The sequence below is a fragment of the Thermomonospora echinospora genome (assembly GCF_900108175.1).
Lineage (GTDB): Bacteria > Actinomycetota > Actinomycetes > Streptosporangiales > Streptosporangiaceae > Thermomonospora > Thermomonospora echinospora.
In genome coordinates, this window is record NZ_FNVO01000013.1 from 115,344 (window position 1) to 171,853 (window position 56,510).

Here is a 56,510-nt window from a genome sequence, read left to right on the forward strand (position 1 = left end):
TTGCTCCGTCGGCTCTTCTGCCAGACCAGCCCCTGCTCACCGGAAACCGACACTCTGACGTTGTACATACTCGCCCCCTTGGACAGAGCCCCACCCGAGGCCTACTGTACTGAATGCACGTGCATCCGTTCTTGCAGACGCGCTTGCACCTGCACAACATCGGGAGCAAGATAGCGAACACAGGCCACCGACAGCCCCTGGGGTTTTTCGCGATGATCCTTGACCAGGCAGACGACGCCACCGACATGCCGGCCCGGGAAGGACGGCGGCACTGGTGGCTGTCGGCGCTGGACCAGTCCCCCCGGCCGCCCGGCCACTGGCCGATACCGCCCGCGGGCAGCCCGCGCACGGCGCGGCTCGTGCTCCGCACCGAGGCCGGCTCGCCCAGGGCCGCACGCGAGTTCACCGCGCGCACCCTCGGCGACTGGGAGCTCTACGACCCGTCCGACGACGTCACCATGGTGGTCTCCGAGCTGGTCACCAACGCGGTCCGCTACGGGCTGGACGGGCTACCGCCGGCCGCCCAGCTGTGCCCGGTGCAGCTGGCGCTGTTCGGCCACCCGCGCCGGCTGGTGGTGGTCGTCACCGACCCCAGCGACCACATCCCCCAGGCCGCCGAGCCCGGCGCCGACCGGATCAGCGAGTTCAGCGAGCGGGGCCGGGGCCTGCTGGTCGTGCAGGCCCTCAGCAGCGCCTGGGGCTGGGCCCCGCTGACCAGCGGCGGCAAGGCCGTCTGGGCGGCCTTCGACCTGCGGCGCCGTCCGGGCCGCTGACCCCGTTCCTCCGGGATCGGGTCCAGCGCCCCCGAGCACGTCCCATGACGGGCCCGGCCCGTTCCACGGGAACGCCGCACCTTCCAGGCAACGCCGGATCTCCGGGACACGGCGGGGCGACCCGACGGTCGCCCCGCCCCGGACGCCGACCGCCCGGTCCCGGCACGGACCGCCTCCGGGGCACGGACGCCCCACCGGGCGCGTCGGCCCGGCAGGCGCGGGTCAGCGGGCGGAGGGCGGGTCGGGGTGCTGGGGCTCCTCCAGAGCACTGAGGAACTCGCGGGCCCAGCGGTCCACGTCGTGCTCGATCACCCGCCTGCGCATCGGGCGCATCCGGCGGGCCTGCTCGGCGGGCTCGGCGCGCAGCGCCTCCAGCAGGGTGCTCTTGAGCCCGTTGATGTCGTAGGGGTTGACCAGGTAGGCCCGCTTGAGCTCGTCGGCCGCGCCGGCGAACTCGCTGAGCACCAGGGAGCCGCGGTGGTCGGCCCGGCACGCCACATACTCCTTGGCGACCAGGTTCATGCCGTCCCGCAGCGGCGTCACCACCATCACGTCCGCCGCCAGGAACAGCGCCGCCAGCTCGTCGCGGGTGTAGGAGGTGTGCATGTAGTTGATCACCGGCACGCCGAGCTCGGAGTACTCCCCGTTGGTCCGGCCGACCTGCTGCTCGATCGTGTCGCGCAGCAGCCGGTACTGCTCGACCCGTTCCCGGCTGGGGGTGGCGATCTGCACGAACGCCGCCTCGCCCGGCTTGAGCTCGCCGTCGCGGAACAGCTCCCCGAACGCCTGCAAGCGCTGGGTGATGCCCTTGGTGTAGTCGAGCCGGTCCACCCCGAGCAGGACCTTGGCCCCGCCGAGGTCGGCGCGGATCTCCTCCGAGCGCCGCCGCACCGCCGGGTCGTTGACCAGCGCCTCCAGCTCCTGCACGTCCACCGAGATGGGGAAGGCGGCGGCCCGCACCACGCGGTCGCCCACGAAGGCCAGCTGCCCGCTGGTGCGCCCGTCCAGCAGCCGGCGCACCAGCCGCAGGAAGTTGGCCGCGGCGCCGGGCCGCTGGAAGCCCACCAGGTCGGCGCCCAGCAGCCCCTCGATGATCTGCCGCCGCCAGGGAAGCTGCCAGAACAGTTCCAGCGGCGGGAACGGGATGTGCAGGAAGAATCCGATCCGCAGGTCCGGCCGCAGCTTGCGGAGCATGGCCGGCACCAACTGGAGCTGGTAGTCCTGCACCCACACCACGGCGCCCTCGGCCGCGACCTGGGCGGCGGCCTCGGCGAACCGCTCGTTGACCCGCACATAGGCCTCCCAGAGCTTGCGCTCGTAGACCGGCGGGGCGATCACGTCGTGGTAGAGCGGCCACAGCGTGGCGTTGGAGAACCCCTCGTAGTAGCGCTCGACGTCGAGGGCCGACAGCGGCACCGGCACCAAGTTCATGCCGTCCTCGACGAACGGCTCCAACTCCTCGTCAGGGGCGCCCGACCAGCCGATCCACGCGCCCTCACGGGACCGCATCACCGGCGCGATCGCGGTCACCAGACCACCGGGGCTGCGCCGCCAGGACGCCGCCCCGTCCTCGGCGACCACCCGGTCCACCGGCAGCCGGTTGGCCACCACCACGAACTCACTGCGGTCCGACACCTGTCCTCCTTGACGATTTCCATGATCAGATGCCCGGAAACAGAGGATTGAACCTCGATGACGGAATGTGCTCGGTCACTCCGGCCACGCCCGTCGAGGCACGGGTTCCGGCGCACCGTCCGGGGCCGGTGCCGCCGGGCATACTCGGCCGGGGCCTTCCGGCGTTGCGCACCGCCCATGCCCCCATCATCCGGGAGCGAGGAGATATATTCCATGATTGGCGATTTCGGGGGAATCGTCCGCCTCATTCCTCGGCAGACCGTCCGCCCGGCCACGGCCGGAGAGGTGGCGGCGGTGCTGCGGGCGGCGCGGGTTCCCGTGGTGCCGCGCGGGTACGGCCACTCCACCTACGGGCAGGCGCAGGTCGCCGACGGTGTGCTGCTCGACATGCGGGGGCTGCGCACCGTCCACGAGGTGCGGCCCGACCGGGTGGTGGTGGACGCCGGGGCGACCTGGCGGGAGGTCCTGGACGCGACGCTGCCGCGGGGCCGCACTCCCCCGGTGCTCACCGACTACCTGGACGTGACCGTGGGCGGGACGCTGGCGGCGGGCGGTGTCGGCGGCACCTCGCACCGGTACGGAGTGCAGGCCGACCAGGTGCTGGCCCTGGAGGTCGCCACACCGGCGGGCGAGGTGGTGACCTGCTCCCCGGAGGAGAACCGGGCGCTGTTCGACGCGGTGCGCGCCGGGCTCGGACGGCACGGGGTGATCACCCGGGCGGTGCTGCGGCTGGTCCCGGCGCCCGAGCGCGTCCGCTCGTTCAAGCTGCTGTACGCGACGGCCGGCGCGCTGCTGGACGCGCAGCGGCGGATCCCGGCCGACCACATCTCCGGCCAGGCCAAGCTCGGTCTCGGCCTCCGGTACGAGCTGACGGCGGTGTGCCACGACCCGGGCCGGCGCATCGACGGCGCCTTCGAGGAGGAGGAACTGCCGTACGCCGAGTTCGCCGACCGGATGCGCCCGGACGTCGAGGAGCTGATCCGGCTCGGTGAGTGGGCGCGCCCGCACCCGTGGGGCATCGTGTTCCTGCCCGCCCGCCGCGCCGCCGAGGTCATCGAGACCACCCTCGCCGAGACCGGCCCCACCGGCCTGGGACTCAGCGGAGTGGTCCTGATCAGCCCGCTGACCGTACGGGACGTCCCGGCGCTGCGCGTGCCCGCGGACCCGGTGATGTTCGCGCTGCTGCGCACCGCCTCACCGGGCGCGGCCTCCCCGGACGCCATGGTCGCGGCCAACCGCCGCCTGCACGAACGCGCACGCCGGGTCGGCGGCACCCGCTACCCCATCGACGCCGCCCCGCCGGACCCCCACCGGCCCGTGCGGACGCCGCCTCCTGAGGGAGCGGATCAGGAGTCCAGGTAGCGCAGGACCGCCAGGACGCGGCGGCTGAAGCCGGTGGTGCCGGTCAGATCGAGCTTGTCGAAGATCTGGTTGACGTGCTTTTCCACCGCGCTCTGCGAGACGTGCAGGTGGGCGGCGATGGAGGCGTTGGTGTGGCCCTGGGCCATCAGCCCCAGCACGTCGCGTTCGCGCGGCGTGAGGCGGCTGAGCGGGTCGGTGCGGGTGCTGCGGGCCAGCAGTCGGCGGACCACCTCAGGGTCGAAGGCGGCGCCCCCGGCGGCGACGCGGTCCAGCGCGTCCAGGAACTCGTCGATCTGGCCCACCCGGTCCTTGAGCAGGTAGCCGACGCCGCCGCCCTCCCCGGTGATGAGGTCGGTGGCGTAGCGCTGCTCGACGTACTGCGACAGCACCAGCACCGCCACGCCCGGCCAGCGGCGCCGGATCTCCAGGGCGGCGCGCACCCCCTCGTCGGTGTGGGTCGGCGGCATCCGCACGTCGGCGACCACCACGTCCGGAGGGTCGGCGGCCACCGCCGCCAGCAGCGCGTCGGCGTCGCCGACCGCGGCGACCACCTCGTGGCCCTCCTCGGCCAGCAGCCGGACCAGCCCCTCGCGCAGCAGCGTGGAGTCCTCGGCCAGCATCACCCGCACGGCAGCTCCGCGGTGATCACGGTGGGCCCGCCGAGCGGGCTGTCGACGCCCAGCCGGCCGTCCAGGGCCGCCACCCGGCGGGTCAGGCCGGCCAGCCCGCCACCAGTGGGGTCGGCCCCGCCGATCCCGTCGTCCTCGATACGCACCCGCAGCATGATGCCCTCCTGACTCACCTGGACGGTCACCCGCTCGGCGCGGGCGTGCTTGGCGGCGTTGGTGACGGCCTCGCAGACCACGAAGTAGGCGGCGGTCTCCACCCGTCCGGGCGGCCGGCGCCCGGCGGTGTAGTCGATGGTCACCGGGACCGCGGACCGTTCGGCCACGGTCTCCAGCGCGGCGCGCAGCCCGTCGGCGTCCAGCGCGGCCGGGTAGACCCGCCAGGACACCTCCCGCAGGTCCTCCAGCGCCCGCTGCGCCTCCTCGTGCGCCTGCCGGACCAGGTCGGCGGCCCGGTCGGGGTCGCGGGCCCGGCGGGCACGGCCGATCAGCATCGACAGCCCGACCAGCCGCTGCTGCACCCCGTCGTGCAGGTCCCGTTCGATCCGGCGGCGCTCGTCGTCGATCGCGTCGACGACCTCGGCCCGGCTGGTCGACAACTGGGCGATCCGCTGCTCGTACGCCTGGCGGGAGCTGGGGGCCAGGCAGCTGCGCACCAGCCGCCGCTCCAGGGCGGCGATCCCGACCAGGCCCTGCAGGTCCAGGAACAGCAGCACGCCCCCGACCCCGGCGGCCGCCAGCAGCCGCTCGGCGTTGGGCCCGTAGTCGGGGGGATAGGTGCCGGTCGTCCACCAGTACAGCAGGAGGGCCGCCAGCGCCAGGCCGTAGACCAGCAGGAGCAGGACGGCACCGCCCAGCAGTCCGACCGGGACGCGCAGCACCAGGTACGCCAGCGCCCGCAGCGGCGGGTACCCCCCGGGAACACCGTCGACGCGCAAGAAGATCTCCAGCCGTTTGCGTTCGACCTCGGCGAGCCACCCGGCGACCGTGCCGACCATCCGGGGCACCGCCCGTTCACCCCGAGAAGAGACGAACGAGTACGCGAACCCCAGGGCGGCCAGCACCAGGAACACCGCCTCCACCACGGCGGTGACGGCGCCCAGCACCAGCCCGATCAGCGCCCGCAGCACGATCGCCGTGACCCTCATGCGCGGCGCGTCCCGGCCACCGGCAAGGGGAAGGCGGCCTCCACCGGCCCCCGCGGCTGCGTCCTCGGCCGGCCCGTCACAGACGTCCGCATCGTCACATCCGACCAGAACGCTCGGAGACACCGGAACGCTCGGAGACGCGGCGGCGTCCCCCGGTCAGCCGTACGGCCACGAAGGCGAGCACCGCCAGCGCCGCCACGGCCAGCACCCCCTTGGAGTAGGTGCTCACATAACCCTCCACGATGTGCCAGTTCTCCCCCAATGCATAACCCGCCAGCACGAACAGGAGGTTCCAGATGAGGCTGCCGAGCGTGGTCAGCACCACGAACGTGGGCACCGGCATCCGCTCGACGCCCGCCGGGACCGAGACCAGACTGCGGAAGATCGGGACCATCCGGCCCAGGAACACCGCCTTGGTGCCGTGCCGCGCGAACCACTCCTCGGTGCGGTCCAGGTCCGACAGCTTGACCAGCGGGAGCCGGGCCACCAGGGCGCGGACCCGGTCACGGCCGATGAGCGCCCCGATCCCGTACAGCGCCAGCGCGCCGACCACCGAGCCGAGCGTGGTCCACACGATCGCCGCCAGTAGCCCCATCTGCCCCTGGCTGGCGGTGAACCCGGCCAGCGGCAGGATCACCTCGCTGGGCAGCGGCGGGAACAGGTTCTCCAGCGCGATGGCCAGGCCCGCGCCCGGTGCGCCCAGCCGCTCCATCAGGTCGGTGGCCCATCCTGCCACCCCACCGGTCACGACCTCGTCATTCGCGTATCCGATCATGCTCTCGACGCTAGGAACAGCACGGCGGGCCCACCATGGAGCCGACCGCCGACCTTCCCGGCCGCCCACCACAGCCCCGACCCTGCGGAAAACCACAGTTTTCCGGCGACATTCAGAGCAATCGGCCGATCCCGCCGCTCCGGTTTGCCTAATCTCGGGGAGTCCCCCCTCCACCGCGCTAAGGAGTCCCGCCCCCGTGACCGCAGACGAGCAGGAGCACGCGCCCGCAGGCATCGACGTGAGCCAGCCCAGCTTCGCCCGTGTGTACGACTACTTCCTCGGCGGCAAGGACAACTACGCCGCCGACCGCCAGGTGGCCGACATGGTGATGGAACTGGTGCCCGAGGCCCCGGTCGTCGCGCGCGGCAACCGCATCGCCATCGACCGGGCCGTGCGCTACCTGGCGGGCGAGGTGGGCATCGACCAGTTCATCGACATCGGCTCCGGGCTGCCCACCGCCAGCAACGTGCACGAGTCCGCCAAGGACGTCAACCCGGGCGTGCACGTGGTGTACGTCGACAACGACCCGATCGTGCTGGCGCACGGCCGGGCGCTGCTCACCGAGAACGGGGTGGCCACGGTCATCCAGGGCGACCTGTACGAGCCGGAGAAGATCTTCACCGACCCGGCGCTGACCGGCCTGATCGACCTGAGCCGCCCGGTGGGGATCATCCTGGCGGCGATCATCCACCATGTGCCCGACGAGCGGGACCCGCGGGCGGTGGTCCGCCGACTGCACGACTTCGTGGCGCCCGGCAGCCACTTCGCGCTGACCCATCTGCACGACTCCGGCGACGACCCCCGCGTGGAGGAGGCCAAGAAGATCCTGCAGTCGGGGCTGGGCGGCTCCTACTTCCGCCGCCGCGAGCAGATCGAGGGCTTCCTGGACGGCCTGACCCTGCTGGAGCCGGGCGTGGTGAACGTGACCGAGTGGCGGCCCAACGGCCCGGCGGGGCCGCTGGAGCACCCGCTGCACTCGCAGATGGTCGCCGCGATGGCCCGCAAGGACGCCTAGCAGCGTCCGGACGCGCCTAGACGCGGGCCGGGGACGGGCCGGCGGGGGCCGGCTCGCGGTCGTGCCCGGCCAGGTGGCGGGCGCGCTCGGCCTCGTCCTCGAACGCGATGACGGTGACCGTGCCGCCGATCTCCGGGGCGGCGACGACGAGCAGGTACGGCATCCCCGCCCGCTCGGCGAGGTAGGTGGTCGCCCCCTGGGCACGGCCGCAGGCACGTGCGCCGAGGAAACCGGCGAGGACGTCCTGGCCGTCGGCGAGCGTTTCGGTGCGCATGCCGCCCATTTCCGCACGCGGCGATGTCGGCGGGATGTCACCGCGGTTACGCGGCCCCCAACATCACCGGGGCATCCAGTACAAACGCCACGCTCCGCCCTTCCAGGCCTGGAGGGCGGAGCGTGTGCGGCGGCGCGCCTAGCGCCCGTCGATGGGTACGTAGTGGCGCTCGCCCGGGCCCAGGTACACCTGGCGCGGGCGGCCGATCTTGGTGGTGGGGTCGCTCATCATCTCCCGCCACTGGGCGATCCAGCCGGGCAGCCGGCCCAGCGCGAACAGCACGGTGAACGCGTTGGTGGGGAAGCCGAGGGCCTTGTAGATGACGCCGGTGTAGAAGTCGACGTTCGGGTAGAGCTTGCGCTCGACGAAGTAGTCGTCGGCGAGCGCGACCTCCTCCAGCCGCATGGCGATGTCCAGCAGCGGGTCGGGCTTGCCGAGCCGGTCCAGCACCTTGGTGGTGGCCTTCTTGACCACGGCGGCGCGCGGGTCGTAGTTGCGGTAGACGCGGTGGCCGAAGCCCATGAGTTTCAGGCCCGGCTCCTTGGCCTTGACCCGCCGCACGAAGGAGTCCACGTCGCCGCCCTCGGCGTGGATGGCCTCCAGCATCTCCAGCACGGCCTGGTTGGCGCCGCCGTGCAGCGGCCCCCACAGCGCGTTGACCGCCGCCGAGATGGACGAGAACAGGTTGGCGTGGCTGGAGCCCACCAGCCGGACCGTGGAGGTGGAGCAGTTCTGCTCGTGGTCGGCGTGCAGCACGAACAGCATGTCCAGGACCTTGACGACCTCCGGGTCCACCTCGTAGGGGGTGGTCGGCACGCCGAAGGACATGCGCAGGAAGTTCTCCACGTAGGACAGCGAGTTGTCCGGGTACAGCAGCGGCTGGCCGATGGAGGTCTTGTAGGCGTAGGCGGCGATCGTGGGCAGCTTGGAGATCAGCCGGATGCTGGAGATGTCGACCTGCTCGGGGTCGAACGGGTCCAGGCTGTCCTGGTAGAAGGTGGACAGCGCGCTGACGGCCGAGGACAGCACCGCCATCGGGTGCGCGTCGCGGGGGAACCCGGCGAAGAAGTTCTTGAAGTCCTCGTGCAGCATCGTGTGGTTGCTGATCTTCTCGGTGAAGTCGGCGAGCTGGTCGGCCGACGGCAGCTCACCGTAGATCAGCAGGTAGGCCACCTCCAGGAAGGACGATTTCTCCGCCAGCTCCTCGATCGGGTAGCCGCGGTAGCGCAGGATTCCCGCGTCGCCGTCGATGTAGGTGATCGCCGAGGTGGTGGAGGCCGTGTTGACGAATCCCGGGTCCAGGGTGACGTACCCGGTCTCCTTGAGGAGACTGCCGATCTGCAGGCCGCCCGGCCCCTCGGTCGCGGTCGTCACCTCAAGGGACATCCGCCCGCCGGGGTGGTCGAGCTCGATGTCGGACATACGCCCTCCTCCGTTTCACGCGCATTCACGTTCGGCCGGGGTCACCGGCACGTGAGGATCGGTCGCCGCTTGGTGTGGCGAGATCCTCCCCATTGGGGACCTTAGCGACACCTTGACCGGGGACCGTAAGGCGACCCCTGTCCGAGGACCACTGAAACGGTCACCAGACCCCCGGTCGCCCCACATTATGGAAGCGCATGTGCCTACGCTGGTGCCATGAGCGCCATGAGCCGTCTGGGGCTGGGACTGGCGGCGCTGGGCCGTCCGGCGTACATCAACGTGGGGCGGGCCGACGAGCTGCCGGACGAGCGCGGCGTCGCGGCGATGCGGGCCGCCACCCGCCGGGTGCTGGACGCGGCGTACGCCGCCGGGATCCGCTGGGTCGACACCGCCCGCTCCTACGGCCTCGCCGAGGAGTTCCTGGCGGGCTGGCTGGACGGGCACGACGACGTCACCGTCTCCAGCAAGTGGGGGTACGCCTACGTCGGCGGCTGGCGGATGGACGCCCCGCGGCACGAGGTCAAGGAGCACTCGGCCGAGCGGTTCCGCACTCAGCTCGCCGAGTCCCGGGCCCTGCTGGGCGACCGGCTGTCGCTGTACCAGGTGCACTCGCTGACCGACGACAGCCCGCTGTTTCGGGACGGCCCGCTGCTGGCGGAGCTGGCGCAAGCGGCGGCGGACGGGCTGCGCCTGGGCTTTTCCACCTCCGGCCCGCGCCAGGCCGAGACCATAGGGCGCGCCCTGGGCCTGGAGGTGGAGGGGCGGCCCCTGTTCTCCGCCGTCCAGTCGACCTGGAACGTGCTGGAGACCTCCGCCGAGCAGGCCCTGCGCGAGGCCCACGAGCAGGGCCTGCACGTCCTGGTCAAGGAGACCCTCGCCAACGGCCGCCTGGCGGTGGACCCGCCCGAGGAGCTGGTGGCGCTCGCCGAGATCCGCGGTGTGGGGCCGGACGCCGTGGCCCTGGCCGCCGCGCTGAGCCGTCCCTGGGCGGACACCGTGCTGATCGGCGCGGTGAGCGAGCCCCAGCTGCACGCCAACCTGGCCGCCACCCGGATCACGCTCGGCGAGGCGGAGCTGGCCGCGCTGGCCGGGGCCGCCGTCCCGCCCGCCCGCTACTGGGCCGAGCGCGCCGCGCTCCCCTGGGCCTGACCCCGGCCGGGCGTTCGGCCGGACACGGGGAGTGTCGTGCCGCCACGTCAGGGCCGGTCACCGGTGAGCGTCCCGTATCGGCCCCATGCTGCGGGCACATGTCCGACAAGTAAATCAACACTGATCGACGCCGGACGTAATACGATGATCGTCACGTGGGCGGCCGGATGAGACGGCTGAGATAGGGGACACCGTGGCGAGCGAGCGATCCGGACCGGGCGGGTTCGACCCCACCGTGCCGAACATCGCCCGGATGTACGACTACTACCTGGGCGGCAAGGACAACTACGAGGCCGACCGCGCGCAGGCGACGGCGGCGATCGCCGCCGACCCCACCCTGCTGACGGTGATCAGGGAGAACCGGGCCTTCCTCGGGCGCGCGGTGCGGTACCTGGCCGAGCAGGGCATCGACCAGTTCCTCGACATCGGCACCGGCCTGCCCACCCAGCAGAACGTGCACCAGATCGCGCACTCGGTGAACCCCGGCGCCCGGGTGGTGTACGTCGACAACGACGGGCAGGTGGTGGCGCACGGGCGGGCGCTGTTGGCCGACTCGGACACCACCACGATCGTGCGGGCCGACCTGCGGCGGCCCCGGGAGATCCTGGACCATCCCGAGACCCGGCGGCTGCTGGACTTCGCCAAGCCGGTGGCGGTGCTGCTGGTGGCGACCCTGCACTTCGTCCCGGACTCCGACGACCCGCCCGCGATCATGGCCGAGCTGCGCGAGGAGCTGGCGCCGGGCAGCTTCCTGGCGCTCACCCACGCCTCCGCCGACGGGATGCCCGAGCTGGTCGCCCGGGTGGTCGAGGTCTACAAGCGGACCAACGCGCCCGGCACGCCGCGTACCGCCGAGCAGGTCACCGGGATGTTCGGCGACTTCGAGCTGCTGGAGCCCGGGCTGGTGTGGGCCCCGCTGTGGCGCCCGGACCGGCCGGTGAGCCGGGAGGAGGCGGTGCGCACCTGGTTCTACGCCGGGGTCGCCCGCAAGCATTGATCATTTCGTCATCCTCCGGGTGTTGGCAGCGGCCCCGACTTCGGTGATCTTTGAGGGGCACGGGCAATGGAGGCCGAGGAGGGTGGCATGGGACGGGGACCGACCGTGGGGGCGGCGCTGGCGGAGGCCGCGCGGCATGACCGGGTGTTCCTGTACGAGGACGCGCGGGCCGTCACGTTCGCCGAGTTCGACGCGCTGGCCGACCGGGTCGCGGCGGGGCTGCTGGCCCGGGGGGTGCGGCACGGCGACCGGATCGGGCTGCTGGGGCTGAACACCTCGCAGTGGCTGGCGGCCTTCTTCGGCGCGGCGCGGATCGGCGCGGTGGTCGTCACGCTGAACGTGCGCTACCGCGAGCGGGAGCTGGCGTACATGCTGGGCCAGAGCGGTGCCCGCATGGTGATCTGCTCGGCCGAGGCCGCCGGTTTCGACTTCGCGGCGTTCTTCGAGGGCTTCGGCCCGCAGGTACCGGGCGTGACCGACCTGGTGTTCTTCGGTAAGCCCTCGACGGGCGGCACCACCTTCGATGAGCTGGCCGAGGGGCCGGCCGACCCGGCGGCGCTGGCCGCGGCACGCGAGGCGGTCGCTCCGGACGACCCGCTGCTGATCCTGTACACCTCCGGGACGACCGGCCGCCCCAAGGGCGCGGTGATCACCCACGGGAGCATCCTGGCCTCGGCGTCGGCGCAGGCCGCGCACTGCGCGATGGACGAGACCGACGTGCTGCTGGGGCACCTGCCGTTCAACCACGTCGGCGGGATCACCTGCACCGTCATGGCGGCGCTGGTGACGGGCGCGGCGGTGGCGCTGCTGCCGGCGTTCAGCCCGGACGGGGCGCTGCGCGCCATCGAGCGGCACCGGGTGACGGTCCTGGGCGCGGTGCCGACGATGTACGTGCTGATGCTGGGCCGCGACGACTTCGCCGAGCACGACACCTCGTCGGTGCGGATCTGCACGGCGGGCGGGTCGAACGTGGAGCCCGCGCTGGCCGCGGCGATCCGGCGGGGCTTCCCCGGTGCCCGGTTGTTCGGGCTGTACGGGCTGTCGGAGTCGTCGGGGGCGTGCGTGCTGTCGCGGCCGGACGACGACGCCGAGACGGTCGCCCGCACGCTGGGCGTGATGATCGGCGACTTCGAGGCCCGGGTCGTGGGGCCGGACGGGACGGCGCTGCCGCCGGGCGAGCCGGGCGAGCTGCAGATCCGCGGCGGCTGCGTGGCGGCCGGCTACTGGGACATGCCGCAGGAGACCGCCGCGGTCTTCCTGGACGGTGGCTGGCTGGCCACCGGCGACATGGTGGAGCGGGAGCCGGATGGGCATCTGGTGCTGCGCGGCCGCAAGAAGGAGATGTACATCCAGGGCGGCTTCAACGTCTATCCGGTGGAGATCGAGAACGTGCTGGCCGCCCATCCGAAGGTGGCGATGGCCGCCGGGATCGGGGTGCCCGACCCGGTGCTCGGCGAGGTCGGCCGGTTCTACGTCGTGCCGCGCCCCGGCGGTGAGCCGCCCACCCCCGAGGAGCTGACCGGCTACTGCCGGGAGCGGCTGGCCGACTACAAGGTGCCGCGTCAGTTCGTGATCACCGACGAGGTCCCGCTGACTCCGGTCGGCAAGATCCACAAGGCCGAGCTCAAGGAGCACCATCTGCGGGAGGCCGGCCAGTAGCCGCACCCGGCCCGCCACCGGGCGGGGCGCGGAGGGGATCGAGACTCACGCGCTATGCGAGCTTTGCGGTGATTCATTAGGCTGCTGGGGTGTCCTCGTTCGCTCGAACGGGGACGGGCCCCTCGATTGGCTGGTAGTCCCTTGCACGAGGAAGCGCTGATGTCCGCGACCGCTCCCGCGGACGACCCCGCACCACCGGCGCGGGTCGTCTCCTATCCCCGCCGCGGCGGTCCGACCGTGCTGCGCCTGCTGCTCGGCGGCCACCTGCGCGAGCTGCGCGAGCGGGCGGGCATCTCGGCCGAGGACGCCGGCTACGCCATCCGCGGCTCGCACTCCAAGATCAGCCGGCTGGAGAACGGCCGGGTCGGCTTCAAGCAGCGGGACGTGGCCGACCTGCTCACCCTGTACGGGGTGACCGACGACGGGGACCGCGAGTCGATCCTGTCACTGGCCCGGCAGGCCAACTCGCCCGGCTGGTGGCACCGTTACGGCGACGTGCTGCCGAGCTGGTTCGAGGCCTATCTGGGGCTGGAGGAGGCCGCCTCGCTCATCCGGGTCTACGAGGTGCACTTCGTGCCCGGCCTGCTGCAGACCGAGGAGTACGCCCGCGCCGTCGTGGCGCTCGGCCACCCGGAGGCCGACGAGGAGGAGATCGAGCGCCGGGTGAGCCTGCGGATGACCCGGCAGCAGCGGCTGATGGGCCCGGACGCCCCGGCGGTGTGGGCGGTGCTCGACGAGACCGCGCTGCGCCGTACGGTCGGCACCCCGCAGGTGATGCGCGAGCAGATCCGACACCTGATCGAGTTGTCCGCGCTGCCCAACATCACCCTGCAGGTGGTGCCGCTGACCGCGACCGGCAACGGGGCGGCCGGCGGCCCGTTCACGATCCTGCGCTTCGCCGAGCCGGCGCTGTCGGACGTGGTCTACCTGGAGCACTTGACCAGCGCCCTCTACCTCGACAAGCCCAGCGACGTCGAGGCGTACCTGCGCGCCATCAACAGCCTCTGCGTGACCGCCGGCCAGCCCCAGGACACCGTCCGGCTGCTCCACGAGATCCTCGCCACCTCCTGATCCCCACCGCCCGCCCCCCGGCCACCCGCACCCGCCCCGGCGGTCCTCCCAGCGCATCCCAGCGGCCTGTCGACGCGTCCGGCCGTTCCGCGACGCGCTCGGGAGCCTCTGGCGCACGTCGGTGGCCTCTCGACGATCCCGGCGGTCCTCCCCGTGAAGCTCCACGGGCCGTCCGGTGGATCGTTCCGGTCGTCCCGGAGGGGGCTCGTCTCCCGATTTGGGAAGCCGGTCTTCCACTGAGCGGAAGCCCGGACACCATGAGAGGGCGCCAATGCCCCATCATCCGGAAAAATCCCCTATCACCCCGAGGAATCAGGCAATGACGCTTCTCGATCCCGCCCGCTGGACCGGAAAGATCTTCGACGGGCGCTGGAGCGCCGGCTCTGCGGGCGTGTTCGACGTCACCGAGCCCGCCACCGGCGGCACCCTCGGCAGCCTCGGCCGGGCCAGTGCCGAGGACGTCGCCAAGGCCGCGGCCACCGCCGCGCAAGCCCAGCGGGACTGGGCCGCGCGCCCCCACCCGGAACGGGCCGCGGTGCTGCGCCGGGCCGGGCTGCTGTTCGAGGAGCACGCCGACGAGATCGCCGGCTGGATCGTCCGCGAAGCCGGTTCGATCCGTCCCAAGGCCGAGTTGGAGGCGCAGATCGCCGCCGGCGAGTGCCACGAGGCCGCCGCCCTGCCCTCGCTGCCGCAGGGCCAGGTGCTGGCCTCTGGGCTGCCCCGCTGGAGCCTGGCGCGGCGCCGCCCGGCCGGGGTGGTCGGCGTGATCTCCCCGTTCAACTTCCCGCTGATCCTGTCGATCCGGTCGGTGGCGCCCGCGCTGGCGCTGGGCAACGCGGTGCTGCTCAAGCCCGACCCCCGTACGGCGGTGTGCGGCGGCGTGGCGCTGGCCCGGATCTTCGAGGAGGCGGGCCTGCCCGAGGGGCTGCTGCACGTCCTGCCGGGCGACCTGGAGGCCGGCCAGGCCGTGGTCGCCGCGCCGGAGGTGCGGATCGTGTCGTTCACCGGCTCCACCGCCGCCGGGCGCAATATCGGCGAGGAGTGCGGCCGGCTGCTCAAGCGGGCCCACCTGGAGCTGGGCGGCAACAACGCGCTGATCGTGCTGCCGGGCGCCGACCTGGCCAAGGCCGCCTCGGCCGGCGCCTGGGGCGCGTTCCTGCACCAGGGCCAGATCTGCATGACGTCCGGGCGGCACCTGGTGCACGAGAGCCTGCACGAAGAGTACGTGGCCGCGCTGGCCGACAAGGCCGGGCACCTGCCGGTCGGCGACCCGGCCACCGAGCAGGTCGCGCTCGGCCCGATCATCGACGAGCGCCAGCTGGAACGCGTGCACGGGCTGGTCACCGACACCGTCGCGGCGGGCGCCCGGCTGGCCGCCGGCGGCACTCACGAGGGGCTGTTCTACCGGCCGACCGTGCTGGCCGACGTCACGCCGTCCATGCCCGCCTACGCGCAGGAGGTGTTCGGCCCGGTCGCCCCGGTCGTGCCGTTCTCCACCGTCGAGGAGGCGATCGCGCTGGCCCGCGACAGCGAGTACGGGCTGTCGCTGGGCATCCTCGGCGACGTCGGCGCCGCCATGCGGATCGCCGACGCGGTGCCGACCGGGCTGGTGCACATCAACGACCAGACCGTCAACGACGAGCCCAACATCCCGTTCGGAGGCACCGGCGCCTCGGGCACCGGCTCCCGGATCGGCGGCCCGGAGGCCAACATCGAGGCCTTCACCGAGACCCAGTGGGTCACGATGCGCCCGGAGATCGCCCCGTATCCCTTCTGATACCGGACGTCTCTGGCAGGCTGTCGATGTGGACTGGGTGGAACGGGTACTGGCGATCCGGCAGTGGTCGCACCACGGGGAGCGCGCACCCCACAAACCGTTGCTGCTGCTGTACGCGCTGGGCCGCTACCAGCGTGAGGGCGCCGGGTCCATCCCGTACTCGGCGGCCGAGGAACCGCTGAACCGGCTGCTGCGCGAGTTCGGCCCGCCGCGCCATGCCCGCTCCACCATGGCCTATCCGTTCCACTATCTGACCAGCGACGACCGGCTGTGGCAGGTCGACACCGACGACGGTCCCGGCAGCCCCGGACCTCGTGTCGGCCTGCTGCGGTCGGCGCACGCCCGCGGCCGGCTGCACCCCGAGCTGGCGGCGGCGCTGGACGCCGACCCGGGCCTGCTCGGGCGGCTGGCGCGGGCGCTACTGGACGCCAACTTCGCGCCCACCCTGCACGCCGACATCTGCCTGGAGACCGGCCTGGACCTGGCGGGCGCCGAACTGCCCGCCGCCGTGGAGAGCCGACTGCCGCCGCGCGACCCGGCGTTCCGGGAGCGGGTCCTGGACGCCTATGGGTACCGCTGCGCGTTCTGCGACTACGACGGGCTGCTGGCCGAGGTGCCGGTCGGGCTGGACGCCGCGCACGTGCGGTGGCGCTCCTACGACGGGCCGGACGACCCCGACAACGGCCTGTGCCTGTGCGCGCTGCACCACCGCCTGCTGGACCGCGGCGTGCTGGGCCTGACCCCCGACCGGACGATCACCGTCTCCGGCCGCTTCAGTGCCCGCGCCCCGGTCGCCTCGCTCCTGGTGCTGGACCTGTCCGGCCGTCCCGCCCGCGCACCCCGCTCGGGCCCCCGGGTCCGGCCCGACCACATCACCTGGCACACCGCCCAGGTCTTCCGCGCCCCGGCCGCTTGAGGGCATCCCTCCCCCACTCGCGGCCGAAGATCCGTATTGAATGGGGGGACCGTCCCCGTGGGACGACTTTCTGCAACGCGAACTTCCGGAAGGATCTGATCACATGGCAACGACCCGGACCGCCAACGCCCACTGGGAGGGGCCGCTGATGGGCGGGCAGGGCACGGTGTCCCTGGACTCCTCAGGCCTGGGCACGTTCGACGTCAACTGGCCCTCGCGCGCCGAGAAGCCGGAGGGCCGGACCAGCCCCGAGGAGCTCATCGCCGCCGCCCACTCCACCTGCTTCTCCATGGCCCTCTCGCACGGCCTGGCCGGGGCGGGCACCCCGCCGGAGACCGTCGACACCAAGGCCGACGTCACCTTCCAGCCGGGCGAGGGCATCACCGGCATCCACCTCACCGTCCGCGCCAAGGTCCCGGGCCTGTCCGCCGAGGACTTCCAGCAGGCCGCCGAGACCGCCAAGGCCAACTGCCCCGTCAGCAAGGCCCTGGCCGGCACCACCATCACCCTCGACGCCTCGCTGGTCTGAGCGACTGGGCTGAGCGACTGGGCTGAGCGACTGGGCTGAACGTCCGGCCCGAACACCCGACCCGCCCCGGCCACCCGCCGGGGCGGGTCCACGCACAGGCATCCGGGCCGCCCCGACCGCGTGCGCCTCTACCCCGCCGGCTCCGCGCGTGCCTCCGCCATGATCCGCTCCGCAGCGCTCATGGACCGCGTCCTTGCTCCCGGCTCCGCCACCGTTCTCGGGAACGTCCGGGGATCGCTCGGCTACCGTGGGGAATCACAGCGGCACGAGACGTAACTCCTGGGTTGCATTGCCCTGCACCTGCGACCACAGGACAGTGGCGAGCCCGTACGGCGCGATGCCGCATGACGGCAACGGAGCCCTGTCCCGCAAGCCACAAAAGTCATGCACAACCCCACCAACCCCCGATGATCGACGTAAAGCGTTGCTATGGTCACCTCCCGTAATCGCCTGTCGGGATCCATGACTCGTTGACGGGGGTCGGCCGATGGTTGTCTACGTGCTCGCTGCGGTGTCCGCGGTCGGGGTGGTGCTCCTCGCGAGCCGGCTGGTGCGGGGCACTCCCGACCCGGATCCGGACGGCCCCACCGTGGGGCACACCGGGTCCATGGTGTCCGCACTGTTCCTGCTGGCCTTCGCCATCGCGATCGTCGTGCCCTGGACGACGATCGACGCGGCCCGCCAGAACACCTACGCCGAGAGCCAGGCCGTCGCGGAGGCGTACTGGTCGGCCGCCCTGCTCCCCTCCCCCGTCCGCGAACGGACCCAGATGGGCCTGCGCGACTATGTCGAACTGGTGCGCGGCCAGGAGTGGGATCTGATGGCCGACGGCCGGCTCAGCGGCGAGGGATGGGCCCGGCTCGAGCGGATGCGGCGCGAGGTCACCGCCCTGCGGGCCGAGGAGGACGAGGCCCGGGAGCATCGGACGGCGGTGCTCGACCACATCCGGGAGATCTCCGCCGCCCGCCGCCAGCGCGCGATGGACGCGGCCACCGCACCGCCCCCCGGCCTGCTGGTCATCACGGTGCTGACCGGTCTGGTGGTCGTGTTCCTGCCGTTCCTGTCCGGCGCCCGGCCGCGCGGCATGACGCTCGTGCCGCTGACGTTGATGAGCGCCCTACTGGCGATCGGGATCTACCTGGTCTTCGACATCTCCCAGGTCTTCTCCGGCGCCCTGGCGGTCCAGCCGGACGCGTTCACCGGCGTGCTGCCGGAGTTGCGGCGCATCTCGGCGGGCGGCTGAGCGTGCGCGCCCTGTCCTCGGCCGTCCTGGCCGCCGCTCTGCTCGTCCTGGCCGCCGCCCTGCCCGTCGTCCCGGCCGCCGCCGAGACGTCCCGGCCGGCCGCGGTGGCGGGTCCGGGCATCTGCCTCCGCCTCGACCTCCTCGTGAAGATCCGGATCAGGATCGGCGACGCGTCCTGCGACCACCCGCCGAAGCCGAAGCCACCGAAGCCCCCAAAGCCCTCAAAACCGTGCCCGCCGAAGCCCTCGCCGACTCCACCGGAGCCACCGCCTCCTCCGAAGCCCTCACCGTCCCCGCCAAAGCCGTCCCCGCCGAAACCGTCTCCACCGAAACCGTCCCCACCGCAGTCGCCCGAGCCGACGACTCCCCCGCCCACGCGGTCACCGTCGCCCACCAGGTCGGCGATACCGCCGGACCGACCGCGGGCGGCCAACATACGGCCGGTCCTCCCCCGGCCCGTCGTGCCGGAGCCCTCGGTGGTGCCGAGTCCTTCTCCGACGGTGCGCCTCCAGCAGGTGCAGCGTCCGACGGTCCCGGAGCGGCGGCGCAACCCGATGGGCACGGTCCTGGTGATCGTGGTGCTGGCCGTCGCCATCGCCTGCGGCACCGTCCTGGCCTTCAGCCGGTAAGCCCCGCGTCCGGCCTGCTCCGGCCCGTCCCGTCCGGCAAGCCGGGGCCGAGCCGGAGCAGGCCGGACACATACGCCGAACGGGCCAGGGCGTAGCCGTGCGTTGAGCGGACCGAAGTGAAGGACCTACGCCGAACGAACCGAAGCAGAGGGCCTATGCCGAACGGGCCTGGGCGGGGGCGTGTCAGCGGGGGAATCGGTTCCGGGGCGGCCGTGCGGTCAGCTCGTCATAGCCGAACACCGGGCCGTTCCGGCAGGCGAGCAACGCCAGGTCACCCGAACCGGTGGCCCGGGGGCCGACCCGGCAACCTCCGCAAACCGCGTCCGTGCAACGGATGAGCGAGTGGGCCGACAGTTGGATCCGGTGCGCCGCGAGCCCGTGTCCAGCCAGCGCGTGAGCGGCCTCCATCATCATCGGCATCGGCCCGGCCAGCATCGCCACCGTATCGGGCGGCAGGGACGGCAAGTCCTGGACGACGCCGGCCATGGACAGGCCCGACCCGGCGGCGATGGTGACGTCCATTCCCCGCGCCACCCACAGATCAGCGTCAGAGTGCAGCGGAAGGGATTCGGGCGTGCGGCCGCCCGCCCACAACTTTGTCCCGGTGTAGCGGGCCGTGCCCGACAGCACCTGGTCCAGCACCGGCCGCAGCGCGGCCAGCCCCGCCTCCCAGGCGACGAGCAGCAGTGTCCGCCCGGCCGCGGCCGCCAGGTCCCATCCGGTGCCGAACGGGCCGTGCACCGCCAGTACCGTGCCAGGCTCTCCCAGGGGGCCTCCGCAGGGCACCCGCAGCGTGGTTACCTCCAGGTCGCAGGAGGCGCCTCCGGTGACGGCCGCAACCCGCACTCCCGCCTCGGTCTGCAGCACCCAGTACTGTCCCGGCAGCGCCCGCGGGACGGGCGCGTCCGCCTCCAGCGGCGTGAGGACGAGCGACACCATGCCGGCGGTGAGAGGGTACCGGGCCAGCACCCGATACGGCCGGGCCCTCATTCCCGATGCCCGTTCGTCATCCGGCATGCCTCGATCCTCCCGTGGAGTCACCGATCATCCTGCCCCGGGCCGCTCCTCCCCGGCCAGGGGCCATGGTCCCGGACCGGCCCGGTCCGGGACCGGCCGTCCCGGCCGCCGGGAACCTCCAAGATCGTTCCCAACTGCCGCCGGGACCATGCGACCACCCGAACGAAAACCTCGTTTCCACCATAGAGGCCGGCCCGCGCCAGATGATCGCCGGGCATGCCACCACCGGGACGGCAGCCGCCGGTACCGGTCCGCCATGCCCTGTTTCAACGAAGGTGGTGCGAGTCCGAGGCCATGGCCTGGGCCGCATCAGATCGAGTGAGACGACCCAGGTCGCCTGCGCCTCGGTGAACCTGATGCCGGCAAGGCGCAACGGCCGTTCGCTCAAGCCGGCTGCCGGTCCTTTCGCCCCGCGTTGCGGGGGTGGTGTCAGGGGCATGGCCGGCATCGCTTTGGTCGCCGCGTAGTCAGAGACTTACGGAGTAGTCAGAGACTTACGGACGTGCCGGACCGTGGAGACCTGGGCGGGCTGGCCAGACCGGACGGCGGCATCGACTTCATGGACACCGGGATCAGGGGCCGGAACCTCGGCGTCGGGAGCTTGGTGCGGATCCGCGCTGTTGGTCTCAGCCTCGGCCGCTGATTCGCCGGGCTCTGGCCCGGTATCCATCCAGGTGTTCGGCAGGGTCGCCCGCCAGGGGCTCCAGTGCCCGCGTCAGCAGCTCCGCGTCTCCGGCGGGCAGCCGCAGCAACGGGCGCCGCAGCCGTACGCTCCAGGACCGGGCGTCGGGGAACGCCTCCAGCCGCTCCACCAGAGGCTGCAGCTCCACCCCGCTCCCCCACGGGGCCAGCGCCTCGATCCGCAGCTCGCAGCCGCGCGGGAACGAGCGCTCCCCGAACACCACGGGCTCGTCCAGCGCGACGACCGGCGAGGCCACGACCGCCCGGGCGATCACCCGTCCCCGATCCCGCGTCGGGTTCCCGAACGCCCCACGCGTGGCGTACACCAGCAGGGTGTCGCCTTCGGCGAGCCGGTCCACCTCGGCCCGGGCCGTCGGCGGGAACGCCATCCGCCGCTCGTCCAGCACCCACGCGATGGCGTCACGGTCCCCCAGGTTGACTTCCTCCCCACGGCTAAAGCCGGGGGATTCCAACCAGCTCGAAAGCGAGTCGGACCGGTACTGCCTCGCGGGGTCCCGGGAGTTCCTGCTTCACCGACCGGGTAACCCCGAGGTCTCCACAGGCTGGCACGGCGTGTCCCGCCGCGCTGAGGATGTTCTTCGCGGCGTTCACGTCGGCGTGGCCCCGGTGGCCGCAGGCCGTGCACACGAAGACCGCTTGGCTCTCGCGGTTCTTGGCGTCCACGTGCCCGCACCGGTTGCACGTCTGCGACGTGTACGCGGGGTCGACCAGGACCACTTGGGTGCCGGTCGAGCGTGCTGCGTTACGGATGGCCAGCTCCATGCGGTGCCAGCCCTTGTCGAGGATCGCCCGGTTCAGTCCGGCCTTCTGGCGGACGTTGCGGCCGGGCTCGGCCTCGGTGCCTTTGGCGGAGGCCGTCATGTTCTTGGTACGGAGGTCTTCCAGGACGACCACGCTGTGGCGGGCGGTGAGGCGGTTCGCGGTCCAGGCGGTGAAGTCGGCGCGCCGGTCGGTGACCCGGACCATGATCCGGCTCATCGAGGCAACCGTCTTGCGGCGGTTGGCCGAACCCTTCCGGGTACGAGCGAGGCGCTGCTGAAGACGCCGGTACCGGGTCTTCTCCCCGGTGGTGGCGAACTCGCGGTCGTAGAACTTGCCGGTGCTCGTGGTCGCCGCGACGACAACGCCCCGGTCGATCCCGACAGGCGTGCCCGCGTGATGCCCGGGGGGCAAAACACCGTCCTCGACGAGGAAGGAGATGTACCAGTGCCCGGCCTTGCGGGACACGGTGGCGGAGCGGACCTCACCGCCCGGGTGCCGGGACCAGCGGAAGACGACCCAGCCCAGCTTGGGCAGCTTCGCCCGCCCCCGCTTGCGGTTCAGCCGCTCCACGGTGATGAGGTTCCCCGCCGGGAACCTGAACGAGGGGTTCCAGCGGGTCTTGGAGCGCCAACCGACCTTGAATGTGCCGTGGGTCCGGCACGCCTTGTCGAGGTCCTTCAGCGTCTGCTGGAGAACGTGCGAGGGGGCCGCGCGCAGCCACTCGTGCTCGCGCTTGGCGTCGGCGAGCTCGGCGGCTTGGGGGACGTAGTTCATCCACGCCCCGCGCCGCCGGTACTCCCGGCGCTGCTCCAAAGCGGTGTTCCACACCGACCGGCAGATGTTGCCGAACTCCTCGGCCATCTCGGCCTGCTCAGCCGTGAGGCTCAGGCGGTACTTCCTGCCCACCAGCATGGGACACCCCCTCTCAGACGTTCTTCTGGTTCTCGAGGTACTTGTTCACGACATCCAAAGGCGCGCCGCCGACGGTGGCGACGAAGTAGCTGTTGGTCCACAACGTCGGCAGGCGCGACTTCAGCGCCGGGAACTCCTCCCTCAGCACGCGAGAAGACCGTCCCTTGATCGCTTTGACGAGCCGGTGCACGCCGAACTGCGGGTCGACCTCCACCAGGAGGTGAACGTGGTCCGGCATGACCTCCAGCTCGACCAGCCACGCGCCTTTCTCGGCGACGACTTCCCGGACGATCTCCTTCAGCCGCGCCTCGATCGGTCCGTCCAACACGCGGCGCCGGTACTTCGGGCACCACACCACGTGAAAGGCGCACTGGAACGTGATGTTGGCGTTCGAGCGCAAGGTAACCGCCACGAACCTGACTATACAGTGTGGAGCTATCTAATGGTGGGCTGGTGCGGGCATCGCCGTGGGACGGCTATCCCCAGGGCTAAAACCCGGGATCTGCGCCGCTACCGAGAACAGATCAGCAAGTAGCACTCGTTCACAGCCCAACCGTAGCGGGAGCCGCCGCACCTGCGGCGATCTTCCGCGGGCGTCCCGGGAGCGCGGTGCGGGGCTCACGGCGCGGCGCTCACGGCGCGGGGCTCACAAGGCGTGCTGGCCGGTCCGTACGATCTCGCGGCCCAGCGGCATCAGCGAGATCGGGATCATCTTGAGGTTGGCGACGCCGAACGGGATGCCGATGATCGTCAGCATCAGCAGCGCCCCGGTGACCAGGTGCGTCAGCGCCAGCCACCAGCCGACGACGATGATCCAGATGACGTTGCCGAGCAGGGAGAAGGTCCCCGCGCCCGGTCTGTGCACCGTGGTCCTGCCGAACGGCCACAGCACGTAGTTCGCGATCCGGAACGAGGCGATGCCGAACGGGATCGTAATGATGAGGATGCAGCAGATGACACCGGCGGCCACGTACCCGAGGGCCAGCCAGAACCCGGCGAGCACCAGCCACAGGACGTTCAGGAGCGTCCGCATGAGACCAGTCTAGAAGCCGGTCACCTGCCGTGGTCGTCCACAATCCCCGGGTAGCGGACGGTCGGCGTGGACGGTCCGGGCCGTTGCCGGGGCTACGGCGGTGACGTGGGGAGCTGCGGGGTGGCGTGGATGATCTTCAGCGGGGCTCGGCCGTACCTGCGGGGCAGTTCCCGGGTGGCCTTGGCGACATCGTCGGTGCCGACCACGACGGCGGTGCCGTCCGGGCGGACGGCGAGCGAGGTGATCGAGACGCCGCGCTCGCGCCAGTAGCCGGTGTCGTCGCGCAGGCGTGCGGCCAGCCGGTCCAGCTCCCGGGCCGAATGCGGGGCGTCGTGCAACCGGGTCGGGACGTCGCCGAAGCGGGCGCGCAGGTCCGCGTCCAGCGCGCTGGAAGGGCGCCGGTAGACGATCACGACGGACCGGGACGGGTCGATCTCGACGCCCGCGTAGTGGTCGGGGAAGGAACGTCGCAGATGGGCGTCGATGCGTGCCGCGGCGGACGCCAGCGCCGACTGGTCGGGCAGCGGGGAATGGCTGCTCGACCGGCTGCCCGGCGACTGCCCGGGACCGCCGGAGGTCGAGGTGCCGCATGCCGCGGCGGCGACCGGAAGGACGGCCAGCGCCAGCGCGGCGGCCACGGAACGGGCTTTGCTGTCCATGTGATCATCTCCGCAGGTGGACGGGTACGGCGGACGGGGCCAGGCACCTTCGCCCTGGCCCCGCCGTTCCCTGCCGTACGGACGGGATTCCTCAGCCGGTCACGATGGACACCCCGAAGGCGGCCACCGCGTTGCTCCACGGGGAGTAGTACATCCGCCAGGCGCAGGTCCGCCCGGAGGTGACGTAGCCGGTGCACGGGACGGAGGTGCCGGTGTCGATGGCGGTGTTGACGCCGGCCGCGTACACCTGGGCGGTGTTGGAGGAGTTGACCACCTCGACCGCGCCGCCGCTGTCGCCCTGGCCGACGGCGTTGGTGTGGGCGGCCTGCTCGGCCATGACGGTGTTGTTGATCCAGTAGCCGACCCAGATGTTCACCCCGGTCTGCTTGACCTGGATGTTGCAGTTGGTGCCGGAGTAGGCGCCGGAGGTGCACACCCACAGGCCGACGTAACTGCCGATGGTGCCGATCACCGGGTTGCTGAACTCGTTGGAGGTGTTGCCGATCTGGTTGTTGAAGACCCGGCCGGCCGAGCGGGCGTTGATCAGCAGCACGTCACGGGCGTCGTCGTCGTTGGAGACGGCGCCCATGACCTCGCCCGTCGGGTCGGTGGCCGTGTTGCCCACCGCGGCGCAGTGCCCCGCCGAGAGCATCTTGGTCACCCCGGCGTGCAGCACGGCGAACCCGGTCGAGCAGCCGCCGCCGTTGGCGGCGTTGCGCCAGGCCGCGCCACCCCACCACGGCGCGGAGTCGTTCCAGCGGGTGGCCAGGGCCGGCCGGACGCCCCGCTGGACGGTGACCGGCACGGACACCTCCTCGGCCGCCGCCCGGGCGGACTCGATCTCGGGCCCGGAGACGGTCAGGCCGGAGCCGTCGGGCGTGGGGGCGACCGCCGTGATCCGGCCGCCGGCCCGGCGGGTGAGCTTGGCGGCCTCGGCCGACAGCTGCCGGGCCGAGTGCCGCGCCGAGATGGTGCGGATGGGCACGTCCCTGCGCAGCCCGGTGACCAGGGCGTCGATGGACCGGGACGGCCGACCCTTCCAGTACAGACGCAGCTCGCGGTCCTCCGGCGCCAGCACGACGCCGGCGTAGCCGGAGCCGCCGCCGCTCCGCGCGGCCGCGGTGATGCGGTCGGCCGCGTTCACCAGCTTGTCCTGGAACGCCAGCAGCTCCTTCCAGGAGGCGAAGCCGCCCGGCACCGAGCCGGTCTGCTTGATGGCCTTGGTGGTCAGGTCCTTGTCGGGGGCTTGGGCGAGGACGGCCGGCATGCCACCGGTCGCCGTGGCGACCAGTACGGCGGCCAGCGCCACCGCGGCACGGCGAACGATGCGCGGTGATGTGACGCCGGCCCGTGAGACGACCTTCACTGACTCCTCCGATCCGTTGCGAACTGAAGCAGCATCACTTTATCGATGTTGGAGCAGATCGAACGGTTTGCAATATGTGGGCGACATGCAACAGAATTACCACCTTGACATGCCACGAAGAAGTGGTAAAGGAGATCGTTTCACACCCTGGGGGGATTGATCAGAAACACCACCATAGGGTGAGGAAAATCCTTAATGTCCGGACTTTTCCGGAGGTTTCGCTTCCGCTGTCGTGAGGACGTGTGACCGGCACGGGAAGATCTCACGAGATCATGTTTGTGACGCCGGCGGTGCCGCATCGGTTTCCCGTGTTTCCGCGTTCGATAGGTGGCGCGGGGCGTCCGGTACGGACCGCGGTCTCCACAGCGCTGCGCCGCACTCATGACATATTGCATTGGCGCCCCGGTAATTCCGCATGCTGTTCGCCGTGGCCCTTACCACGTTCGAGGCCGGTCACGTCCGGCATCGGAGGGCCGGCGGGCCGCCCCCGCCCACCTGACCGCCCACACCTTGGCCGCCCACACCTTGGCCGCCCACACCTTGGCCGCCCACACGCTGGCCGTCACACCTTGCCATCACGCCTTGGTCGTCCACGCCTGGGCCGTCCGTACCTGGGCCGTCCGTACCTGGGCCGTCCGTACCTGGGCCGTCCGTACCTGGGCCGTCCGTACCTGGGCCGCCCACACCTGGCCGTGCGGGACCAGCGGCGCGGGACCAGCGGCGTGCCGCCCCGTGGACGGGCACGGGGCCGCAGGTTCGGCATCCTTCGGTGCCCGGATCCGGGGCGACGGCTGGTGCGGTGGCCGGGGTCCGGAAAGGACGGGGCCGGCCGGGTCGCCACGCGACTCGGCCGGCCCTCGGAGAAGCGGCTTGGAGAGCTCCCTGCGCTCCCGGCCTTCCACGGCGGTGAAGACGTCCGGACCGCAGAGGAGGATTCGGATCGTGATCGGCCATCGCGGCGGCAACGGCGTCGTTCGCCACCCGCCGCCCCGCCCCCAACGGCCTGAACGGCTGCACGGGAGCTCCTGGCGCTCGGCAACACCCGGCCAGCCGGACAGTTGGGAGCGGAAGGCTTCCGCCCCCGTCTCTCAGCGCCCTTCCTCCCGCCGTGCCGGTGAGCAGGTGATCCAACGATCGACGCGAACGGCCGTTGCCTCAGAAGCCGCCTCGGCCGGCAGCGGCACTAGCGCACGTTCTTGCGGCTGTGCTTACGGTCGCTCTTACGGTTGTGCTTACGGCCGTGCTTGGAGCCGTCCTTACGGCCGTCCTTGCGGCCGTGCTTGGAGCCGTCCTTACGGCCGTCCGTGGAAACGGGGCTGTACCCGTAGCCATCCTCGGGCGTGGGGCCGTACCCGTAGGCGTCATCAGGCCCAGGGCCGTACCCGTAGGCACCCTCAGGTCCGGGGCCGTACCCGTAGGCACCCTCGGGGCCAGGGCCGTACCCGCGGTCGTCCTTGAAGACGGGAGCGTATCCAGGACCGTCCTCGTACCCGTACCCGCGCTCATCCTTGCGGCCCTGCTTACCGCCCTGCTTACCGCCCTGCTTGCGGCCATGCTTACGGCCGTCCTTGGGGCCGTACCCATAGTCGCGCCCGTAAGCGTCCCTGCGACCGTCCTCGTAGCCGTCCGAGTGGCCGTACCCGTAGCCGTCGGATTGGCCTCGCTCGTAGCCGTCCGAGTGACCGTGCTCGTAGCCCTCCTTGTGGCCTCGCTCGTAGCCCTCCTTACGGCCGTCCTTGCGTCCACTCCCGTAGCCGTCCTTGCGGCCGTCCTTGTAGCCCTGGCCGTACCAGTGGTCGGGACCTTGCTCACGACCGTGCCCGTGGTCACGCTCAGAGGCCTGCCCGCGCTCAGGACCGTGCTCGCGCTCGGGGGCGTGCTCACGCCCAGGGGCCTGCTCACGCTCGGGGGCGTGCTCGCGCTCGGGACCGTCCCCACGGGCCTGGGCATGGCCGCGCTCAGGTCCGTCCTCCTGGCCTCGCCCGTGATCCTGCCCGTGGTCGCGCTCAGGCCCGAGCCTGTAGTCCTGGTCCTCCTTGACACCGGTCGTGGAGGAGAACCTGCGGTAGTTCCCGTCGGCGTCCCTGTAGATGACTTCGCGCTGGTGTCCGCGCTTGGACCTGCGACTGTCCTTGCGACCGTGCTCGTTCTTCTCGTCCTTGCCGTCCCCGTGAACGCCCTGGAAGACATTCCTGAGGTAGTGGTCCCAGTGGTCCAAGGCGCATTTGTCGTCGTAGCGCCCGTCGAGCAGCTTATGCCGCCCGCGGCACTCTTCGCCGTCACCGTCGTTCCAGCCCGTTATGGCCAGAACGTCGTCGTTGACACTCGCCACGGCGGGCGGTGCCGACAGCAGAAAACCACCGACGGCGGCGGACGCGACGCCGGCCACGGCCAGTCGTTTCATCATCTGAGCCTCCCAGCCCATTGTTGAAAGGGTTCCCGCGCCCGCGAGACGCAGGGCACGGCTAGAGATAACCCACCCTCACACCGCTCACGCGGCCCACGGCAAACAACTCCCGCACTTGGCGAGATCATTGCCGCCCATCGGGAACAGCACACGAAAAGCGCGGGACGCACCCTTCCAGAAATGGCGGAAGCACGGAACACCGACGTTTTCCCACCGGACCGGCCGGAGCGGTGCCACCTCCCCGAACCCGGCCGAACACCGCCCGATGCCCAGGAGGCCGACCTCGGCCGGTTCCCTTCGCCATACCGTTCGAGGATGAGGCCGCGTCCGACCGAGCCGGTCACGGCTCCGCCCCGGGTCCAGCGAGGGGCCGAGCCCGGCAGGGGGCAGAACATCGGATAACCGGCGGCCAGGCAGCGAAAGCTCACGGCCGTACAGGAGCAGGAGCACCACCACACGTCCAGGAACCTGACAATGGCGCCGGCCCGCGGACCTCCTCGACGCCGCCGAGAAGAGGCTCCACGCCGACGAACGACCTACGCCTCCGCTCGAACGGACCGTTCGCCGTAACGGGCCTTGACGTGTACTGCGCGCCGCACCAGCTCGATCACCTCAGATATCGCGGTACGGAAGGACCGACCATCACTCCGGCCGCCGGATCCCGGACGGGTCTGCCTGATCGCCTGCCAACTCCCGGGCCAATGCCCGGATCTGCGCACGCAGTCCCGGCAAAGGAGCGCTCAGGTCCACGGAGGTCTCGACGATGCGGACATCCTCGGTGCCCACGACCCGACAAACATGAGGTGGTCAAGGCGGTCGGGGAGGCCGGGGTCACAGCAGGCCGTCTAGGTAGCGGCGGTACTGCTCGATGAGGGTCTGGCGGGGCATGGGCGGCCAGGCGCTCAGGCGGCCGGTGCGGCGGTCGATGACCAGCAGCGGGCCGGCCGGCTCGGCGGTGGTGGTGGTGGTGAACGCTCGCGCGACGTAGCCGTCTTCGAAGGTGTCCACGGCGACCAGGGAGGTGGGGCCGCCGCGGGCGTTGAAGTAGTGGTCGGCGCGTCGCCAGGCCTCGGCCCGGTCGATTTCGCCGGGGCGTGCCGCGTAGGCGTCCAGGACGTTGAGGATGTTGTTCAGGGTGCGGCATTGGTGGCCGCCGCACTCGCGGCACACGCGTGGCGCGTCGGGCTCGGTGACGGGCTGGTGGATGTCCAGTACCGACGACAGCGCGGCGGCGCAGGCCAGTACCAGCCGCCGGGAGTGGCGCAGGAAGTCGGCGGTGTGCGCGTCGAGGCCCTCGGCGAGCTGGACGACGGTGTCGATGGCGGTGTTGTCGGCGCGCAGCGCGGCGTTCAGCACCGAGCAGACCCGGGCGTGCAACTGCGGATGCTGGTGAACGACCGGAGCCTTCACACCGGCCACCTCCCCGCGCACGCGAAGGCGCACCGGCCGGGAGCGACGGCGCCGGGCACGGCTGTGGTAACGCCGACGAGGTGTTCGACCGGCAGCGGGCGAACGCGGATGCGCAGGCCCGGACGAAGCCGGGCGGCGGGGGCCTTCATGCCGACCACTTCCCCGCGAACACGGCGGTGACGGTGCGGCCCGCAGAGTTGCCGTGCCATCCCCAGCTCTCGGCGGTCAGGGAGACGGTGCGCAGGCCGCGCCCGGACTCGGCGAGCGGGTCGGCGTCGCGGGCGACCGGCTCGTCCGGCCCGCCCTGGTCGGCCACCGAGACGGCGATCCCGCCGTCACCGCACAGCACCTCCACGGTGAACGACCCGCCGGCCTGCCCGGACTTGGTGTGCCGGACCGCGTTGACGACCAGCTCGTCGGTCGCGAGGAGGACGTCGTCCAGGAACGGGCACCCGTCCAGCAGGCAGGCCACGAAGCGGCGGACGGCACGGGCCTGCATCGCACCGCCGGGGAACTCTCGCCGCCAGTACAGCGGCACCGCCTCGGCAGCGGGAGGACTCATCAGGAGCACGGGAACACCTCCGGGGAGAACGATCAGCACGCGATCCACCGACCGGTCACGCACTGCGACTACAGGTTCACACCGTCACCCTTCTCCGAACCGCCGATTCGGTACCTGACCTCGGCGTCCAGGGTGGTTTTCGCCGCCGGGCACCTGAACGGCCCGGCACCGTGACGGTTCTTTTTCTGGCCACATGCGGCCTGTTCGATCTCTTGTAGATATGCCCTGACCAGCCAAGTTGTGAGTTATACGTCGAGTAGTCAGCCAATTACAGTCATTACGGCCCAGGGCGCGCCCCTCACGGAGGTCAACGATGTTCAGCCCCTATGTCCGCCGACTCCGTCTGGCCGCTGCGCTGCGCAAGATGCGTGAGGACCGCAACCTCACGGCCGACGAGGTGGCCAAAACCGTCTTCCAGTCACGGGGAAAGCTCTCGAAGCTGGAGACGGCGCAGACCCGCCCCGAGGCGTTCGAGATCATGGACATGCTGGAACGACTGAACGTCACCGGCAAGGAGTACGACAACATCATCAACCTGGCCCGGACCGCCGCTCAGAAGGGCTGGTGGGACCAGCACGCCCAGGTCATGGGTCCTCGGCAGCGCATCTACGCCGACCTGGAATCCGGCGCAGAAAGCATCTGCGGGTACGAGGCAGTCGCCAGTCCGGTGATGGCCCAGACACCCGCATACATCGAGCACATGGTCGAGTTGAACAAGGGCGAAGGCCCCCTTACATACCGGCCTGACCGCATGATCGAAGCGCGGATGCGGCGTCAGCGCTGGCTCCTCAGCCAGGAAGGGCCTGCCTGCGACATCATTCTCGACGAAGTCGTGCTCTACCGAGTCAGCGTGCCACGTGTGGTGATGAGCGCCCAACTCCGACACATGGCCGACCTCGTGTCAGAGGGGCACGTCTCCATCCGGGTACTCCCCTACAACGCCACGCTAGACGGAGGCATGCCGCCCAAGTCTTCCTTCAACCTGTACACCTTCCCGGACAAGAGGGATCCGAAGGTAGCTGTAGTCGACACCGTCACCACAGACCTAGTCCTCACAGACAGAACTCAGGTGGCAAGGTATACAAAGCTGTACAAACACCTCTGTCAGGCTTCACTGTCCGCCGAGGACAGTGTGGCCTTCTTCCGCGAGGTAGCCGACAGGTTTGATCGAGAGACGGGATCGAGTACGTGACCGCCAAGTACATGCAGTGGCGCAAGTCCTCGCGCAGCACACCAGATGCCAACTGTGTCGAAGTGGCGCGAGCCCTTGACGGAACCATCGGCGTACGCGACACCAAGGGAGACCCCACCGCCATCCTGGAAGTACACCCCCAAACATGGCGCTCACTCCTCGCCTCCATCAAAGAAGTAGAGGCATGACCCGCTCGTACAGCCGGTGGCGTAAGTCCAGCCACAGCGACCCAGACGGCAAGTGCGTCGAGGTCGCCCGAGCCGCTGACGGCACGATCGGCGTACGCGACCCCAAGGGAGACCCCACCGCCGTCCTGGAAGTGACTCCGCAGGAGTGGGCTCGTCTCCTGGCCCAGGTGAAGGCGCAGGACGCCTGACCGATGTTCGTGAGCGGCGGCGTCGGCAGCGGACCGGGCAAGATCACCGCCGTTACCCTCGCACGGTGACCGGTCTCGGCTTCCACCGCCTGACCGATGTGGTCGTCCGGGATCCTCTTCGTGCCGCACGGCGGAAGCCGCAGTCGGGGATCTCATGTCCCAGGTAGGGTCGGGCCGTCCTCCGCCTGGTCGGAGTGGGACCCGGAAAGTCGGCCAAAGCCGTGGCCGGGGCGATGGGGAAGTGCCTGGGCGCCGTGTCCGGCGTCGGAGGGCCGGCTTTCGGGATTCGCGATGATCCGGGCGGCGGCGGAGCGTGCCTGCCGGAGGATCTCCATCGCCTCCACCTTGGCCCGGTGCAGCATCTCGTCCGCCTCCCGCCGGCTCTCGGTGATCGCCTGATCGGCGGTCTGCTGGGCCAGGGTGAGCACCCGCGAGGCGGTGTCCAGACCGTCGACATCCTCGATCGCTTGGGCAACGGTGACGGGGACGGTCGGCTCCTCCTGCTCGATCCGGTCGAGGAGGGCTTCGAGGGCCCGGCAGCGGAGTTCGGCTCGGACGCCCTGCTCACGGATCCTCTCCAGCTCTTCAGTGAGGTCGGCGATCTCTCCGGTCAGACGGTCGATCTCGGCTTGCGCCACGACCCGGTCCTCGGCCCAGGCGGCCCGCAGCCGTTCCCGGTCGGCGGTGAGCCTGCGGACCCGCTCCTCAAGGTCGCGGGCGTGCCGTTCGACCTCCCTCAGCCGGATGACCGCCTGCTCGAGCTCGTCGGTGACCTTGCGGACCCGGTATTCCTGGGGATGGGCCACCTCCAGGGCGCGCAACTGCAGTTCCGCCAGGTGTTCACGCACGGCCGAGGTCAGGGGCCTGCCGTTGTCGTCGTACCACGTGGCGAGGGCGTCCAGCAGCCACTGATCACGGGGCACCCGCTGACCGCTCAGGTACCGCGAGACCGTGCCCTTGTCGATGTGGTGCACCCGCGCGAACCGGCTGACGGACAGACCGGTGGCAGCGAACAGGGAGCGCAGCTCGGTCGCCCAGTCCCGCACCTCGGGGCTGAGATCCGGGGGCAACGGCTGCAGCGGGGAGCGCGGCGCGGGAACGATCTCGGTCACCCGCACCATCTTGAGCGCTCGCGTTTCCCCCCCGCATCGCGAACGGGGCAGCCCGTGTTGTCAGCCCGGCGCAACGCCCGATGCGGGCTGGTGCAACCGCCGCGCGATCGGCTTCCTTGGTCGATGTCCCGGCCCCGATCCAGGAAGCGACCATGTGCCGTTCTCCGTTTCCCGCCGCACGTCACGGCAGAGCCGCCTTGCTCCTCGGGCTCCTCTGCGTCGCCGCCCTCGTGTCCGCCGCCCGCCGGCGGCCCTCCCGAAGCGGACGTCATCGGGCTCCCCGGCGAAGCCCAGGCGCCACCGTACGGTCCGCGCTCTTCAGGCCGACCAGGTGGAGGCGCCCTGCCAGAACGCCGTCCGGCAATGGACCCGGCGGCACTGGCTGATCGTCGCCCAACACTGCGCCGAGGCGCTGCGCCTTGACGGCGGCGGCCAACCCCGGCCGTTCCTCGGGTGACTTGGCGAGCAACTCCAGAACCAGTCGTTCGATGTCTTCGGGTACGTCGGAGCGGAGTTCGCGCAGCTTCGGCGGATCGTCCTGGACGTGAGCCGGCGTCAGGGCGGTGAGGTTGTCGGTCGTTTCGTCGAAGACGGGAGTGCCGATCAATTCAGTGGTCACTCCAGGTTCTGTGTCCGGTTGTGGCCATCAGGCGGAGCCGGCCCGGCCATGCCGCGAACGTCGGCATCACATCGGCCATATGAGGCGGACAGAAAATTGGATATGCGTTCGCCCCGCAGGGATACCGGTAGGGCACTACGGGGTGGAGGGACAGCCGGGAAGACGTTGAACAACGCACATGCCCGGATGCGCATGGTCCTGTGATGTTCCCATGGGATGACGATGACCTGCAGAGACTTCCATACAGGCGATGACGGAACCGAGTCCGCCCGCCCACATGGAGATCATCACCGAGATTTCCGGAACGTTCCCGGATTGCACGTTCCAAGCTGCCGCACCGACGGCGTGATCCCGGGCGGCTCCTCTCGCAGAAGATCGAGAATCAACCTCGCCAAGACCCTTAGAGATCCAAAACAACTCTGACAAATCGACCGTTTCGACGGGGCATTGGCATTCCCAGGTACGCATGAGAAGCTGACAGTAAATGCGGGGAGTGGGGGGAAGGAGCCGGACCATGCGGAGACCCTGGGAGGCCGACCCCTCGGCGGGGTTCCGGCGGAGGCTGGGCGGGACGGCCGCCGAGCTGGGCAACAGCCGGCTGGACGACGACTGCCCGGACATCTGGGAGCTGGACAACGGCGATGTGGCCGTGATCGGGCGGGACCTCACCGAGGCGTACGACGGGCGGCTGCCGGCCGGAGTGCGGATCGGCCACGACGAGCGGCTGGTCATCCTGCCCGGGAACATGCTCCGGGCCGCCAAACGGGACATCCCCGATGCTTGAGCGGCTGCGCGAGGTCGAGGGCACCGTCCTGGACCGCCCCGCCTACCACGCCGACTCCGCCCGGGAGAAGGCCCGCCTCACCGGCGTGATCTGGAAGCTGGAACGGGCCCAGCACTTCAGCGAGCCGCACGACCCGGCCTGGCAGGCGCTGATGGACGGCGACTGGGACAGAGCACTGCGGATCTTCGAGGAGGAGCGTCCCGGCGTCCGCGAGAACGCGCGCTCCTACGCGCGGCGCGGCACCCCGTTCCGGCGGCTGCGCGTGGTCGAGCGTCCCGTCAGCCGCTATCTGCGGTGGGAGATGCACTACTTCCGGATCCTGGCCGAGGAGGGCTTCGAGCTGCGGGTCATCGACGCCGCGCGGCTGGCGGAGCTGGAACGAGAGCAGCCCGTCCCCGAGGTCGTGGTCCTGGGCGAGAAGGTGCTCTACCAGGTCCGTTACGACGAGCAGTGGGCGCCGTGCGGTGCGCGCCGCATCACCGACCCGCAGGCGGTCAGGGCGACCGCCGCGCAGATCGCGGCGTTGTGGGAACAGGGCGAGCCGCTGATCGACTTCTTCCACCGCGAGATAGCGCCGACCACCGTCTCCACCTGCTGACGCCAGGGGTCCCATGCCGTCTTCGCGCAGACCCGCCCGTCAGGGGGCCCGGCGGTGGTCGTCCATCGCGCTGATCCTCGTTCTGGTGGCGATCGTCGGCGCGTTCGGCGTCTCCCCGTTCCTGCTGGACGCCTACGACGGCTCGGCCGCGCAGTGGGAGCGCCGCAGCCTGATCGGGCAGACCTACGGGGCGGCCTCGGCGATCCTGTCCGTCCTGGCGCTGCTCGGGGTGGTGGTGACCCTCGTCCTGCAGGCCAGGGAGACCGCCCTGGCCCGCGAGGAGGCGCGGCGGACCGCGATCGCCGACCTGCTGCGGATGGCCATGGACGACCCCGATCTGGACGCGTGCTGGGGACCGGTGCCCGCCGGCCAGGATCTGCGGACCCGCAGGCAGCAGCTCTACATCAACATGATCGTCTCCGAGTGGCGGATGTCCTTCGAGACGGGGGCGCTCGGCCCGGCCCGGCTGCGCGCCATCGCCGCGGAGATGTTCTCCGGCGAGCCCGGCCGCCTGTACTGGGAGTCCGCCCGCCACCGCCGCCTGTCCACCTCCCAGAGCCGCAAGGCCCGCCGCTTCCACGAGATCCTGGACGAGGAGTACCGACGGATCCACCCCCCTCCTGACCGGCGGCCGGGCGGTTCCACGGTGGGGGGCGGGGAGCTCTAGCCTGGCCGGGTGGAGGACATCGGGGAGCTGGCGGATCGGTTGCGGGAGTTCGCGGTCGCGCGGGAGTGGGAGCACTATCACACGCCCAAGAACCTGGTGATGGCGCTGGCCGGTGAGGTCGGTGAGCTGGTCGCCGAGTTCCAGTGGCTGACGGCCGAGGAGTCGGTCCGCGTCATGGACGATCCGGAGGCCGCCTCGCGGGTGCGCGCCGAGCTGGGTGACGTCTTCGGCTATCTGGTCCGGCTGGCGGACGTGCTCGGCGTGGACCTCCTCGACGCGGCGGCGACAAAGCTGGAGGCGAACGAACGACGCTACGACCCGGCCACCTACCGCGGCACGTTCCGCAAGGCGCCTCCGCTCCCCTGACCCCGGCCGTACCGGCGGGCACGGAGAGTTTCGCGGACCGGCGGCGGGAGGATGTCCGGGGCGGGCCGGTGGCTTCGACGTCTCTGGTGGAGGGCGCCGGGAGGTGTCCGCGGAGAGGAGCAGAGCGTGAAGTACATGATCATGCTGTACGGGTCGCAGCAGGATTACGACGTCCTGGCCGGTAAGGACGCCGACGGCAAGCCCGCCTGGGCGGCGCAGGACGTGGCGCGGATGCACGAGTTCATGGGGGCCTGGAACCAGGGCCTGGTGGAGTCCGGGGAGTTCGTCGACGCCCAGGGCCTGACCGCTCCCGTCCACGCCCGCCGGATCCGGTTGCAGGACGGGGTTCCCGTGGTGACCGACGGGCCGTACCCCGAGACCCAGGAGGTGCTGGCCGGCTACACGGTCGTCGAGTGCGAGAGCTTCGACCGGGCCACCGAGATCGCCGCGCACCTGGCGAACACCCCCCGTCCGGAGGGCGCGGCCCTGGAGCACGAGTGGTACGTGGACGTGCGGCCGATCGCCGACTCCCACGCCGAACTGGAGCTGTGACGGCCCCCGTGCCCGGCACCGAGGTCGAGGACCTGCTGCGTCCGCTGGCGCCGCAGGTCCTCGGCGCGGTGGTGCGGCGCTACGGGCACTTCGATGTCGCCGAGGACGCGGTGCAGGAGGCGCTGCTGGCGGCCGCCGTGCAGTGGCCCGGGGACGGCGTCCCGGACAGCCCGCGCGCCTGGCTGATCACGGTCGCCTCGCGCAGGCTGACGGACCTGCTGCGCAACGAGCAGGCCCGGCTGCGCCGTGAGGACGCCGTCGCCCGGTGGACGCTGCCCGACCAGTGGCTCGCGCCCGCCGCCGACCGGGCGGCCGCGGGGGCGGCCGACGACACGCTCGTCCTGCTGTTCCTGTGCTGTCACCCCGCACTGTCCCCGGCCTCGCAGATCGCGCTCACCCTGCGGGCGGTCGGCGGCCTGACCACCGCGGAGATCGCCCGCGCGTTCCTGGTGCCGGAGGCGACCATGACCCGGCGCATCAGCCGGGCCAAGCGGCTCGTCAAGGAGAGCCGCATCCCGTTCGCCCTGCCCACCGGCGCCGAGCGCGCCGAACGGCTCGGCGCCGTCCTGCACGTCCTCTACCTGATCTTCAACGAGGGGTACGCGGGCACCTCGGGGCCGAACCTGCAGCGCACCGAGCTGTCGGCCGAGGCGATCCGGCTGGCCCGCCTCGTCCACCGGCTGCTGCCCGACGATGGGGAGGTGACCGGCCTGCTGGCGCTCATGCTGCTCACCGATGCCCGCCGCCCCGCGCGCACCGGCCCGCACGGCGAGCTGATCCCCATGGCCGAGCAGGACCGCGCCCACTGGAACGCCGACCAGATCACCGAGGGCGTCGCCCTCCTCTCCCAGGCGCTCCCCCGGGGCAGGCCCGGCCCGTACCAGCTCCAGGCGGCGATCGCCGCGGTCCACGACGAGGCGCCCAGCGCCGAGGCGACCGACTGGCCCCAGATCACCGCCCTGTACGAGCTGCTGATGCGCATCTCCGACAACCCCGTGGTGGCGCTGAACCACGCCGTCGCCGTGGCCATGGCCCAAGGCCCGCACACGGGCCTGGCCCTGCTCGAAGGTCTCGGGGCCGACAAGCGGATCGCCGAGGACCACCGGCTGCACGCCGTCCGCGCCCACCTGCTGGAGATGGCCGGTGACCATGCCGCGGCCCGTGACTCCTACGAGGCGGCGGCCCGGCGGACGACCAGCCTCCCCCAGCAGCGCTACCTCCGTACCCGAGCCGCCCGCCTGGCAGACGACCGGTGACCGCTCGGGTGCTCTCCTGGTGATCCGGCCCGCACCTGCCCGCCGCTGACGTAGGGGACGGGCTCCTTCTGGGCGGTTCGCTCCTGCGGTTCCGTCGGTGGGCGGGGCTAGGCTGCCGGGCATGTCGAAGATCATCGACTATGGGCGGTTCGCGGAGCGGCTGGCCCGGGTCATGCCGCGCTGGGACGAGCGGGAGCGGATGCCGCAGGCCGAGTTCGCGGCGCATCTGGCCGACACCGGGCCACGGTGGGAGCTGCTGCGGGAGTTCCAGCAGGAGTGGGGGTACGAGCCGCCCGGCGGGGCGCCGTCCTGGCCGCGGTGGTCGGAGGACGCGCACAAGGAGTACCTGCGGCGGCTCAAGGCGGAGGCGACCGGGGAGGAGGAGGATGACGAGTTCGCCGGGGTCGATCTGGCGTTGCCGATCCCCCGGGCGCTCGACGAATGGTGGGATCTGCCGTTCAACTCCTTCACCTATCAGCCGCGGCTGTACTGGACGAATCCCGAGTGGCCGCCCACGGTGCGGCCCGACCCGTCCGGTTACGGGGTCTCCGAGGGGCTGCCGGAGGACAACCCGTTCGTGGGTCCGGGCGAGGATCTGCGGGTGTGCGTGTTCAAAGCCGAGTACCAGTACTGCAACGAGTGGGGGTACCCGGCCGCCGAGGCGCACCTCGCCGACCCGCGGGTGCTGGTGAGCACCGAGGACGGCTGGGTCGTGCAGAGCGGGTCCATCTCGGAGTTCTTCCTGCACCTGGCGCTCGAACGGCTGCCCCCGCACTTCGGGTGGACCCTGGAGTTCACCTACGGCGACTTGAAGGAGGACCCGGGACTGGTGGAGCGGGTACGGGCCGCCTACCCGGAGATGGGGCTGCGTCCGTGGCGGGAGCTGGCGCAGGAGGCGTACACCTATGGCGCGCCCGACGCGATCATCCGTCATGACGTGGGCGAGGGCGACTACCCGCTGAGGGTCTTCGGCCGAAACCGCGCCGCCTTGGAGCAGGTGGTACGGACACTCGGGGTCGAGCCGACCGAGGAGATGTTCTCGCCGCCCTATTACGAGGGGGCCTGGCTCGACCTCGCCCCCATCACGCTGGCCGTGGGCGACGCCGACGACGAGGGACGCTGGAAGGTGCGCGAGAGCCGCACGCAGCCACCGGTCACCCTCCCCGACGGTCCGGCCCCCCTCGGCCGCCCGGTGGAGACGCCGGTGGCCGGCCCCGGCGACCCGGCCGAGATGTCCGATGGCCCGGAGGCCATCGGCCCCGGTGGCCCGGTCCGGGCGGCGGACGACTCCCACGACCTGGTGACGGCCGTCGGTCGTGATGGGGGCCTGCTCGCCGCCGGGGGCCGGGACGGCGGCGTACGGGTGTGGTGGGACGGGGACGAGCGGGGCCATGCCCTGCATAACGGGCCCGTCACCGCCCTGGCCTGCTTCAACGTTCCCGGTGGGGCGCCGGTCGTGCTGAGCGGTGACGAGCGGGGGGCGCTGCGGCTGTGGGATGTGCGGCGTGAGCCGCTGGCGCGGCAGTACGCGCGGCGTGCGGCGCCGGTCGTGGCCGTCGCGGCGGGGAAGCCGCCCACCGGGCTCGCCTTCGCGGCGGCCTGGGCGGACGGGCTCGTACGGCTCTGGGACGTCGACTCGGGTGAGAGCGCCGACCTGAAGCTGGGCACCGGCATTGGCGCGCTGGAGCTGGGGGACGACGGCACGCTGACCGTGGGCGGCGGCCACGGCACGGTGGTGCTGGAGTTGAGCCCACAGCGGCTGTGGCCCCGGCGTGACCTGGTGCTCCGGCTAGAGGAGACCGACTGGGACGGGCTCGAAGCCGCCGAGGGAACCGCCGGCGAACTGCCCGACGAGATCCTCACGGTCGCGTTCGGCAGGGAACGCGAGGCCGAAGAGGCGCTGCGCAAGGTACGGCGGGCGATCCATCGGCCCGGCGCGGCCTTCCCTGCCACCGCCCCGGCCGCCGCGGTCCTGCTGGACGTGGCCGCCGGACCCGCCTGCCAGGTCCGGGTGTCCGTGCTGTCCCTGCTCTCCAACGTCGCGGACGTCCTGACCGACGATGAGATGCCCACGGGTGAAAGCGCCGTCCGACGTCTGGCGCAGGCGACGTTCGAGGCGGTCGAGGCCAGGGTGCCGATGCTGCTCGGCCTGCTGGACGACCCCGACCCGCTCGTCCGGGGCGCGGTAGCCGTCGTCCTGTCCTCCTTCCCCGGGCACCGGCCGCCGCTGGTCCCCGTCCTCCGGGAGCGGGTGGCCGGCGAGACCGACCCGGGCGCGGCCGGGGCGATGGTGATCTGTGTCGGGGTGCTGGCCCGCGACAGCGGCGAGCCGGTGGTGGAGTGGCTCACCGGCCTGCTGGCGGAGGAGCACAGCCACGAGGTGCGCATCGCCGCCGCGCTAGCCCTGCTGGAACTCGACCTGGAGGAGTACCCCGACGGCCTCGCCCCGGCGATCGCTGAGGCCGGCCGGGAGTCGGCGCTGGACGCCCAGCTGTGGACGGGCTCCAAGAGCGGCGCCGAACTGCTGTACTCGATGATGAGCATCCGGCTGCCCGCACAGGTGGACTTCGTCCGCTTCGGTCTGGCGGCTCCCGGCGTCTCCACCGTGGTCCGTACGGTCGAGCATGCCGGTTTGTCGATGCGCAGGTGGCGGGCCGCCCCGGAACGGATGCTGCCGCTGCTCGCCGAACTGCTGCACGAGGAGGAGCCGCAGATCCGGGCTGCGGCCGTCACCGAGATCTCCAAGGCCGGTCCCGCCGTGGCCGCGATGGCCGACGCGCTGGTGCCGCTGCTCGGCGACGAGGACGAGACCGTCGCGGCGGGCGCGCTGGAGGCGCTGGCCCGGGTCGGCGACTCCCGCTGCCTGCCCGTCCTGATCGGGTCCGGCATGCGGCGCTGTTCGGAGTACGCCGTCGCCGGTATGGCCGCGCACGCCACGGAGCTGCTGCCGCACCTGCGCGCCTTCCTGGGCGCCTCCTCCGGTGCTGGTCCGGGCGCCGATCTGGGCGCCGCGGGTCACGAGGACGCGCGGCTCACCGCCGTACTGCACGGGCTGCGGCACTGGAATGTCGCCCCGCTGCTGCCCGAGCTGCTGGGCCTGCTGGAACGCGGCGTGGCCGTAGCGGACGTCGCCTCGTTGCTGGCCGGGCTGGGCGCGGCGGCGTCCGATGCCGTTCCCGCGCTGCGGGCCAGGCTGGACGACGACATCCCGCAGATTCGCCGGGACGCCGCCTGGGCACTGTGGTGGATCACCGGAGACGCCGGGGAGCCGCTGCGCGTCCTTGGGCCGTGCCTGTCTGAGACCCTCGACGACACCACTGCACAGCGGCTGTTCGACCTCGGTACGGCCGCCGCCCCGGCCGCACCGCTGGTCGAGCCGCTGCTTGAGGACGAACGGACGGCCGGGGCCGCCGCATGTGTGCTCTACCGGTCGACCGGGGACACCGAGCGCACCCTCCCCCACCTGACGGCCGCCGTCGCGGCGACCCCGGTCGGCATGCTCGCCATCCGCTGCCTCACCGAGATCGGCTCACCTGCCGCCGCCACGATCCCGGCCCTGCAACGGATCGCCGGCTCCGCGTACGTCCAGGCCACCGCCCCCGAGGACGACCTCATCGCAACCGACCTGACCTACCGCGACCTGGCCGCCACCGCCCTGGCCCGCGTCACCGGCCCCTGACCACCTCCCACGAGAGGCGTGTCCGGCAACCGGTGGCCGGGGCCAAGCGGCACGAATTCACCTGGACGAACGCTTCACTTGACCTCGCGGAGTCTTCCGGTCTCAACCTCGTAGATGAAGCCGCGTACCTGGTCGGTGTGCGGGATGGAGGGGTCGGCCTTGATGCGGCCGATGGACTGGCGGACGTCCTCCTCCAGATCGGCGAAGGCCTCGGCGGACCAGTCGGGCTTGATGCCGGTCTCGGTCTGGATGGTGGCCTTGAACTCGTCGTCGGTGAAGGTGAGCATCCCGCAGTCGGTGTGGTGGATGAGGATGATCTCCCGGGTGCCCAGCAGACGCTGGCTGATGGCCAGGCTGCGTCGCTCGTCCGCGGTGATCACGCCGCCGGCGTTGCGGATGACGTGCGCGTCCCCCTCGTTCAGGCCGAGCAGTCCGTAGGGGTTGAGGCGGGCGTCCATGCACGCCACCACGGCCACGCCCTTGGCGGGCGGCAGGGGGAGGTGTCCCTTGTCGAAGGACGCCGCGTACCTCTCGGCGTTCGCGAGCAGCTCGTCGGTCACGCTCATGGGGTGCTCCTTATGTCTGGCGCCGGGCTCCGGACCGCACCTCCACCATATTCCCTACCAAGTTAATAGGCAATATGGACGCGTCCAGGCGGGGCGGGGTCAGTCGCTGAGCCCGATGTGGAGCAGGGTGGCCCATGCCTTGGTGACCAGCAGCAGGTCGTTCCACACGATGTCGTGGCTGCAGCACATGTCGGGCGGGATCTCGCGGTACGAGCCGCCGTGCGAGGACAGCTCGTAGGCGCGCCGGACCGGCCCCAGATGGGCCTCCAGCACCTCGGCGAGGTCGTCGGTGAGCGCGGTCACCCGTTCGATCTCGTCGGCGGACAGTTCCAGCTCGGGAGGATCTTTGGGCGGCCAGCTCCGGACGGTCGGGATCTGGGCATGGACCAGTTGGTGCAGCCGGTCGCGCCAGGGCCGCCCGACCCGTTCGGCGACCGCCGGGCACAGCGGGATCCCGGACGCCGTGTACAGGGCACCGGCCAGCTCGACCGGCGCGCGGGACGGCTCGCCGGCCTCCGTGACACCGCACAGGTAGATCGACACGACGTGATCGCAACCGGCGAGCAGTTCCTCCAGCGGCGCGGCGATCTCCGCGACGGCATCGGCGACTTGGTGGGACATGGCACCACACCCTCACAGAACGGAGTCGGCGGAGATACCTGATTTCCTCCCGGCCAAAGGAGCGCAGTGCCAGTCCGCCCCCTGACCTCACGCGACCCCGTACAGATCAGCGGATACCGGTTGCCGGGACGGCTCGGCGAAGGCGGACAGGGCGTGGTCTACCTCGCCGAGTACGGATCGGACGAGCAGGAGCCCGGCGAGCAGAGCCCGGAGGCGCAGGAACGCCCAGGGTGAGAGCCGGTCTGCCTCCTGAAGGTCGGACACTCCCTCACCGGACGGCTGCGCGAGAGGCGGGGTGCTCCTCCGGAGTCGGCCGGGCTGCGGAGGCGGCGGTCAGGTCGGTAGGCGTTCGGCGGTGGCCTGCATGTGGGCGGTGGCGTTGCGGGTGACGGGCTCGCCGTGGCCGAAGCAGGCGATCTCGGTGTCGAGGGTCGCCAGGCGTTTGAAGGAGGTGGCGGCCTCGGCGGTGTCGAGGTTGAAGACTCCAAGGATGATCGGGGTCTGCGGGTCCGGGGACTGCGGGTCGCGGGCGGCGAGGTCGCCGGTGAACAGTACGCGCGGTCCGGGCAGGTGGAGGGCGATGCTGCCGTCGGTGTGGCCGGGGACGGGCACCACGTGCGCCCCGCCGCCGAAGTCGAGGACGTCGCCGTCGTCGAGTTCGCGGTCGACGCGGACCGGCTCGGGGCGGCCGGGAGGGAGGCCGGCGTTGGCCCGTTCGAAGATGGGGCGTTCCCAGTCGGCCAGGTTCGGCGGCGGCTCGGGGGCCTCGCCTCGGATGATCGGCGCCTCGGCGCGGTGGGCGTACACGGTCACCTCTCCCCAGGCGGCGATCTCGGCCGCCGCGCCGACGTGGTCGACGTGGCCGTGGGTGAGCACCAGCCGCCGCACGTCCGACGGCCGGTGTCCGAGGGAGCGGATCGCTTCGGCGATCTGGGGGCCGGAGCCGGGGGCACCGGAGTCGATCAGTGTCAGCCCGTCGGGGTCCCGCCACAGGTAGACGTGCCCAACGGGGAAGCGGAGGAAGTACAGGTCGGTGGTCAGCCGGATGACGTCCATGCGGCCACGCTAGGAAGCCGTTCCGATCATGCCCAGGGAGCTACGCCCTCGGCGGATCGGCTGTGGGCGGAATCGGAGCGCCTGGAGCCGTCGGCGGAACCGGAGCGCGGGGAAGCGGTGCCGGGTCGGCGGACGCCATGTTCCGGCGCGTTGCCCGGCACCAAAAAGACTAATCGGCATAAATCCGGAAATTCATGGTTGATTGAGTTCACATGTGCTCTACTGGAGATCCACTCATCCGACGGCTGGAGCGTCATGGGGACCGATCGCTGGGCCGCGCATCCCGGGCTGCGCGGCAACTCCGAGGTCATGCGGATCTCGGCGAGCCTGCTGGACCGTACCGAACGGGACTGCGCCGACTTCGCGGCACTCAAGGCCCGGACGGCACTGTGGCCCCGGGCGTTCGAGCGCAGACGGTACGCGCCGTGGGAGACGTTCCCACTGGGGCTGGTACAGCGAGCCCTGGACGCGGTGGAGTTCGACGGGGCGGAGGTGGACGAGGCCGTCGCGGACGTCATCGCAGGCAACCGTTCGCCGGTGCATCCGGGGGTCGGCGTGTGGGTGGAACACGCCTGCCGGGCGTTCCTCCAGGCAGCCGAGTGGATCGCCGACGAGCTGGAGAGCGAGGGAGTTGAGCCGGTGCCCGAGCGGCTGCCCCGGGTGGTGCAGTCGGGGTCGGCGGCCGAGCTGCGGATGCTCACCGCGTGGGGACGCTGGTACGGGTCGCGCGACGGCACCGTCCGGGAGTTCCGGCGGCTACGGATGAGCCGTACCCGTCCGGTGGCGGCCCCCTCGGACGAGGCGATCGCGTTCGTGGCCGCCGCCGGACGGCGCGCGGTCGGCGACCTCTACCGGGACGCGCCGGTCGATGTGGTGGACGACGAGGACGCCCCCACCCGGGTCCGAGTGGTCGAGGTGGCCCTCGCGGCCGACGTAAGGCCGCGCGTGCTGGTGGACGACTCCCCCGACCAGGTGCGGCGGCGTTACCTGGAACGGGTCAGGCCGCTGGCGCAGGGCATCACGGTGGGCGGCGAACGGCGGCCGGGACCGGACTGCGTCGAGTGCAAACTGCAGGCTTCGTGTGAGGACCTGCCGCGCGTGCCCGGCCTGCTGGGTCTGGACGACCCCGGAACGCACCGGCGGACGTGGTCGGTCACCACTGGCCGTCACTACCTGGTGTGCCCGGCGCGGGCCCACCTGCGTGACGTGTATCTGCCCGCCGAGACCGGCGTCGAAGGCACCTCGGTACGGCGCGGGGTCGCCGTCCACCAGTGGCTGGAGGCCGCGCACAGCAGGGGGCGTCCATGCGCGCCCGCCGACCTGCCCGACGCCGACGCCGACGACCTGGGCCTGGCCGCAGGCGTGATGACGCCCGAGGAGTACCGCGAGGCCAGGCCGTACCTGTTGACGCACCTGCCGGTGTGCCCGCTGGCGGGTCCGGGGCCGGTCACCGACGTGTCGGCCGAGCCGACGGTGGCGGTGTTCGACCCGGCCGCCGACGTGCTGGTGGTCGCCCATCCCGACCTGCTGCGCCGGGTGGACGGGCGGCTGGTGTACCGCGAGCAGAAGACCACCGTCCGCGAGCTGCCGGCGGGCACCCCGGGCGAGGTGTTCGAGCAGGTGCCGCAGCTGGCGCTGGCGGTCCTGCTGATCGCCCACGGTGTCTTCGGGGCGGGCGGGGGCATGGTCGAGCTCGAAGTCATGACCCCCTCACTCGCCCAGGTCATGGCCTTCGACGCCGCCGACGCCAAGGTGCTGGACGCGGCACGGCGGCAGATCACGCGCATGGTGCACGGCTGGCACCGGGACACCGAGTTCGCCCCCTCCCCCGGCCCCTGGTGCGAACGCTGCCCGGTGGCCCGCTGGTGTCCCGCACCCCGCGCGTCACCCCCAACCGGCACGGAGCCGATCGAGGTGGACGGCGTCCTCATCGACCCCCTCACCGGCGAGGTCCTGGACGCCCCCGTCCCCCTCACCGGCCGAGCCGCCGCCGTCTCCGCCACCCTCGGCGACCCCGACCCCGAAGCCGACCCCCCGTTCTGAACCACCCGACGCCGAGGACCTCCCGTTCCGTGGGGCGGAACGGGAGGTCCTCGTCAGTTCACAACGGGCGGGCCGGGCGTCTTACCGGTGGAAGAGCTTGCGGCACTCGTGGAGGTTGGCCTCGACCGACTTGCCGCGGTCGACCTTGAGCTTCAGGGTCTGCAGGACCTTGCCGTCGGGGCGAGCGCAGGTGAGCGTCCAGGACTCCTGGAGGAATCCGGTGCGGTTTCCGTGCACGCCGTCGGCCTGGTAGGGCGGGATCGGCCGTACGGAGGGGTTGACGTCCCACACGAAGTGGCCGCCCCGCTCGTCGGCTCGCATGGTGGAGGTCAGGCGGTTGGGGAAGGACACCGGCCGGGAGGTTCCGTCGGGCTGCGGGACCGGGTTGGTCCACATGTCGAAGTCCTTGCTGATGGTCAGGACGGCGCCCTTGGGGGCGTGACCGGTGATGGTGGAGTGCGCGGCGCGGTCGGCGGCCTGCTCCATCGCGACCAGGAACGCCCCGCGGTTGCCCTTGCCGGCGTTGGGACCGACGCCCCAGTACTGGTCGGGCACCAGGCTCTCGAAGGTCCTGGGCAGGCCCATCGGCGTGGTGCAGACCTCGACGGTGACGCCGAGCCCGCGGGTGGCGTAGTAGGACCAGTCGATGACCTCGCCCGCGGTCTCGTAGTCTTCGGCGGAGGTGGTGTGGTAGTAGCCGTTCTGGGTGCCCATGGCGTCGGCGAAGGACCGGAACGCGTCGATGTCCTGCGGCAGCCCCGCCTTGAGCTGCAACGGCGGGTACAGCATGTTGGACAGGCAGGTGTGCATCGTCAGGTAGGTCGTGACCTGGCGGGAGGAGATCGTGTCCCGGACGTTGCGGGTCTCCGGCTCCGACCAGGGCGCGCTGCCCGGGAACGGCTCGTTCGGGCTCCAGCCGAATCCGTAGTTGCGGTTCATGTCGACGTTGGTGGCCGTCCGCCGGGTGTTGCGGACGAAGCCGTCGACGTTCACGATCGGCACCAGCAGCACGCGGACCTGGTCGAGCAGCCGGGTGATCCGCTTGTCGCGGCCGTGATTGGCCACCAGGTCATGGCCGAACTCCATGGTGACCTCGCCGGAGGCCCACTCGTTGCCGTGGTGCATGCCGGTGATGAGGAGCACCGGCTTGCCGTCCTGCTGCTGGACGTCGTCGGTGATCTCCACACCGGTCACCGCGCGTCCCTCGGAGGTGCGGTGCGGCAGGGTGACCTGCTTGACCAGATCCGGGCGGCGGCCGGCGAGCGCGGCCATGTCGGACTGGTAGTCGGCGAGGGTGCGGTACTGGGTGCGCCCGCTGGGCAGCGCCGGCGTCTGCGCGGCCTCCGGGCTCGTGGCGGGGGCGGCAGGCTGGGCGGGCTGGGCGGCCTGCGCCGGGGCGGCCAGGACACCGGTCGTCAGGGCCAGACCGGTGCACAGCGCCACCGCGGCGTGCCGGGATTTGGACAGGGCGGATGAAGCCCTCATGGTCACCACCAAAGGGGTTGAAAACACTCCCGATGATCTTCGGAACGCTCCAAGCCCGCTGTCAACGGGGGTCTTCCAGGCGCTAACCGTTTCGTCGCCACACCGTTGCCGACGCCGCCCCGAAAGACCCCTCCCCGCGACCGCGAACCGGGGCCGTCATCACAGAACGAGCCGAGGACGACCCGGTGGCCGTGGGGCTCAGCCGAGCTGCTCGGTCGTGGAGTCGTCCGTGGGAGGACGGAGCGTGCCCTCGACCAGGCCGTCGCCGATCAGCCTGATCAGCTCGGCGCCCAGCGCGCCGGCCCGGCGCAGGCCAAGCTCGGCCTCCTGCAGGCGCCGCAGCAGCGCCCCCCGGCGGCGCTGCTCCTCCAGCGGAGGCAGCGGGATCTCGGCGCGCCGGACGTCCACCCGGTGGCCGGACGACATGGTCGTGTAGTGGCGCAGACCGACCGACGCGCGCAGGACGCCGGCCAGGTAGTCGGAGTCGATCCGCCGCGGGTCGGGGCGCAGCATGATCAGGTTGCGGCCCAGCACCGCGCCGGGCTCGGTGACGACGGCGGCGGCGGGCACCCGTACCAGCGGGGAGACGGCCACGTCACCGGGCTGCAGTTCCACGGGCGGGTCGCCGCCCTGTTCCTGCGGCCCGCCGGACGGCGGCCTGCCCTCGGCCACGTCCTCGGCGGTCAGGACGGGACCGCGGAGGGCGGACTCGGCCGAGGCGGGCCTGCCGGGCGCCTGGTGGATGGTCAGCAGGCCGAGGCGGGCCAGGTCGGAGATTTGCACGGCCGGGGCGGAGCAGGGTTCGGCCCGCTCGACCGGCGGCACCATGCCGGCCAACTCGTCGAGGAGCCGCACCAGCTCCTCGCGGCCCTGGGCCACCCGTTCGATGGCCGGGGCCGCGGTGGGCCGGGTGATGTGGCGGGACGGGCTCAGATCGACCTCGTCGTCGAGCAGGTCGATGATCCGGACCGCGTGACCCTGGCCCGGCTCGTCTAGATCGCCTTCGGGGTCGTCATCGAAGCGCCGCCACAGCCGCACGGCCGCGGCGACGAAGTCCTCGCCCGTCCGTGAGGTGTCGACCATGAGCACCTGGCCGGGCGGGCGTTCGCCGGTCACCGGATGCCGCAGGACCCACACGGTGAGCGGAACGGCCATGTTGGGGACCGCGCCGAGCGGCAGGGAGACCACCGCGCGCAGGGCGCCGCGCCGCAGCAGGTTGGCGCGGATGCGGCGGCCGGCCCGGCGGCCGGCGGCGGCCGGGGGCATCAGCAGCACGGCCAGGCCGCCCGGACGACAGTGGGCCAGCGCGTGCTGCACCCAGGCCAGCTCGGACTCGGTGCGCGGCGGCAGGCCGTACTCCCAGCGCGGATCGGTGCTCAGCTCGTCATAACCCCAGTTGCGGTCGTTGAACTGCGGGTTGGCGACGACCAGGTCGGCCCGTACGTCGGGGAAGGCGTCATGCCGCAGCGAGTCGCCCGCCCGGATATCGGCGTCGGCGTCCAGCAGGGCCAGCCGGATGGCGGTCATGCGGGCCACCGCCTCGTCGGCGTCCTGCCCCAGCAGCCGCCTGCGCGGCGAGCCCGCGAGCCCGCCGACCAGGAACGCGCCCGACCCGCAGGCCGGGTCGAGCACCGTCTCGGTCCGCGGGCCGGCCAGGCCGGTCACCAGGCGTACGACGTCGTGCGGCGTCTCCTGGGTGCGCCGCTTGTGCAGGTCCAGGAAGCGCTCCCGGAGGAACTCGAAAGCCTCCCGTTCGCCGCCCTTCTCCTGCGCCAGCGTGGCCACGCCCCGGGCCACGGCGACGTGAGCGGCCGGCAGGACGGCGGGGAACGCCTGCTCCCCCGGCAGCTCGGCGGCGGCCCTGCGGACCGCGTCGGGCAGGGCGGCGGCGACCTCCTCGTCCGTCCCGCGCGCCAGCCGCGTCCAGTGCCGCCGGTCGCGGTGCAGATACAGCAGGAACGCCCCGGCGAAGGTGAGCACGTCCACCAGTTGGACGTCGTCGGCGAGCTTGCGCAGCTCCTGCCACAACTGCTCGTCGGCGGGGGCGCCGGCCATCTTGCCCTGGACCCGCAGCCACTGCTGCACCTCGGTCAGGGAGAAGGACGGGCTGGTCGCGGTGCCGCCGACCGGCTGGGGGAAGTCGTCGTGCCGCTTACGCCAGTTGCTCACCGCCGCCCGGCCGACCCCGGCGAGCCGAGCGATGTCGGCGGCGGTCACCGTCGCGTCCTGCACCGCGCCTCCCCGGCTCAACGTCGTTGGTCGATTATATTCACATAAAGATCACTTCTTCACGTGAACACCGTCTCCCCAGGTCAGAGCCTAGTGGAAGGCGTAAAGGGTGGTGTCAAGGAGCTGGACGCAGCGGACGTGACCGGCACGTCGCCCCTCGTCGAACTTCATAACGAGAAAGTCCCCGCCCGGGCACGGGCTTCGCCGGTATCCGCATGCCCCTGCCACCTCGACGCCCCGACCTCGTCACAGAGCCGTGAGCTTCACGAAAACGCGAACCATGGCAAGCGGCTTCGCACCAGCCAGAGACCCGCTGGCCCCGGACGTCCTGGCCTCGTCACGGAGCCGGGAGCTTTGCAAGGGCGGGGATCACGGCAGGCGGCTTCGCGCCGGACGGGGAGCCGCCAGTTCCGGCGGGCCTGCGGATGGCCGGTCTGCGGGGGGAGGGAGAAGTCGCTGAAGGGATCGTTCCCTGGGGGTGATCGGCGTACTGTCTCGCCAGAGTCGCCGGGGCTCTTCCGGCGAAGGGCGTGTGTGCCGGGCGGGAGGTGAGCGGTGGCCGGGGTCGGTCCCCTGGAGGCGGACGATCCGCGGCGGGTCGGGCGGTACGTGCTGCTCGGTCGGCTGGGCGCGGGCGGCATGGGGCGGGTGTATCTGGGACGGTCGCCGGGCGGGAGCCTGGTGGCGGTCAAGGTGGTGCACGCCGCGTACGCGTCCGACGAGCGGTTCCGGGAGCGGTTCCGCCGCGAGGTGACGGCGGCGCGGGCGGTCAGCGGGGCGTTCACCGCGCCGGTGATCGACGCCGATCCGGACGCGGCGAGCCCGTGGCTGGTCACCGCCTACCTGCCGGGGGTGTCGCTGCAGGAGGCAGTGAAGTCGCACGGGCCGTGGCCGGTGCCCGTGGCCGCGGCGCTGGGGGCGGCGCTGGCGGAGGCGCTGCTGTCGATTCACCGGGCGGGCATCGTGCACCGCGATCTGAAGCCCTCGAACGTGATGCTGGCGGTGGACGGGCCGCGGGTCATCGACTTCGGCATCGCGCGGGCCGCCGACGCCGCTGCGATCACCCGGACCGGGGCGGTGCTGGGGACCCCCGGATACCTGGCGCCCGAACAGGCGCTCGGCGAGGAGACCGGCCCGGCCGGGGACGTGTTCGCGCTCGGCGCGGTGCTGGTGTTCACGCTCACCGGGAACGGCCCGTTCGGGAGCGGGCCGATGCAGCAGATGCTGTACCGGGTGGTGCACGAGCCGCCCCGGCTGGACGGTGTCACCGATCCGCGGCTGCGCGCGCTGGCGGCCGCGTGCCTGCACAAAGACCCTGCGCTGCGTCCGGCGCCTACCGACCTGCTGCGCGAGCTGGGAGGCGGTGCCGCCGGGGTGCCGCGCCCGCCGGCGCCGGTCGCCGCGCAAATCGAACGGGCGGCGGCGGCACGGATCCCAACGAGGTCCGTGCCGCGCCGTGTCGTGCTGGCCGGTGCGGGAGGCGCAGCGGCGGCGGCGCTGGCGGCCGGGACGGTCTGGGCGCTGACCCGGCCGGACGGCACTGTGACCACCGGCGACACTGAGGTGGCCACGCCGACCCGGCCGGGGCGTCCGGGCAGGCTGCTGTGGCGGTACGACGCGAGCCTGGCCGTCCGGTCGACACCGGCGGTCGCGCGGGGGCTGGTGCTCGTCGGCGGCGAGAGCGGACGGCTGTACGCGCTGGACACCGCGTCGGGCCGGCCGCGCTGGCAGTACGCCGCCGGGGGCGAGATCACCACCGGGGTGGCGGTGGCCGGGGACGTGGTGATCACCGGGTGCGCGGACGGAGCGGTGCACGGCGTCGACGTCCGCACGGGGCGACGCAGGTGGCGACGCCGCGTCGGCGTCGAGACGTTCACGCCGGTGGTCTCCGGCGCGTCCGTGTACGTCGCGGCCAGGACGCAGGGCGACGCGGGAGTCATCGTCCGGCTGGCGGCGGCCGATGGGGCGCTCCGGTGGCGGCACGCGACGGTGAAGCCGGTCGCGGGGGCACTGGCCGTCGCGGACGGAATGGTGGTCGTCCCCGACGAGACGCTGTACGCGCTGGACGCCGGCAGCGGGTCGTACCAATGGCGTACGGACGTGGACCGCGCCATCGGCACCGCGGTCTGGGGGCGGACCGTGTACTGCGGCACCGAGGTCCCGACGTTGCAGGCGCGGGATCTGGGCTCGGGCGGACCCCGGTGGGCGTTCGAACCCGACGACAAGATCCGAGGGCCGGTGACGCGGGCCGGGAACGTTCTCTACGCGGCCGACGAGAGCGGCACCGTTTACGCGCTGGAGGAGTCCGGGCGGCAGCGGTGGCGCGCCCAGCTCAGCGGCGCAGTCCTGGCACCGGTCACGGCGGCGGCCGGGCTGCTGTACGTCGGAGCCGGGGACAAACGCCTCTACGCCCTCAACCCCACGACCGGTTCGATCGTCTGGTCCTACGAGACCGGCGACGCCATCGCCGGATCCGCCGCCGTAGTGTCCGGCCGGTCGGTGTTCGTCGGCGGCACGGACGGTTATGTCTACGCCTTCCACTCAGGAGCCTGATGAAGCCGCTGCTGCACGACGATCCGGTTCAGTTCGGCGTCCACGTTCTGCTCGCCCGGCTGGGCGCGGGCGGGATGGGCGTGGTGTACCTGGCGCGCTCGCCGGGCGGACGCCTGGTCGCGGTCAAGGCGGTGCATGCCGAACTGGCGGCCGACCCGGCGTTCCGGGAGCGGTTCGGCCGCGAGGTACAGGCCCTGCGGGCGGTGGGCGGAGCGTTCACCGCGCCGCTCGTCGACGCGGATCCGGCGGCGCCCCGGCCGTGGCTGGCGACCGCGTACCTGCCCGGCGTGGCGCTCGGGGACGTGGTGATGGGGCCGGGACCGCTGCCGGGTCCGGCCGTGGACGTGCTGGGGGCTGGGCTCGCCGAGGCACTGCTGTCGATCCACCGGGCGGGGATCGCGCACCGCGACATCAAGCCGTCCAACGTGCTACTCACCCGGGACGGGCCACGGCTGATCGACCTGGGCATGGCCCAGTTGCCCGGAACGGCCACCGTGCCGGGCGCGATGCCGGGGACGCCCGGTTACCTGCCGCCCGAACAGGCCGCCGGGAGTGAGGGCGGACCGGCCGGGGACGTGTTCTCGCTGGCCGCGGTGCTCGTCTTCGCGCGCACCGGCGCCGGCCCGTTCGAGGCGGCCACCATCCCCGCCGTGCTGTACCGGGTGCTGCACCAGGACCCGGACCTGAGCGGGGTCGATGATCCGGCGCTGCGCGAATTCCTGGCGGCCTGCCTGCGCCGGAACCCGGCCGAGCGGCCCACTGCCGCCCAGGTCCTGGACTTCTTCACCGCGCGGACGGCGTCCGCGGCGGCGCACGGCGTCGCCGGCCTGCCGCCGCCGGTCATCGCGTGGATCGAGGACGTGACGCGGCAGGTGCCGCCCCCCGGGGCGCCTGCGTGGCGGTCGGCGCCGCCCCCGCAGGCGGGACGCCGCAAGGTCCTCAAGCACGCGCTGATCTGGTCGGGGGCCGCCGCGCTGACCGCGGCCGCCGGGACCGCCGGTGTGCTGGTCACGCGCGGGTCCACGACGGAGAACTCGATCGAGGTGTGGCGGCGGACCCTCCCCAAGGGCGCGCACGAACTGTTCCCGGTCGGTTCGCTGATGCTGGCGGTGGGCGCGGACCTCGGCGTCTACGCCCTGGACGCCGGAACGGGCGAGCGCCGCTGGCACCGGCCCGACCTGCGCATGCTGTCCAGCTCCAGAGTGCTGCCGGCCGGGGACGTCATCGTGGTCCAGGACCTGGCGCGCACGTACGCCCTCGACTCGGCCACCGGCGCGGAACGCTGGCAGATCCAGTCACGGTCATCGCTCGCCCGGCTCGCGGGCGACCAGAACGTCGTCTGCCTTCCCGGGGTGCGGGGCTCGCTCGGGTCGGGCGAGTTCGTCGTCGGCTACGACACCCGTACAGGCGAGCAGCGGTGGCAGCGCGGCGGCAGTGCCTTCCACGGCGGTGTCACGATCGTCAATGGCGTCGCCTACCTCGCCGTCAAGGAGGACCGGCTGACGGGAGTGGAGGCGGTGGAGACCGCGACGGGACGGTCCCGTTGGCGGACCCGGATCGGTGAGCCGGACGCCTACTTCCACGTACTGACCCCCGCCGTGGCAGGTGGGATGGTGTACGTGGCCACTTCCGACGAGCGGAGGGGCGGCCCCGGCGACCGGCTGCACGCCTTTTCCGCCGCGGACGGCCGCCCGCGCTGGACGACGCGGCTGGGCCAGTCGTCCACCTGGGGGGTGACCGAGCGTTGCCTGGTGGCGGGTGACGCCGTCTACGCCGTCACCAAGGAGGGCGTCATCCACTCCTTCGACGCGGCGACGGGCCGGCGGCGGTGGCGGCTGCCGACCGGCACGACCGTGCAGCGCCCGCTGCCGGAGATGCTGACGCCGGTACGCGATCTGATGGTGGTGGCGGCGCGGCGTACGCTGCTGGGCGTGGGGGTCTCCGACGGCCGCGTCCGCTGGCGCCGGGAACTGGGCAACGAGCCGCTGTCGCCGGTCGTCGCCGGCGGGCTGCTGCACGTGGACGCGCTGCAGATTCAGTCGATCGACCCGGCCGACGGACGGGTCCTGCGGACGCTGTCGTACCAGGACTACCCGTCGCCGCGCAGCGACCTGCACGCGCATCGCGACCTGCTGATCTTCAGCGCCTATCCGTCCGAGGTGTTCGCCGTACGGCCCCGCTGACCCGGCGGGTGAATGCGGGGTGGGCGCCCGCTCGCCGCAGTCATATGGCGGGACGGTCAGTTGTTGTAGTTACCCATGCAGAAGACAAGCCCAAGGTTGTTCTGTTCCGCCAGGAGTTTGCCGCCCACGCTGATCCGGCATCCCAGGCCAGCCGTGGGATTGGCGCTCTGCGCGTTCAGTTGAAACGAGGTGCCGACATGCTCCGTCGGGACGAACGGCAGCTCCACGTGCCAGGGTAGCTTCACATTGCGCCGCGACACCGTCTCGCCCGTCGCCGAGTCGAAGTAGCTCACCGTCTTGGCCCGGCCCTGCCCGGTCAGCTCGTAGGCGACCGTCAGGGTCCTGCCGGTGTCCTTGGCCCCGACGCCGGGCAGGCGCTGCAGCACCAGACCGGCCAGACCAGTGAGGACGGTCTTGGGGTCCTGCTCGTCCTCACCTCTGATCCCGCTCAGCGTGATCGAGAACAGCAGCGCGCCCCGCCGCACCTGGATCTCGTGCTCCTTGAACCGCGAGCCCTCCGAGCCGAGCGTGGCGTAGTCGAACCAGCTCTCGTCCGCCCCCGGCACGACGTTCGTCACAAGAATCGTCTGCCGCTGGTCCTCCTGCATCCGCCGCTTGTGGTCGCGCAGCGTACCGGCGTACTCGATCTTCGCGGCCTCGGCGGTCGGCTGAAGGGCGAGCGTCAGCCAGTCACCGCCGGTGGCCGAGCAGGCCACCTTGTTGCTCCCGCCCTCGCCCAGCGTCTTGGAGGTATAGGGAAACCGCCTGTGCCCGTACCTGCGGTAGTCGGCCTCGGTGAGCAGATCGCACATCTGCTCGGTGACCCGTCCGTTCACCGGCTGCGGCCATCCTCCGGGCGGCGGGGCGGCCGTCTTCTCCCCTCCGGCGGACTCGCCACCGGGAAGGATCCCGCATCCCGCAGTGGCGAGCAGGACCGTCGCCGCCCCGGCCAGTCGCTTCCCACGCCGCATTCTCAGCCGCCCTTCTCGACCCTTTCCCGACGAGGGACATTAGCGGCGTCACTGCGATCCCGTCCGGATTCTCCGAACTCCCCCAGCCCCCCTCCACCCGGCGGCCCGCGCCCACCGGAGCAATCCGCCAGGACTCCAGGCACCGCCACACCACACGGGACGGTGTCGTGCGACATAGGGCCGCACGGAACGGTGCCGCGGCCCCACGAGCGGCGGGGCCGCGGTACCTGTCGCCGGTCATGCCGGGCGGATCACCAGGCGAACGCCTCCGGGGCAGGGCCGGGACCGGGGAAGATCTCTTCCAGGGTGGCCAGGAACTCCTCCGGCAGCTTCAGCTCGGCCGCCCGCAGCGCCGAGTCGAGCTGCTCCCGGACGCGGGGGCCGACGATCGGGCCGGTCACCCCCGGCCGGGTGAGCAGCCAGGCCAGGGCGACCTCGCCGGGCTCGAAGCCGTGCTTGTCGCACAGGTCCTCGTACGCCTGGATCCTGTCCCGCACCGCCGGGTCGTTCAGCGCCTCGGCCGTCCGCCCGCTGGAGGAGCGGGTCTGGCCGCCCTCACCGGAGGACTGCTTGCGCAGCACGCCGCCGAGCAGGCCGCCCTGCAGCGGCGACCACGGGATGACTCCCAGCCCGTAGTTCCGGGCCGCCGGGATGACCTCCATCTCGGCGCGCCGCTCGTACAGGTTGTACAGGCACTGCTCGCTGACCAGGCCCAGCGAGTGCCGCCGCGCCGCCGCCTCGTTGGCCTGGGCGATCCCCCAGCCGGGGAAGTTGGAGGAGCCGACGTACAGCACCTTGCCCTGCTGGATCAGCACGTCCAGCGCCTGCCAGATCTCCTCCCACGGCGTACGCCGGTCGATGTGGTGGAACTGGTACAGGTCGATGTGGTCGGTGCCCAGGCGCTTGAGCGACGCCTCGGCGGCCCGGCGGATGTTCAGCGCCGAGAGCCGGTCCTCGTTGGGCCACCGCGAGCCCTCCGCGCCCATGTTCCCGTAGACCTTGGTGGCCAGCACCGTCTTGTCCCGGCGCCCGCCGCCCTTGGCGAACCACGTCCCGATGATCTCCTCGGTCCGCCCCTTGTCCTCTCCCCAGCCGTACACGTTGGCGGTGTCGAAGAAGTTGATCCCCGCGTCCAGCGCCGCGTCCATGATCGCGTGGCTGTCGGCCTCATCGGTGTACGGGCCGAAGTTCATCGTCCCCAGCACCAGACGGCTGACCGTGAGCCCCGTGCGTCCCAGTTGCGTGTACTCCATGTCCCCACCCAAACATCTGGAGCGCGCTCCAGGTCAAACCGGTGGTCCGATTCCGGCGCCTCCGTGGCCATGACGTGGGCCTACGCGGTGGCGGTCGTCCTGGCCCTTCCCCAGGCGCTCGGGCCGTTCTCGGGCTCCGACCTTGGACACGCGTCCGGCCCGAATTCCGCGTCTCGCTCGCCTCCTCGGTCGAGGGGCCGCCGGTCCGGGCACCTGTACGGGTGGTATTTCAGGACTCCATGCTGACGGGCTGGAACGGCCCGCCATCGGAGCGCGTCCCGGTGGACGTGGGGATGTCACCGGGAGGCTCCACCATCGCGAGAAGGTTCCGGAGCCGTTCCTTCACCCCCAAAAAAAGAAAACCAAATATTCACTCAAGAAGGGGAACGACGTCTGCCCGATCCCCCTGCTCCCAGGAGGATTTTGAGTACCCTCGCCAAATTGACACATATTCACGACGGCAAGGCCGCACAAAGACCAACAAACACGCATATGGAACGACACTTCTCTCACGCTGCC

At 71.7% G+C, this 56,510-nt stretch carries 53 protein-coding genes (1 of these 53 only partly in view); 27 read left to right on the forward strand and 26 right to left on the reverse strand.

Annotated elements, in window-relative coordinates; genetic code table 11:
• On the reverse strand, window positions 1-68 hold the 5' portion of the coding sequence (locus tag C4U03_RS26140; protein ID WP_103941089.1) for a DUF397 domain-containing protein. It extends 163 nt beyond the left edge of the window; only the first 68 of its 231 coding nucleotides appear in the window; it begins with the start codon at window positions 66-68; its stop codon lies off the left edge, out of view.
• A gap of 144 nt (window positions 69-212) precedes the next feature.
• Here C4U03_RS26140 and C4U03_RS26145 point away from each other — a divergent pair, with 144 nt between their 5' ends.
• Window positions 213-773 carry an ATP-binding protein gene (locus C4U03_RS26145; RefSeq protein WP_103941091.1) on the forward strand — a complete coding sequence of 187 codons (561 nt, stop codon included), beginning with the start codon at window positions 213-215 and terminating at the stop codon, window positions 771-773.
• Between the two features lie 222 nt (window positions 774-995).
• On the opposite strand, the gene C4U03_RS26150 is transcribed toward C4U03_RS26145, so the two are convergent.
• Complete coding sequence (locus C4U03_RS26150; protein WP_103941093.1) at window positions 996-2,408, reverse strand: alpha,alpha-trehalose-phosphate synthase (UDP-forming); 1,413 nt, start codon at window positions 2,406-2,408, stop codon at window positions 996-998.
• Between the two features lie 213 nt (window positions 2,409-2,621).
• Here C4U03_RS26150 and C4U03_RS26155 point away from each other — a divergent pair, with 213 nt between their 5' ends.
• Window positions 2,622-3,770, forward strand: a complete 1,149-nt coding sequence (locus tag C4U03_RS26155) for an FAD-binding protein (RefSeq protein ID WP_160147107.1) — start codon at window positions 2,622-2,624, stop codon at window positions 3,768-3,770.
• On the opposite strand, the gene C4U03_RS26160 is transcribed toward C4U03_RS26155, so the two are convergent.
• The 3 genes from C4U03_RS26160 to C4U03_RS26170 form a co-directional block, all read right to left on the reverse strand.
• Window positions 3,755-4,399, reverse strand: coding sequence for a response regulator (locus C4U03_RS26160; protein ID WP_200827477.1), 645 nt, complete (start codon window positions 4,397-4,399; stop codon window positions 3,755-3,757). The genes C4U03_RS26155 and C4U03_RS26160 overlap by 16 nt on opposite strands.
• On the reverse strand, window positions 4,390-5,544 hold the full coding sequence (locus tag C4U03_RS26165; RefSeq protein ID WP_103941097.1) for a sensor histidine kinase: 1,155 nt from the start codon (window positions 5,542-5,544) through the stop codon (window positions 4,390-4,392). The genes C4U03_RS26160 and C4U03_RS26165 overlap by 10 nt, the downstream gene beginning before the upstream one ends.
• A gap of 94 nt (window positions 5,545-5,638) precedes the next feature.
• A complete protein-coding gene (locus C4U03_RS26170; protein WP_103941099.1) occupies window positions 5,639-6,319 on the reverse strand; it encodes a DedA family protein in 681 nt (226 codons plus the stop codon).
• A 196-nt stretch (window positions 6,320-6,515) separates the two neighbouring features.
• Between C4U03_RS26170 and C4U03_RS26175 the strand changes: the two genes are divergently transcribed.
• Window positions 6,516-7,334, forward strand: coding sequence for an SAM-dependent methyltransferase (locus tag C4U03_RS26175; protein WP_103941101.1), 819 nt, complete (start codon window positions 6,516-6,518; stop codon window positions 7,332-7,334).
• Between the two features lie 16 nt (window positions 7,335-7,350).
• On the opposite strand, the gene C4U03_RS26180 is transcribed toward C4U03_RS26175, so the two are convergent.
• The gene (locus C4U03_RS26180; RefSeq protein WP_146087531.1) at window positions 7,351-7,608 is read right to left on the reverse strand and encodes a hypothetical protein; all 258 of its coding nucleotides are present in this window, start codon (window positions 7,606-7,608) and stop codon (window positions 7,351-7,353) included.
• A gap of 138 nt (window positions 7,609-7,746) precedes the next feature.
• Window positions 7,747-9,030: a citrate synthase gene (locus C4U03_RS26185; protein ID WP_103941105.1), complete on the reverse strand. Its 1,284-nt coding sequence runs from the start codon at window positions 9,028-9,030 to the stop codon at window positions 7,747-7,749.
• Between the two features lie 216 nt (window positions 9,031-9,246).
• On the opposite strand from C4U03_RS26185, the gene C4U03_RS26190 reads away from it, so the two are divergent.
• The 9 genes from C4U03_RS26190 (at window position 9,247) to C4U03_RS42030 (ending at window position 19,000) form a co-directional block, all read left to right on the forward strand.
• The gene (locus C4U03_RS26190) at window positions 9,247-10,179 is read left to right on the forward strand and encodes an aldo/keto reductase (protein WP_103941107.1); all 933 of its coding nucleotides are present in this window, start codon (window positions 9,247-9,249) and stop codon (window positions 10,177-10,179) included.
• A gap of 193 nt (window positions 10,180-10,372) precedes the next feature.
• Entirely contained in the window at window positions 10,373-11,176 is an 804-nt protein-coding gene (locus C4U03_RS26195) for an SAM-dependent methyltransferase (protein WP_235018137.1), read from the forward strand.
• 87 nt (window positions 11,177-11,263) lie between these two features.
• Window positions 11,264-12,835, forward strand: coding sequence for a class I adenylate-forming enzyme family protein (locus C4U03_RS26200; protein ID WP_103941109.1), 1,572 nt, complete (start codon window positions 11,264-11,266; stop codon window positions 12,833-12,835).
• 159 nt (window positions 12,836-12,994) lie between these two features.
• Window positions 12,995-13,906, forward strand: a complete 912-nt coding sequence (locus tag C4U03_RS26205) for a helix-turn-helix domain-containing protein (protein WP_103941111.1) — start codon at window positions 12,995-12,997, stop codon at window positions 13,904-13,906.
• Window positions 13,907-14,225: 319 nt separating this feature from the next.
• Window positions 14,226-15,683 (forward strand): benzaldehyde dehydrogenase, encoded by a 1,458-nt coding sequence (locus tag C4U03_RS26210; RefSeq protein ID WP_103941113.1) that lies wholly within the window; start codon window positions 14,226-14,228, stop codon window positions 15,681-15,683.
• Window positions 15,684-15,711: 28 nt separating this feature from the next.
• Window positions 15,712-16,599, forward strand: coding sequence for a phosphorothioated DNA-binding restriction endonuclease (locus C4U03_RS26215; protein ID WP_103941115.1), 888 nt, complete (start codon window positions 15,712-15,714; stop codon window positions 16,597-16,599).
• Between the two features lie 103 nt (window positions 16,600-16,702).
• Window positions 16,703-17,128: an OsmC family protein gene (locus C4U03_RS26220; RefSeq protein WP_103941117.1), complete on the forward strand. Its 426-nt coding sequence runs from the start codon at window positions 16,703-16,705 to the stop codon at window positions 17,126-17,128.
• 499 nt (window positions 17,129-17,627) lie between these two features.
• Window positions 17,628-18,371: a bestrophin-like domain gene (locus C4U03_RS26225; protein ID WP_235018139.1), complete on the forward strand. Its 744-nt coding sequence runs from the start codon at window positions 17,628-17,630 to the stop codon at window positions 18,369-18,371.
• 479 nt (window positions 18,372-18,850) lie between these two features.
• On the forward strand, window positions 18,851-19,000 hold the full coding sequence (locus C4U03_RS42030; RefSeq protein WP_235018141.1) for a hypothetical protein: 150 nt from the start codon (window positions 18,851-18,853) through the stop codon (window positions 18,998-19,000).
• A 183-nt stretch (window positions 19,001-19,183) separates the two neighbouring features.
• Here the strand turns inward: C4U03_RS42030 and C4U03_RS26235 are convergent, their stop codons facing one another.
• Entirely contained in the window at window positions 19,184-20,017 is an 834-nt protein-coding gene (locus tag C4U03_RS26235) for a ferredoxin reductase domain-containing protein (RefSeq protein WP_146087532.1), read from the reverse strand.
• A 502-nt stretch (window positions 20,018-20,519) separates the two neighbouring features.
• Here C4U03_RS26235 and C4U03_RS40625 point away from each other — a divergent pair.
• Window positions 20,520-20,660 (forward strand): hypothetical protein, encoded by a 141-nt coding sequence (locus C4U03_RS40625; RefSeq protein ID WP_160147108.1) that lies wholly within the window; start codon window positions 20,520-20,522, stop codon window positions 20,658-20,660.
• On the opposite strand, the gene C4U03_RS26240 is transcribed toward C4U03_RS40625, so the two are convergent.
• The 9 genes from C4U03_RS26240 to C4U03_RS26285 all read right to left on the reverse strand — a co-directional run bounded on the left by C4U03_RS26240 (window position 20,644) and on the right by C4U03_RS26285 (window position 29,830).
• A complete protein-coding gene (locus C4U03_RS26240; RefSeq protein WP_235018142.1) occupies window positions 20,644-21,105 on the reverse strand; it encodes a hypothetical protein in 462 nt (153 codons plus the stop codon). The two genes, C4U03_RS40625 and C4U03_RS26240, sit on opposite strands and share 17 nt — an antisense overlap.
• A gap of 46 nt (window positions 21,106-21,151) precedes the next feature.
• Entirely contained in the window at window positions 21,152-22,393 is a 1,242-nt protein-coding gene (locus C4U03_RS26245) for an RNA-guided endonuclease InsQ/TnpB family protein (protein ID WP_103941125.1), read from the reverse strand.
• Between the two features lie 13 nt (window positions 22,394-22,406).
• Window positions 22,407-22,805, reverse strand: a complete 399-nt coding sequence (gene tnpA, locus C4U03_RS26250) for an IS200/IS605 family transposase (protein WP_103941127.1) — start codon at window positions 22,803-22,805, stop codon at window positions 22,407-22,409.
• 234 nt (window positions 22,806-23,039) lie between these two features.
• Window positions 23,040-23,426, reverse strand: a complete 387-nt coding sequence (locus C4U03_RS26255) for a YccF domain-containing protein (RefSeq protein ID WP_103941129.1) — start codon at window positions 23,424-23,426, stop codon at window positions 23,040-23,042.
• Between the two features lie 92 nt (window positions 23,427-23,518).
• Entirely contained in the window at window positions 23,519-24,085 is a 567-nt protein-coding gene (locus C4U03_RS26260; protein WP_103941131.1) for a hypothetical protein, read from the reverse strand.
• A 91-nt stretch (window positions 24,086-24,176) separates the two neighbouring features.
• Window positions 24,177-25,451: a chymotrypsin family serine protease gene (locus tag C4U03_RS26265; protein ID WP_103941133.1), complete on the reverse strand. Its 1,275-nt coding sequence runs from the start codon at window positions 25,449-25,451 to the stop codon at window positions 24,177-24,179.
• A gap of 1,183 nt (window positions 25,452-26,634) precedes the next feature.
• On the reverse strand, window positions 26,635-27,858 hold the full coding sequence (locus tag C4U03_RS40055; protein ID WP_146087533.1) for a FliH/SctL family protein: 1,224 nt from the start codon (window positions 27,856-27,858) through the stop codon (window positions 26,635-26,637).
• Between the two features lie 831 nt (window positions 27,859-28,689).
• Window positions 28,690-29,268, reverse strand: a complete 579-nt coding sequence (locus C4U03_RS26280; protein ID WP_103941135.1) for a hypothetical protein — start codon at window positions 29,266-29,268, stop codon at window positions 28,690-28,692.
• Between the two features lie 145 nt (window positions 29,269-29,413).
• Window positions 29,414-29,830, reverse strand: a complete 417-nt coding sequence (locus C4U03_RS26285) for an ATP-binding protein (protein ID WP_235018144.1) — start codon at window positions 29,828-29,830, stop codon at window positions 29,414-29,416.
• A gap of 313 nt (window positions 29,831-30,143) precedes the next feature.
• On the opposite strand from C4U03_RS26285, the gene C4U03_RS26290 reads away from it, so the two are divergent.
• From C4U03_RS26290 to C4U03_RS26300, 3 genes are read left to right on the forward strand one after another with little or no spacing between them, the layout of a single operon-like run.
• Window positions 30,144-31,022, forward strand: coding sequence for a Scr1 family TA system antitoxin-like transcriptional regulator (locus C4U03_RS26290; RefSeq protein WP_103941139.1), 879 nt, complete (start codon window positions 30,144-30,146; stop codon window positions 31,020-31,022).
• Window positions 31,019-31,210 (forward strand): DUF397 domain-containing protein, encoded by a 192-nt coding sequence (locus C4U03_RS26295; protein ID WP_235018145.1) that lies wholly within the window; start codon window positions 31,019-31,021, stop codon window positions 31,208-31,210. Before C4U03_RS26290 ends, C4U03_RS26295 begins: the two co-directional genes overlap by 4 nt.
• Entirely contained in the window at window positions 31,207-31,398 is a 192-nt protein-coding gene (locus tag C4U03_RS26300; protein WP_103941141.1) for a DUF397 domain-containing protein, read from the forward strand. The genes C4U03_RS26295 and C4U03_RS26300 overlap by 4 nt, the downstream gene beginning before the upstream one ends.
• A 152-nt stretch (window positions 31,399-31,550) precedes the next feature.
• Here C4U03_RS26300 and C4U03_RS26305 read toward each other — a convergent pair whose 3' ends face one another.
• Window positions 31,551-32,510 carry a helix-turn-helix domain-containing protein gene (locus C4U03_RS26305; RefSeq protein ID WP_146087534.1) on the reverse strand — a complete coding sequence of 320 codons (960 nt, stop codon included), beginning with the start codon at window positions 32,508-32,510 and terminating at the stop codon, window positions 31,551-31,553.
• Window positions 32,511-32,778: 268 nt separating this feature from the next.
• Window positions 32,779-33,129, reverse strand: coding sequence for a protein kinase family protein (locus tag C4U03_RS26310; RefSeq protein ID WP_146087535.1), 351 nt, complete (start codon window positions 33,127-33,129; stop codon window positions 32,779-32,781).
• 514 nt (window positions 33,130-33,643) lie between these two features.
• On the opposite strand from C4U03_RS26310, the gene C4U03_RS26315 reads away from it, so the two are divergent.
• The 7 genes from C4U03_RS26315 to C4U03_RS26345 all read left to right on the forward strand — a co-directional run bounded on the left by C4U03_RS26315 (window position 33,644) and on the right by C4U03_RS26345 (window position 41,031).
• Window positions 33,644-33,913, forward strand: coding sequence for a hypothetical protein (locus C4U03_RS26315; RefSeq protein ID WP_103941147.1), 270 nt, complete (start codon window positions 33,644-33,646; stop codon window positions 33,911-33,913).
• Window positions 33,906-34,511: a DUF6879 family protein gene (locus tag C4U03_RS26320; RefSeq protein ID WP_103941149.1), complete on the forward strand. Its 606-nt coding sequence runs from the start codon at window positions 33,906-33,908 to the stop codon at window positions 34,509-34,511. The genes C4U03_RS26315 and C4U03_RS26320 overlap by 8 nt, the downstream gene beginning before the upstream one ends.
• A gap of 13 nt (window positions 34,512-34,524) precedes the next feature.
• Window positions 34,525-35,178 carry a DUF6082 family protein gene (locus tag C4U03_RS26325; protein ID WP_146087536.1) on the forward strand — a complete coding sequence of 218 codons (654 nt, stop codon included), beginning with the start codon at window positions 34,525-34,527 and terminating at the stop codon, window positions 35,176-35,178.
• A gap of 18 nt (window positions 35,179-35,196) precedes the next feature.
• A complete protein-coding gene (locus C4U03_RS26330) occupies window positions 35,197-35,544 on the forward strand; it encodes a nucleotide pyrophosphohydrolase (protein ID WP_200827490.1) in 348 nt (115 codons plus the stop codon).
• A gap of 135 nt (window positions 35,545-35,679) precedes the next feature.
• On the forward strand, window positions 35,680-36,096 hold the full coding sequence (locus C4U03_RS26335) for a YciI family protein (RefSeq protein ID WP_235018157.1): 417 nt from the start codon (window positions 35,680-35,682) through the stop codon (window positions 36,094-36,096).
• Entirely contained in the window at window positions 36,093-37,352 is a 1,260-nt protein-coding gene (locus C4U03_RS26340; protein ID WP_235018146.1) for an RNA polymerase sigma factor, read from the forward strand. Before C4U03_RS26335 ends, C4U03_RS26340 begins: the two co-directional genes overlap by 4 nt.
• Before the next feature lie 121 nt (window positions 37,353-37,473).
• Window positions 37,474-41,031, forward strand: a complete 3,558-nt coding sequence (locus C4U03_RS26345) for a HEAT repeat domain-containing protein (protein WP_103941157.1) — start codon at window positions 37,474-37,476, stop codon at window positions 41,029-41,031.
• Between the two features lie 74 nt (window positions 41,032-41,105).
• On the opposite strand, the gene C4U03_RS26350 is transcribed toward C4U03_RS26345, so the two are convergent.
• Together C4U03_RS26350 and C4U03_RS26355 are read right to left on the reverse strand one after the other, a co-directional pair.
• On the reverse strand, window positions 41,106-41,597 hold the full coding sequence (locus tag C4U03_RS26350) for a beta-class carbonic anhydrase (RefSeq protein ID WP_103941159.1): 492 nt from the start codon (window positions 41,595-41,597) through the stop codon (window positions 41,106-41,108).
• 99 nt (window positions 41,598-41,696) lie between these two features.
• The gene (locus C4U03_RS26355) at window positions 41,697-42,218 is read right to left on the reverse strand and encodes a hypothetical protein (protein WP_103941161.1); all 522 of its coding nucleotides are present in this window, start codon (window positions 42,216-42,218) and stop codon (window positions 41,697-41,699) included.
• A gap of 66 nt (window positions 42,219-42,284) precedes the next feature.
• Between C4U03_RS26355 and C4U03_RS40630 the strand changes: the two genes are divergently transcribed.
• On the forward strand, window positions 42,285-42,452 hold the full coding sequence (locus C4U03_RS40630; protein ID WP_160147109.1) for a hypothetical protein: 168 nt from the start codon (window positions 42,285-42,287) through the stop codon (window positions 42,450-42,452).
• A 99-nt stretch (window positions 42,453-42,551) separates the two neighbouring features.
• Here C4U03_RS40630 and C4U03_RS26360 read toward each other — a convergent pair whose 3' ends face one another.
• Entirely contained in the window at window positions 42,552-43,274 is a 723-nt protein-coding gene (locus C4U03_RS26360) for an MBL fold metallo-hydrolase (RefSeq protein WP_103941163.1), read from the reverse strand.
• Between the two features lie 255 nt (window positions 43,275-43,529).
• Between C4U03_RS26360 and C4U03_RS26365 the strand changes: the two genes are divergently transcribed.
• Window positions 43,530-45,317: a PD-(D/E)XK nuclease family protein gene (locus tag C4U03_RS26365; RefSeq protein WP_103941165.1), complete on the forward strand. Its 1,788-nt coding sequence runs from the start codon at window positions 43,530-43,532 to the stop codon at window positions 45,315-45,317.
• A gap of 81 nt (window positions 45,318-45,398) precedes the next feature.
• On the opposite strand, the gene C4U03_RS26370 is transcribed toward C4U03_RS26365, so the two are convergent.
• Both C4U03_RS26370 and C4U03_RS26375 read right to left on the reverse strand, forming a co-directional pair.
• On the reverse strand, window positions 45,399-46,802 hold the full coding sequence (locus tag C4U03_RS26370) for a M14 family zinc carboxypeptidase (protein ID WP_146087537.1): 1,404 nt from the start codon (window positions 46,800-46,802) through the stop codon (window positions 45,399-45,401).
• 198 nt (window positions 46,803-47,000) lie between these two features.
• Window positions 47,001-49,034 carry an N-6 DNA methylase gene (locus tag C4U03_RS26375; protein WP_200827479.1) on the reverse strand — a complete coding sequence of 678 codons (2,034 nt, stop codon included), beginning with the start codon at window positions 49,032-49,034 and terminating at the stop codon, window positions 47,001-47,003.
• A 552-nt stretch (window positions 49,035-49,586) separates the two neighbouring features.
• Between C4U03_RS26375 and C4U03_RS26380 the strand changes: the two genes are divergently transcribed.
• Window positions 49,587-51,584 carry an outer membrane protein assembly factor BamB family protein gene (locus C4U03_RS26380; protein ID WP_103941169.1) on the forward strand — a complete coding sequence of 666 codons (1,998 nt, stop codon included), beginning with the start codon at window positions 49,587-49,589 and terminating at the stop codon, window positions 51,582-51,584.
• Complete coding sequence (locus C4U03_RS26385) at window positions 51,584-53,767, forward strand: outer membrane protein assembly factor BamB family protein (RefSeq protein WP_200827480.1); 2,184 nt, start codon at window positions 51,584-51,586, stop codon at window positions 53,765-53,767. Before C4U03_RS26380 ends, C4U03_RS26385 begins: the two co-directional genes overlap by 1 nt.
• A gap of 56 nt (window positions 53,768-53,823) precedes the next feature.
• On the opposite strand, the gene C4U03_RS26390 is transcribed toward C4U03_RS26385, so the two are convergent.
• Window positions 53,824-54,603: an MmpS family transport accessory protein gene (locus tag C4U03_RS26390; protein WP_103941173.1), complete on the reverse strand. Its 780-nt coding sequence runs from the start codon at window positions 54,601-54,603 to the stop codon at window positions 53,824-53,826.
• A 386-nt stretch (window positions 54,604-54,989) separates the two neighbouring features.
• Entirely contained in the window at window positions 54,990-55,991 is a 1,002-nt protein-coding gene (locus C4U03_RS26395) for an aldo/keto reductase (RefSeq protein WP_103941175.1), read from the reverse strand.
• Between the last annotated feature and the right edge of the window lie 519 nt (window positions 55,992-56,510).

Excerpts from the sequence above, each read along its gene's own strand:
- C4U03_RS26190 (WP_103941107.1), top strand. The coding sequence starts at position 9,247 with ATGAGCGCCATGAGCCGTCTGGGGCTGGGACTGGCGGCGCTGGGCCGT.
- C4U03_RS26210 (WP_103941113.1), top strand. The coding sequence starts at position 14,226 with ATGACGCTTCTCGATCCCGCCCGCTGGACCGGAAAGATCTTCGACGGG.
- C4U03_RS26335 (WP_235018157.1), top strand. The coding sequence starts at position 35,680 with ATGATCATGCTGTACGGGTCGCAGCAGGATTACGACGTCCTGGCCGGT.
- C4U03_RS26355 (WP_103941161.1), bottom strand. The coding sequence starts at position 42,218 with ATGTCCCACCAAGTCGCCGATGCCGTCGCGGAGATCGCCGCGCCGCTG.
- C4U03_RS26395 (WP_103941175.1), bottom strand. The coding sequence starts at position 55,991 with ATGGAGTACACGCAACTGGGACGCACGGGGCTCACGGTCAGCCGTCTG.
- C4U03_RS26290 (WP_103941139.1), top strand. The coding sequence starts at position 30,144 with ATGTTCAGCCCCTATGTCCGCCGACTCCGTCTGGCCGCTGCGCTGCGC.
- C4U03_RS26205 (WP_103941111.1), top strand. The coding sequence starts at position 12,995 with ATGTCCGCGACCGCTCCCGCGGACGACCCCGCACCACCGGCGCGGGTC.
- C4U03_RS26180 (WP_146087531.1), bottom strand. The coding sequence starts at position 7,608 with ATGCGCACCGAAACGCTCGCCGACGGCCAGGACGTCCTCGCCGGTTTC.
- C4U03_RS26200 (WP_103941109.1), top strand. The coding sequence starts at position 11,264 with ATGGGACGGGGACCGACCGTGGGGGCGGCGCTGGCGGAGGCCGCGCGG.
- C4U03_RS26165 (WP_103941097.1), bottom strand. The coding sequence starts at position 5,544 with ATGAGGGTCACGGCGATCGTGCTGCGGGCGCTGATCGGGCTGGTGCTG.
- C4U03_RS26320 (WP_103941149.1), top strand. The coding sequence starts at position 33,906 with ATGCTTGAGCGGCTGCGCGAGGTCGAGGGCACCGTCCTGGACCGCCCC.
- C4U03_RS26360 (WP_103941163.1), bottom strand. The coding sequence starts at position 43,274 with ATGGACGTCATCCGGCTGACCACCGACCTGTACTTCCTCCGCTTCCCC.
- C4U03_RS26145 (WP_103941091.1), top strand. The coding sequence starts at position 213 with ATGATCCTTGACCAGGCAGACGACGCCACCGACATGCCGGCCCGGGAA.
- C4U03_RS26170 (WP_103941099.1), bottom strand. The coding sequence starts at position 6,319 with ATGATCGGATACGCGAATGACGAGGTCGTGACCGGTGGGGTGGCAGGA.
- C4U03_RS26300 (WP_103941141.1), top strand. The coding sequence starts at position 31,207 with ATGACCCGCTCGTACAGCCGGTGGCGTAAGTCCAGCCACAGCGACCCA.
- C4U03_RS26220 (WP_103941117.1), top strand. The coding sequence starts at position 16,703 with ATGGCAACGACCCGGACCGCCAACGCCCACTGGGAGGGGCCGCTGATG.
- C4U03_RS26345 (WP_103941157.1), top strand. The coding sequence starts at position 37,474 with ATGTCGAAGATCATCGACTATGGGCGGTTCGCGGAGCGGCTGGCCCGG.
- C4U03_RS26325 (WP_146087536.1), top strand. The coding sequence starts at position 34,525 with ATGCCGTCTTCGCGCAGACCCGCCCGTCAGGGGGCCCGGCGGTGGTCG.
- C4U03_RS26385 (WP_200827480.1), top strand. The coding sequence starts at position 51,584 with ATGAAGCCGCTGCTGCACGACGATCCGGTTCAGTTCGGCGTCCACGTT.
- C4U03_RS26365 (WP_103941165.1), top strand. The coding sequence starts at position 43,530 with ATGGGGACCGATCGCTGGGCCGCGCATCCCGGGCTGCGCGGCAACTCC.
- C4U03_RS26315 (WP_103941147.1), top strand. The coding sequence starts at position 33,644 with ATGCGGAGACCCTGGGAGGCCGACCCCTCGGCGGGGTTCCGGCGGAGG.
- C4U03_RS26245 (WP_103941125.1), bottom strand. The coding sequence starts at position 22,393 with ATGCTGGTGGGCAGGAAGTACCGCCTGAGCCTCACGGCTGAGCAGGCC.
- C4U03_RS26255 (WP_103941129.1), bottom strand. The coding sequence starts at position 23,426 with ATGCGGACGCTCCTGAACGTCCTGTGGCTGGTGCTCGCCGGGTTCTGG.
- C4U03_RS26260 (WP_103941131.1), bottom strand. The coding sequence starts at position 24,085 with ATGGACAGCAAAGCCCGTTCCGTGGCCGCCGCGCTGGCGCTGGCCGTC.
- C4U03_RS26350 (WP_103941159.1), bottom strand. The coding sequence starts at position 41,597 with ATGAGCGTGACCGACGAGCTGCTCGCGAACGCCGAGAGGTACGCGGCG.
- C4U03_RS26185 (WP_103941105.1), bottom strand. The coding sequence starts at position 9,030 with ATGTCCGACATCGAGCTCGACCACCCCGGCGGGCGGATGTCCCTTGAG.
- C4U03_RS26155 (WP_160147107.1), top strand. The coding sequence starts at position 2,622 with ATGATTGGCGATTTCGGGGGAATCGTCCGCCTCATTCCTCGGCAGACC.
- C4U03_RS26370 (WP_146087537.1), bottom strand. The coding sequence starts at position 46,802 with ATGAGGGCTTCATCCGCCCTGTCCAAATCCCGGCACGCCGCGGTGGCG.
- C4U03_RS26285 (WP_235018144.1), bottom strand. The coding sequence starts at position 29,830 with ATGAGTCCTCCCGCTGCCGAGGCGGTGCCGCTGTACTGGCGGCGAGAG.
- C4U03_RS40055 (WP_146087533.1), bottom strand. The coding sequence starts at position 27,858 with ATGATGAAACGACTGGCCGTGGCCGGCGTCGCGTCCGCCGCCGTCGGT.
- C4U03_RS26235 (WP_146087532.1), bottom strand. The coding sequence starts at position 20,017 with ATGCCGGATGACGAACGGGCATCGGGAATGAGGGCCCGGCCGTATCGG.